The sequence below is a fragment of the Streptomyces sp. NPDC034111 genome (assembly GCF_055575375.1).
Map to the genome: position 1 here is coordinate 112,109 of NZ_JBVIST010000006.1, position 56,973 is coordinate 169,081.

Here is a 56,973-nt window from a genome sequence, read left to right on the forward strand (position 1 = left end):
TACGGCTGGCAAAGCATCTTGAGGGCGATCTGACGCTTGACCACTTCGACGTCGTCGAGGTCGAGCTGCCGGAGCCGGGCGAGGGCGAGGTGCTCGTCCGTACGGACTACCTGCCGTTGGCCGCCGCGTACCAGGACCTCATGCGGACGGACTGTCAGCTGCCGGTGCCGCCCTTCCAGGTCGGTCAGCGGCTCGGCGGCGGTGCGCTGGGCACCGTCGTGAAGTCCAGCAGCCCCGAACTGGCCGTCGGTGACGTGGTGCAGTCGATGGCCGGCTGGAGCGAGTACTCCTGGGGACCGGCGAACACCTACTTCAAGCTCGACCCCACCCTGTTCCCGAGCCCGGTGTACTACCTGAGCCAGGGCCCCACGGCGTATTACGGCATGGCCGACATCGCCAAGGCAGGCGAGGGCGATGTCGTGTTCGTCTCGGGTGCGGCGGGCGGCGTGGGTTCGCTGGCCGGACAGATCGCCAAGTGCCGTGGTGCGGCGAAGGTGATCGGCAGCGCCGGCAGCAAGGCGAAGGTGGACTACCTCGTCAACGAGCTCGGGTTCGATGCCGCGTTCGACTACCACGACGGACCGGTCGCCGACCGGCTGCGCGAGCTCGCGCCCGAAGGTATCAACGTCTTCTTCGACAACGTCGGTGGCGAGCAGTTCGAGGCCGCCGTCGAAGTGGCCGCGCCGCACGCCCGGTTCGCCCTGTGCGGTGCGCTCTCCGCGCAGAACGGCAACGGTGACCACCCGAAGTTCGACCTGATGACCGCCATCACCAAGCACCTTGAGCTGCGGCCCTTCGCCTGCTACCACCTCCCCGAGCAGATCTGGGCGTGGACGGAGCACTTCGCGCAGTGGGTGGCGGAGGACAAGTTCGTCTTTCCGCACACCACCGTCGAGGGCGGCCTCCAGGCGGCCCCCGACACGCTCATCTCGCTGCTGAAGGGCGCGTACAAGGGCAACGTGGCCGTCAAGTTCTAGATCGCGCAGGGGTATTGCGAAACCGCGGGCACGGTGGAGTCCTCAGGGACACCGCCGTGCCCGTACGGTCACCTGGGCCGTGTACCTGCGACGGTCGTCGGCGTCGTACACCACCGTCGTGCCGGCGCTGGTGAAGAAGACCCCGTCGAGGACCGCCGACTGCTCGATGTCCACCCAGCCCGCATACTCGCCGCACGCGTCGAAGGCCGGCTCCGCGATGCGGTAGACGAACGACTCCGGACCGGTGGGGGTCCATGTGCCGCCGCCCACGCCCCCGTCGAAGAGCAGCGCCCGGCCGTCCGCCGTGAAACGGAAACCGCTCGTCGCCGTCCCGGACGGGCGCTCCACCTGCGCGGTCCATGTGCCGACGGGAGTCTCGTCCTGCATGGCGGTCTCCTTGCTGCGGGGGCGGGGAACGGCCGCCCATCGTCCCGGATCGTGCTCGTGGCGCACCGGAGCGGCGGTCGTCCGGCCTCAAGCGGCCCTTGAGGGGGCTTCGGGAAGGATGGACGGCATGCCCGTACTCTCCACGCTCACCCTCAACCGGACGCTGCTGCAACGGCAGTGGCTGATGAGCCGCTCCGCCCGGCCTGCCCTCGAACTCGTCCAGCACCTGGTCGCCGTGCAAGGTCAGGAAGCCGACGCCCCCTACATCGGCCTGTGGGCCCGGCTGGCGGACTTCCGGCATGACCAGCTGACCGCGCTGCTGGAGGACCGCAGCGTGGTGCGCGGCGCCGTGGTGCGGACCACCCAGCACCTGCTGGCCGCGGACGACTTCCTCTGGCTGCGCCCCCTGGTCCAGCACGTGCTGGACCGCTCACCGCGGCAGGGCTTCGGCAAGGAGATCGCCGGTCTCGACCTCGCCGACCTGGCCCGGGCCGCGCGTGAGGAGATGGCGGGCAGGACGCTCACCCGGCCGCAGCTCGGCCGGCTGCTCGCGGAGCGCTTCCCCGGGCGCAAGGGCAGCGCCCTGGCAGGTTCCGCGCACTTCCTGATCTCCCTGCTGCACCCGCCGCCCAGCGGTGCCTGGGGCAGCCGTGGCGGCTCGATCCCGTGCGTGCTCGCCGACGAGTGGATCGGCCGACCGCTCGTGGAGTCACCGAGCGTCGAGACCATGGTGCTGCGCTATCTGGCGGCGTTCGGTCCGGCCGGGGTCATGGACATCCAGGCATGGTCCGGGCTGACCCGGCTCCGCGAGGTGGTCGAGGGAATGCGGCCGCGGCTGCGGGTCTACCGGGACGACGCGGGCAAAGACCTGTACGACCTGCCCGATGCGCCGCTCGCCGACGCGGACGTTCCGCTACCCGTCCGTTTCCTGCCCGCCTTCGACAACATCCTCCTGGGCCATGCCGACCGGCGGCGGGTGATCGACGACGCCTACCGCAAGCTGGTGGCGCCCGGAATGGCCGTCGTCAAGCCCACGTTCCTGGTCGACGGCTTTGTGCGCGGCACATGGGAGATGACCGGCGACAGGCTGCTCATCACGCCGTTCCTGCCGCTTTCGGAGCGCGATCGGACGGCGGTGCTCGCCGAGGCCGAGGTCCTGTACGCCTTCGTGACGGGTCGAGGCGGCGCGGCAGGGGGAGACATCGCGTTCGTCTGAGGCCCTGGGCCGGGGACTGTATCCGCCCTCAAGCTGCTGTCGAGTACATGACTGCACTGTATTCCCGTCAAACAACGGAGAAAACGCGCCAGGCGCGGGGGAGGATCACCATGAACCGATGGGGCATCAAGCGGGCGAGGATTCGGGCGCTGCTGGCGGCGGCGGTTGCCACTGTGGCCCTGACGCCCATCGTGGGAATGACGGCCGCCCAGGCTCAGGAGAGCGCTGCGCCGCACACGGTTGCCGCCGCGGAGGCCGCCAAGCAGAGCAGCCCGGTAGGCAAGTGGAAGCTTGAAGTGCGTTTCGAGGGCCAGACTTACAACAGCGGCATCCAGTTCACCCAGAGCGGCAAGGCGTACCTCATCTACGGCGGAACCGGTACCTGGACCCCGACCGGTGAGAACCGCTTCACCTTCCAGGTGAAGGAGCCGATGCGGGACAGCAGCGGCAAGTACCTCGGCTGGGTGGACATCAACCAGAGCGCCGTTCAAGACGGCAACACCTTCACCAGCACCGGTATCTCGCGCCAGTACGACGCGAACGGCCAGCTCGTCCGCACGGTCCAGGTCGAGGACACCGGCACCCGCGAGTGACGTCGGGACGGTCCCGGCACAAGCTCGCCCGCGGCTTCCGAGCCGCGGGCGAGCTTTCGTACGGAGACTTCCCGCCTTCTACCGCTGCTGATAGGTCTTCAGGTCGAATCCCTCCTCCGCCACCTCCGCCGGCGTCGGCAGCGGCCCGCCCGAGGCCAGCAGCCTGCGGGTGATCATGTGGTCGGCGGGGCGGTTCACCGACTCCGTGCCCAGCAGGCGTTCGCCGCGGAAGCAGAAGACGGAGAAGCGTCCGGAGGCCGGGTCGCCGACGGTGACCGTGTGGTCGTGCCCGTCGGTGAGGCCGGCGATCTGGAGCCGCAGGGCGTACTGCTCCGACCAGAACCAGGGCACGGCCGTGTACGGAGAGCTCTCTCCGCAGATCCCGGCGGCCACCCAACGCGCCTGGTCGGAGGCGTTCTGCACGGACTCCAGGCGCAGCGGGCGACCGGTGTGCGGGCTGGGGAACCGGGCACAGTCGCCGATCGCGGAGACGGCCGGGTCGCCGGTGCGGAGCAGTGCGTCGACGAGGATGCCGTCGTCGACGACGAGGCCCGCGCGGGCCGCGAGCCCGACCTCGGGCAGCACGCCGATGCCGACGACGACGAGGTCGGCGGGGATGCGCTCGCCGCCGTCGAGCTCGACGGTCCGCACCTGGCCCGTGGTGTCACCGTGCAGTGCGGTCACTTCGCGGGACAGCAGGACCTGCGCTCCCTGGGCGCGGTGCTCGGCGGTGAGGTGGCGGGAGACCTCGGCGCTGACCGCGCGGCCCATGGCACGGGGACCCGCCTCGACGACGATGGCTTCGATGCCCAACTTGCGTGCGGTGGCGGCCAGTTCGAGACCGATGAAACCCCCGCCCACCACCACCAGACGGCCTACGGTGGCGAGGGCGTGCCGCAGCCGGTCGGCGTCGGCGAGGGAGCGCAGGGTGAGCACTCCGTCCAGGGTGCCGCCCGGCACCGGCAGTTCACGCGGGCGGGCGCCGAGGGCCAGCACCAGGTGTCCGTAGGACAGGCGCCGTCCGGACTCCAGGGTGACCTCGCGGCGGCCGCGGTCGACGGCCACTGCCGGGTCGCCGCTGATCAGGCTGATGTCCTGGCCGCCGTAGAAGTAGGCGGGGCGCAGTTCGATGTCCTCGGCGCTGCGGGCACCGGCGAGGTAGTCCTTGGACAGCGGCGGGCGCTGGTAGGGGAGTGCGGTCTCGGCGTCGACGAGGGTGATACGGCCGGTGAAGCCGCGGGCGCGCAGCGCGGCCGCGGTGTCCGAGCCGGCCTGGCCCGCGCCGATGATCAGGACCGGGGAGACGGGGGTGGCAGGAGTGATCGGGCTGACGGCCATCAGGACTGGGTCTCCGGAAGGTGCACCATCAGGCCGTCGAGCGCGTCGGTGACCGGAAGCTGGCAGCTGAGGCGGCTGGTGTCGCGGCGCGGGCTCGCCGTGCCGTACAGCACATCGTCCTCGACGTCGTCCATCTCGGGCAGCGGCACAGTGCAGTTCTCGTCGACGTAGACATGGCAGGTGCCGCACTGGGCGGAGCCGCCGCACTGCGCCTCGATGCCCGCGATGTTGTGCATCTTGGCACCGCGCATGACCGTGTTGGGCGCCTGGACGTCGACGACGGTCTCGGTGCCGTCGGGATGCTGGAAAGTTATCTTGGCCATGGCGTTCTCCTCGGGGACTGACGGCCGGCCCTACAGGGCGGTTCGCCAGCACAGTGGCAAGCGGTGCTGGGGGGCGGCTGGAGATGCTCTCGAAGGCGGTCCGGACAGGTTCCAGGGCCTCTCAAGGCGACGGGGAGACGCTGACCTCCCATCTGAACGGAGGTTTGCAGTGGCATCAAAGCGGACCGTGACAGCGCCCCCCGACGCCCTGCGCGCGTTCTACACGCAGCAGGTGCGGTGGACGGCGGCCACGACCGAAGCCCACCGGGGCGAAGCCGCCCAGCACCCACGGGAACACGCGACCATCGAGGTCCCACGCGACTACGCGGACCCCGAAGGGCCGCGGCTGACCATCGCCCTCAGCCGGCGCCGGGCCACCGACCCCCGGCGCCGGCGCGGCGTTCTCCTCGCCGTCAACGGCGGCCCCGGCGGCGACTGGGGCAAGGGGCGGCACCTGACCGATGCCTTCACCGGCACTCCGGTGCACGAGGTGTACGACCTGATCGGTTTTGATCCTCGCGGCACCGGTGCCTCCACCCCGCTGCACGCCGAAGTCACCGTCCCCAAGGTGCCGTTCGACTCCCGCCCGGACGACGCGGACTTCGCGGCGCTCGCGGAGGACATGCGGCTGCGCGAACTCGCCTGCATGCGTGCGGGCGGTGAACTGCGTGCGCACATCAGCACCCGCAACACCGCGCGCGACATGGATGTCATCCGCGGTGCGCTCGGTGAGGAACGGCTGTCCTTCGTGGGCTACGCCTACGGCGCGTACGTCGGGGCGGTCTACGGCTCCCTGTTCCCCGCGCACCTGGACCGCAGCGTCCTCGACTCGTGCGTCAACCCGGACTGGACCTGGCGCGAGCAGTTCCTGTGGCAGGGCGACGCGGTGCAGCGCAATGTCGACCAGTGGGCCCGGTGGACCGGCGAGCGCCATGGCCACTTCGGTCTCGGCGCCACCCCCGCTCAGGTGCTCTCCGCCGTCGAGGAAGCCGTCGCCCGTCTGGAGACCGTCCACGGCAGCCGCGAGCTGCGCACCCTGTTCGACGGGGCGGTGGGCAACCGCGCCACCCACCGCTCCCAGTGGGCCGAACTTGGTGAGCTCGTGGCCGAACTGCGCACCGCGGACCTGGCACGGTCCCGCGAGCTGCTGGCCGAGCAGGGCACCTGGCGGCCCGCCGACAGCGAGGGCGATCTGCGCATCGGCGTCCTGGAGGCCATCACCCTGGAGCACGAGTGGCCTGCTGACCTGGAGACCTACTACCAGGACATGCGGGAGTTCAGGAAGCGCTTCCCGTACGGCTATGGCGTGCTGCGGGCCCAGCCCTGGGTGGGCGCCTTCCGCACCTTCACCGCTCCCGAGCCGCCGGTGCTCATCGAGCGCGACGGCTACCCGGTGGGCCTGGTTGTCCAGGCGGACGGCGACCCGATGGACCACTACACGGGCGGCGTCGCCATGGCCGAGCGGCTCGGTCACCACCTCGTCACCGTCGCCGACTCCGGCGACCACGAGGTCTACGCCCTCGCCGGCAACGCGCAGGTGGACGGCTATGTCAACGGCTACCTCGTGGACGGTGAGCTGCCCCCGCCCCGGGTGAGCTGCCCGGGCACCGTGCTGCGGCCCGACATCCCGGCGGATCCGCGCTGACACGGACGCAGCGCAGGACGAAGGCGCCGGCCGCGCTCCCCTTTCGGGAGCGCGGCCGGCGCCTTGGTGCCACCGCCGTCACCAGGTGACCGGCAGCTCCCACAGCCCGTAGATGACCGCGCCTTCCTTGCGCGGGATCTGCAGGAAGGGCTTGGCGAGGCGGAGGGTGGGGATGCGCTGGAAGAGCTTGCTCCAGACGATCTCCAGCTCCAGGCGGGCGAGATCCGCCCCGATGCAGTGGTGCACGCCGTGGCCGAAGCCCAGGTGCTTACGGCTGCCACGGGTGATGTCGAGCTTCTCGGGCTCGGGGAAGACCTCCGGGTCGCGGTTGGCGGCCAGGCCCAGGCAGAGGATGCCGTCGCCCTTGCGGATGAGCTGGCCGCCGAGCTCGATGTCCTCAAGCGCCACGCGCGGCACGGCGGTGTCGCCGATGGTGGCGAGCCGGACGAGTTCCTCGACGGCCGGCTTGACCAGCTCCGGGTCGTGGCGCAGCAGCTCCAGCTGGTCCGGGTTCTCCAGCAGGGCCGCGGTGCCGAGCGAGATCTGGCTGGCGGTGGTCTCGTGACCGCCGTTCATCAGCAGCCGCACCATGTTGAACAGATCGCGGTCGGTGTAGGGCTCGCCCGACGCCTCGTAGTCGGCCATCGCGCGGCTGAGCAGATCCTCGCCCGGCTCGCGCTTCTTGAGCTGGATGAGGTCGTCGACATAGGCGTTGACCTCGACGATGGCCGCCTGCCGCTCCTCGGGGGTGCTGTGGCCGCCGAGCAGGGCCGTGCCGTGCTTGATGAAGAAGTCGTGCCGGTCCTGCGGGATGCCCAGCAGTTCGCAGATGACGGTCATCGGCACGGCGAGGGCGAACACCCGGTGGAAGTCGACCGGCTTCTCCTCGCTCGCCAGGAGCTTGTCGATGTGTTCGTCGACGATCTCCTCAATGCGCGGGCGCAGCCGCTTCACCTGCCGGGCCGTGAAGGTGAGGGCGGCCTTGCGGCGCGTCGTGGCGTGCTCCTTGCCGTCGTAGCCGATGAACGACGTCTCGGTGCGGTACTCCGGCGGGGCCACGAAGTAGAAGGGGAAGTTGGCGTGCTTGCGCGATGCGCTCACGCGCGGATCGGTCAGCAGCTGCTTGATGGTGTCGTAGCCGGTGATCGTCCAGATGCGCAGCCCGGAGCCGTCCAGGGTGACCTGCGAGACGTCCTGCCGGATCATCTCGTCGTACTCGGGCGGCGTGGAGAACGGGCACTTGCGGGCGTACGGAAACGTCTTGACTCCGTCCAGGGCCTCGGGCTCGACGGCAGAAGTGGTCACGGTGCGTCCTTCCTAGAAGCGAGTGGGTCAGCGCACCGTGCGGAAGAACGCACGGAGGTCGCGGACCAGGGAGTCGGGCTGCTCAAGGGCCGGGAAGTGGCCGCCGCGCTCGTGGTCCTTCCAGTCCCGCAGATCGGTGAAGCGGCGCTCGATCCAGGGGCGCGGCATCCGCCCGTCCTTGGGGTAATTGGCGATCGCGGCGGGTACGCCGACGGGGGCGAGCGCGAGCTTGTTCTGGCTCTCCCAGTAGATGCGGGCCGAGGAGGCGGCCGTGCCGGCGAACCAGGACACCGTCACGGCGTCCAGCAGCCGGTCGCGCGGGATGACCTTTTCCAGGTCACCGTCGTGGTCACTCCAGGCCCAGTACTTCTCGGCCATCCAGGCCAGTTGGCCCGCCGGGGAGTCGGTGAGCCCGTAGCCGAGGGTCTGCGGGCGGGTGGTCTGGATGACCGAGTATCCGCCCTCCTGCTGCTGGAACTCCTTCATCGCGGCGAGCCCCGCCAGGTCCCGTTCGTCGAGTTCGACCTGCTCCTGCGGGGGCCGGGCGAACGGCATGGCCACATGGATGCCCGCGAGCGCGCCCGTGTCGGCCTCTCCCATGGCGGCGGTGATGAACGATCCCCAGTCCACGCCGTGGGCCGCGTACCGCTCGTAGCCGAGCCGCCGCATCAGCTCGGCCCAGGCGGCGGCGATGCGCTCGACGCCCCAGCCGGTTTCGGTGGGCTTGTCGCTGAACCCGTATCCGGGCAGCGAGGGGCAGACGACGTGGAAGGCGTTGGCCGGATCCTCGGGATCGGTCAACGGGCCGATGATGTCGAGGAATTCGGCCACCGAGCCCGGCCAGCCGTGGGTGAGCAGCAGCGGCATGGCCCCGGGGTTCGGCGAGCGGACGTGCAGGTAGTGGATGCCCAGCCCGTCGATCTCGGTGCGGAACTGCTGGAGCATGTTCAGCCGGGCCTCGGTGACGCGCCAGTTGTAGCCGTCCGCCCAGTACGCGCACAGCTCCCGGACGTAGTCCAGGGGCACGCCCTGGGACCAGTCGGAGACCGTCTCCGCCTCCGGCCAGCGGGTCCTGGCGAGCCGCTGCCGGAGGTCGGTGAGGTCCGCCTCGGGTATGTCGATAAGGAATGGGGTGGGTGCCGGGTCCATCTGAAGTTCCCCTCCAGCAAGGCGACTTGTCTCGTCGGCCCGACGTTAGGAACAGCCCCTGAATCCCGGGTGGAGCCCGGCTGGACAACGCGGTCTCCGGCTGGACGGCTACGCCGTGGCGGCCGGTGCCGCCGTGCCCCCGGTCTCCTGGCGCACGCTGCCCTCCTGCGCCGCGGGGCGGCTCCAGCGGCGCATGGCGGGGCGCTCCACCAGGGTGTGCAGCAGCCAGGCGAGGAGCAGCGTGAGGGCGAAGGTGACGGCGGTGTCGCGCAGCACCTCGGGCAGGGTCCACACCTTGCCCCAGAACTCCGGGTAGGCGGTACCGATCGGCCCGTAGCTGACGACGAGGAAGTGCACGATGTAGAAGGCGTAGGAGACTTCGCCCAGCCACACCATCACCCGGCTCCCGAAGGGGGTGCGCCGGCCCTCCGTGTCCGCGGTGACCACAGCGGCGATGAGCAGCGCGAGCGGGAGCGCCGTCGGGGCCACCCGGCCGAACTCGCCCGGCAGTTGGGCTGCCACCACGAAGGACACGGCGGTCAGCAGGAAGGCCGGGCCGGTCCGCAGGCCGGGCCAGCGCCCGCTGAGCACGACACGCGCCATCAGGATGCCGAGCACGAACTCCAGCAGCCGGGCCGCGGGGAAGTAGTAGACGAACCAGTAGTCCCACCACGGGATGGGGTCGAACTGCATCCGCGGCTGGTCCGGAAGCAGCTGGGCGACGAGCGGCACCGCCGCGATCGCGAGGGCCACCCCGCCCACCCACGCCCACAGGCGTGCCGCGCGGATGCGGCCGAGCAGCGCGATCATCCAGGGGAAGACGGCGTAGAAGAGCATCTCGCAGGCCAGCGACCAACTGGGGGTGTTGACTCCGGGCCCCTGGATGACGTCGAACCGGGGAACCCAGCTCTGTACCAGGAACAGCGAGGGCACGGTGTTCGAGACGGTCACCGCGATGCCCGTCCAGGTCATCAGCCCCACTGTGGCGGCGAGGGTGACGAGATGGTTCGGATAGACCTTGACCAGGCGGCGGCGCCAGAAGAGCCGCTTGGTGTCGTCCTGCCGGTGGACCCAGGTCAGTACGAAGCCGCTGAGGATGAAGAAGAACGACACCCCCTTGTTGCCCGCGTCGAACAGGTAGGGCGCGTATTCCTTGCCGGCACCCGCGCTGCGGAAGAGAAGGAAGCCGCCTGCGTGGGAGAGCAGGACCAGGAGAGCGGCGACGAACCGCAGTCCGGTCAGTGAGGGGAGTCTCGACGGCCGCACGGGCCGGATGTCTGGTGCTGGCATGGGGCACTCCTCCACTGGGAGACGTTGTGGCGCCCCAACGTGCCGGGAGCGCGTGGAAGACGGCTCGACTCCCCATGGACCCGGCACGGCACCGGGTCCATGGGAAGTCGAGTCCGCCGGCCCCGGTGGGCGGACGGACCGCGCCCTCGGTTCAGCGGTGCCGGCTCACACAGCGGGCTCGGGCTGTCCTGCGGCGCCCGGCGAGGGCTGCTCCGGGACGGCCTGGGGCGCCTTTTTCGGCAGTGCGAACATCAGGACGAAGATCAGGGCCAGTCCGCCCGCCACCCACCACATGGCGTGGACGAAGGCACCGGTGAACGCCTGGCGCACTCCCTCGGCCGCGGCGGTGTCGTCCACCACGCCGAAGAAGACGATGGAGACCAGGCCGAGGCCGAAGGCCAGGCCGAGCTGGTTGGTCGTGTTGATCAGCCCGGAGGCGGAACCGGCGTGCTCGCGCGGCACCTCGGACAGGACGGTGTCCGTGATGGGCGCGATGATCAGCCCCATGCCGATACCCATCACCGCCAGCGGCAGTGCCATCTGGAGTGAGGTGATGTCCGTCCCGTACCGGCCGGCCTCCCACAGGTAGAGCAGCACACCCGCGAGCTTGACCAGTGCACCGGCGTGCAGCGTGCCGCGCCCGAACCGGGGCACCAGCTGCTGTACGGAGACGCCGGAGGAGACCGCCGCGGCCAGCGAGAACGGCAGCCCGGTCAGCCCCGCGTGCAGCGGCGACCAGCCGAGCCCGGTCTGCATGTAGACCGTCCAGATGAGGAAGAAGATGCCCGAGACCAGGCCGTAGGTCAGCTGGACCCCGATGCCCGCGGTGAAGCTCTTGATCCGGAACAGCGACAGTTCGACCAGCGGCGAGCCGTCCTTGCGGGCCTTGGCGCGCTCATGGCGCAGGAACACGGCGAAGACCGCGAGGCTGGCCGCCATGGAGCCGAAGCCCCAGGCCGGCCAGCCCATTTCGCGGCCCTGCGTGAGGGGGTAGAGCAGCATCAGCAGCCCGGCGCTGGCGAGGAGCACCCCGGCAAGGTCGAGCCGCAGCGCGGTGGGTGCCTTCGACTCCGAGATGAAGCGCAGGCCCAGGACCACACCCGCGACGCCCACCGGCAGGTTGACCAGGAAGATCGGACGCCACTCCAGCCCGAAGAGGTTCCATTCGGTCAGCAGCGCGCCGATGAGCGGACCGGTCACCGACCCCAGGCCGATCATCGCGCCGAACATCCCGAAGACCTTGCCGCGCTCCTTGGCCGGGAAGGTGACATGGATGATCGACAGCACCTGCGGCACCATCAGCGCGGCCATGCCGCCCTGTAGGACCCGGGCGGTGATGAGCATCCCGGGGCCCGTCGCCGCACCGCACAGTGCGGAAGCGAGGGTGAAACCGCCGATCCCGATGAGGAACAGCCGTTTGCGGCCGTAGATGTCACCGAGCCGGCCGCCGGTGATCAGGCCGACGGCGAAGGCGAGGGCGTAACCGGCGGTGATCCACTGAATCGCGTTGAACGAGGCGCCGATGTTCTGCTGGATGCTCGGAATGGCGATGTTCACGATGGTGACGTCGACGAGGTCCAGGAAGGTCGCGGTCATCACCACGGCCAGTGCCAGCCACCGGCGGCGGTCTGCGGCCGGCGGGGCCGCCGGGTCGGAAGTGGAACTCATGGATTCTTCTCCTCAGCAACGGACTTGGGGGGTGAGAGCCGGGGCAGAAGTGTTCTGGTGCGCCCTCGACGTCCGCTGGAGGCGTCATGGAACGGAGAGCTCCGCATCTGTCCCGCGGCGGAGCTGTCACCCCTGGTTGCCGCCCACGTCCATGCCGCCGTCGATCGTGATGATCTGGCCGGTGACCAGGGCCGCGGACGGGTCCGCGAGGCGGGTGATCCACGGCGTGACGTCCTCGGGGTCCGCGACCCGGCCCAGCGGGATGGCATGGGCGACGCCCGCGAACAGGCCCTCGGCCTCCTGCTCGCTGAGCCCGTTGGCCACGTATGCCTCGGTGCGCACGAAACCGGGGGCCACCGCGTTGACCCGGATCCCCTGCGGGGCGAGCTCCGCGGCCCAGCTGGTGGTGAACGAGTGCACGGCCGCCTTGCTCGCCGAGTACAGCGAGCTGCCCGGGCCCGGGTTGTGGCCGCCGCGGCTGGAGACGAGCACGATGCTGCCGCCCGGCGAACGCAGGAGCGGCAGCAGGTGCTTGGTCAGTAGCACCGGGCCCAGCACATTGGTCTCCAGCACGTCACGGGCGGCGGTCACGTCCAGCGCCGCCAGCGGGCTGAAGCGGAAGATGCCGGCGTTGTGCACCAGGACGTCGAGCTCCCCGCCGCGCTCCCGCACGGCTTCGGCGACGGCTTCGGCGCCCGACTCGGTCGTCACGTCGGCGGTCACCGGCACGATGGTCTCGCTGAGTTCCGCCACCTCCGTGAGCCGCTCCTTGCGTCGGCCGGTGATGATCACCGATGCGGCGCCGAGCCCGGCGAAGGCCAGTGCGGTGGCGCGGCCGATGCCGGTGCCGCCGCCGGTGACGACGATGGTCCGGTCGGCAAAGGTGCTGTCGGACATGGGGTCTGCCTCTTTCTGGGGGCGGCGGGTCAGCCGCTGACGGGTGCGAAGTGGATGTCGTACGAGGCGGCGTCGGCCGCGGCGAAGGCCAGCAGCCGGCCGCCCTCCTCAGTGAGCGCGTCGCGGTCGGCCCGCGACAGCGCTGCGAAGGGTTCGATGGTCAGGGTCGCGGTGCCGCGCTCCCGCGCGAGCGACCACATGCCGTGCACGCGGCCGTCGACCAGGAAGGTCGCCTTGATGATGCCGTTGCGGGTGAAGATCCGGGCCCGGTGCCCGTCCGCGATGATCCGGCCGCGGTCGGCGTGCGAGAGCAGGATGTTGTCGAACTCCGGCAGATAGCGCACCGGTACGGGGGTTTCCGGATCCGGCCGCGGTGCGTCCGGTACGTCGAAGAGTTCGTTGCCCGAGGCATCGCGGAAGACGCGCAGCCGCGGCCGCAGTACGTCGACCACCTCGCGCAGCCGCGTCAGCCCGGCCCAGGTCTGCACGTCCTTGACGGTGGCGGGCCCGTACGCCGCGAGATAACGCAGCACCATGGCGGTGAGCGAGGGGCCCGCCGCAAGCGGCCGGTCCAGCCAGGACTCGGCGGTGGCGTAGCGGGTCTGCCCGCCGACGCCCCACACCCCGCGCGGCGGCGTCTGCACCAGGGCGAGCAGGTTGCGCGCCGCGTAGGCGAGGCCCGCGGGATCGCGGTCGGGCCAGGTTTCCCGCATCCGGACACCCAGCTCCTTGGTGGTGAGCCCGTCCCCGGCCCCCTCCAGTGCCGCCCGGCCGACCGCCCTGAGTTCCTCCTCCGGCAGCCCGGCGACCAGCTTGCCGAAGCGGCTGGCGCGCAGGTCCCGGTCGAGCGCCGGCTGGGTCAGCGGGCGCAGTGCCAGGCAGTCCTGGGCGGTGACCAGGTGCACCGTGCTGCGCATCAGGGCGATGCGCACCGCCTGCCGGCCGGTGAGCAGGTCCGCGAGATCGGACAGGCGGAAACCCGCCAGCCTCGTCCACAGGCCGACGTACGGAGGGTTGGGGGCCTGGGCCTGGAGGCCGACGAGGTGGGTGAGCGCCTCGGCGGCGGTCATCCGGTGGCGTTCCAGGAGGAGCTGGCGAGCCAGCAGTGCGCGGTTGAGGGCCCGTTCACCGAGCACCGGCGCGGCCGGGTTGCTCGTGGTCATACGGGTGGCCATAGCAGCATCCCCCGGTCGTGGTGCAGACGGTTCTCGCGCCGCCCATGCTGCCCGCCGGACCTCGTGCACGGCTCGACCGCGCGGCCGTACCGGGTGGGGCGGGCGGCACGAGGCCGGGTCGAGGCCGGATACAGCCGCCCTGCCTACCCTCCGCCGCCATGCCGAAGACACTGCTGAACAACCCCCCTGCGCCTGCCCGCACCGGTGGTACGCGGACGAGCGGTCCGCTGGCCGGGCTGCGGGTCCTGGAACTGGCGGCCATCGGCCCCGTTCCCTTCGCCTGTATGACGCTGGCCGACCTGGGCGCGGACGTGATCCGCGTCGACCGGGCCGACGGCGCCCGCCCCTTCGCGAGCTGGCACCGCGTCCTCGACCGGGGCCGCCGCTCGGTGGCCCTGGACCTCAAGGACCCGCGGGGCGTCGAGGCGCTGCTACGGCTCGCGGAGCGCTCCGACGTCCTGGTGGAGGGGTTCCGCCCGGGCGTGGCCGAGCGGCTGGGCATCGGGCCGGACGCGTGCCGCGCACGCAACGCCGCGCTGGTGTACGCCCGGATGACCGGCTGGGGCCAGGACGGCCCGCTGGCCCAGGCCCCCGGCCACGACATCAACTACATCGCCCTGACCGGCGCGCTGCACGCCATCGGTGGGCCCGAAGGACCGCCCGTGCCGCCGCTCAACCTGCTCGGCGACTTCGCGGGCGGCGGCCAGCTGCTCGTCAACGGCGTGCTCGCCGCCCTCTACGAGCGGCAGCACTCAGGGCTGGGCCAGGTGGTCGACGCGGCTATCGTCGACGGGACCGCCACACTGCTCGCCATGCTGCTCGGCATGGCCGACGCCGGGCAGTGGGGGCTGGAGCGGGGCCGCAACCTCCTGGACGGCGGGGCGCCGTTCTACAGCGTCTATGCCTGTGCCGACGGTTCCCACCTCGTGGTGGGGGCGTTGGAGGAGCGGTTCTACGCGGCGCTGCTGCATGGTCTCGGCCTGGCCCCGTCCGCACTTCCCGACCGGTCCGACCCGGCCAACTGGCCCGCCCTGCGTGCCGCGTTCGAGGGCCGCTTCGCCGCCCGTACGCGCGCGGAGTGGCTGGACGTCTTCGACGGCACCGACGCCTGCGTGTCCCCCGTCCTCACCGTCGACGAGGCCGCCGACCACCCGCACCTGCGGGCGCGAGGCACCTTCGGGGAGGACCGGCAGCCCGCCTCCGCGCCCCGGTTCGGCCGCACCCCCGGCCAGACGCCGCCGCCCGCGCCGCGCCCCGGCAGCCACACCCGGCAGGTCCTGGCCGAGTGCGGCCTCGCCGATGCGGAGATCGACGCCTGGGTGGCATCCGGCGCGGCGCGCACGGCCTGACCGGTTCCGGCCGGACCCCAGCCGCGGTTGAGCGGACCGCGACTTCGCCGCCGCATGCTGCGTCGGCACAGGAGAGAGATGGCGACCTGCGTGAGGTGCCGGCGCGCACTCCGAGGAGGAACCCGATGAAGGCACTTGTACTGGCCGGAGGACTGGGCAGTCGGCTGCGTCCGTTCAGCCACTCCATGCCCAAGCAGCTGATCCCGATCGCCAACAGACCGGTCCTGGTCCATGTGGTGGAGGAGCTCCGTGCGATCGGCATCACCCAGGTGGGAGTGGTCGTCGGCGACCGGGCCCAGGAGATCGCGGCGGTGCTCGGCGACGGCTCGGCGCTGGGGGTGGAGATCACCTACATTCCGCAGGACGCGCCCCGGGGGCTCGCGCACTGCATCGGCATCGCCCGTGACTTCCTGGGCGAGGACGACTTCGTCATGTACCTGGGCGACAACATGCTCACCGGAGGCATCCGAGAAGCCGCCGAGGAGTTCCGCACCCGCCGGCCCGCCGCCCAGGTCATGGTGCACAAGGTTTCCGACCCGCGGGCGTTCGGTGTCGCGGAGGTGGACGAGGACGGCCGGGTGCGCCGCCTGGTGGAGAAGCCGCAGCAGCCGCGCAGCGATCTGGCCGTGATCGGCGTGTACTTCTTCACCCCGGCCGTGCACGCCGCGGTCGCCGCCATCGAGCCCAGCGCGCGCGGGGAGCTGGAGATCACCGACGCCCTGCAGTGGCTGGTCGCCCAGGGCGGCGACGTACGCGCGCAGCTCTACTCGGGCTTCTGGAAGGACACCGGCAGGGTCGAGGACGTACTGGACTGCAACCGCGAACTCCTCGACGGCATGGAGCCGTTCGTACGGGGCGAGGTGGACGCCGCCAGCGTCATCGACGGCGCTGTCGTGATCGAGGCGGGAGCCCGTGTCGTCCGCTCGCACATCACAGGACCGGTGATCATCGGCGCCGGTACGGTGGTGACGGACAGCCGGATCGGCCCGCACACCTCGATAGGCCGGGGCTGCACCCTCGACGCGGCCGGGGTGGGCTACTCGATCATGCTGGACGGGGCGGCCGTACGGCGGGTCGGCGGCGTCCACGGTTCGGTCATCGGCCGCGACGCCACCGTCAGTTCCACCCGCGTCGCGAGCTGCACCCGCCTCGTGGTCGGCGACCACTCCAGTGTGCAGGTCGCCGCGTGAACGGCCACCGGCCGGCCGGATCCGGCTTCCAGCTCTACGACACCACCCTGCGCGACGGCACGCAGCAGGAGGGCATGGTGCTGACGGTCGACGACAAGCTCGCCGTCGCACGTCACCTGGACGCGCTCGGGGTGGGGTTCATCGAGGGCGGCTGGCCGGGCGCGGTGCCCAAGGACACCGAGTTCTTCCGTCGCGCACATACCGAACTCGGCCTGAAACACGCACAGTTGGCCGCCTTCGGCGCGACCCGCAGGCCCGGCGCCCTGGCGTCCACCGATCCGCAGGTGCGCGCCCTGCTGGAGTCCGGGGCGCCGGTGATAACCCTGGTCGCAAAGAGCCACGCCCGCCATGTGCGGCTCGCCCTGCGCACCACGCTCGCCGAGAACCTCGCGATGATCGCCGGCACGGTGCGCCATCTGGTGCTGGCGGGGCGACGGGTGTTCGTCGACGCCGAGCACTACTTCGACGGTCACGCCGAGAACCGCGCCTACGCCCTCGAAGTGGTCCGCACCGCCGCCGAGGCGGGCGCCGAGACCGTTGTGCTGTGCGACACCAACGGCGGTTCACTGCCTGACGGGATACGGGCCGTGGTGGCCGACACCCTCGACGCGACCGGTGTGCGGCTCGGCGTCCACTGCCACGACGACTCGGGCTGTGCGGTCGCCAACACCCTGGCCGCCGTCGACGCCGGGGCCGACCATGTCCAGGGCACCGCGCACGGGTACGGCGAACGGTGCGGCAACGCCAACCTCTTCACCCTCGCCGCCGACCTCGTGCTCAAGCGAGGCATCGAGGCGGTGCCGGTGGAGCGGCTGCGCGAGATGGCGCCCATCGGCCGTGCGATCGCCGAGCTCACCGGCGTCCCCGCCCGCCCTGCCGCGCCCTACGTCGGATCCGGGGCCTTCACCCACAAGGCCGGGCTGCACGCCTCGGCGCTGCGCGTGGACCCGGACCTCTACCAGCACATCGACCCGGCCTTGGTGGGCAACGCGATGCGCACCCTGGTCTCGGACATGGGCGGCCGCTCCTCCGTCGTGTTGAAGGCCGCCGAAATGGGCTATGACCTGGACGCCGGATCCCCTGCGGTGGCGCGTGCCGCGGCCCGCGTCAAAGAGCTGGAGAACCAGGGCTACAGCTTCGAGTCTGCGGACGCCTCCTTCGAGCTGCTGCTGCGCGGAGAACTGGCGGACGGCCCGGCCGAGGCGCCCTTCGAGGCCGTGTCGTGGCAGGTCGGCGTGGACGGCAAGGCCGACGGGAACATCCGCACCGTGGCCGCCATCGCCCTACGGGTGGGCGGGGTCCCGCTCACCGCGACCGGCGAGGGCAACGGCCCCGTCAACGCCCTGGACCGGGCACTGCACGCGGCGCTCGACCCGTACTTCCCCCGACTCGCCGCGCTGGAACTGGTCGACTACCAGGTCCGCGTCCTCGGCGGCGCCGCCGGCACCGACGCTGCCGCCCGCGTCCTGGGCACCTTCAGCGACGGCGAGCGCCGCTGGGGCACCGTCGGCGTCGACGGCAACACGGTGGCCGCCTCCTGGCGGGCGCTGCTCGATGCCTACCTCTACACCCTGCGCGCCGAGCGCGTCACCGGCCGCCCCGCCGCGGCGGTGAGCTGAACCGCCCATGAGATCAGGAGTGGCCGTGCGAGTGGACGACATCTTCATACGGGGAACCGGCGTACGGCTCCCCGCCATCCTCCCGGTGGCGGACGCCGTCGCCGCCGGTGACTGCTCGCAGCGGACCGCTGCGACGACCGGCACCGTCTCGGTGGCGTACTCGCCCGACGAGTCGGCGGCCGAGATGGCCGCGGCCGCCGCACGCACCGCCCTGGAGCGTGCCGGGTCGAGCCCCGCCGACATCGACCTGGTGCTGCACGCCGACACCTACCATCAGGGCCAGGACCTGTGGCCGGTGGCCTCGTACGTCCAGCGTGAGGCGGCCGCGGGCAATGGCCCCGCGATCGAGATCCGGCAGATGTCCAACGGCGGAATGGCCGCCCTCGACCTGGCCGCCGCCTATCTGACGGCGGGCACCGGTCGCTGCGACGCGCTGCTGACGACCGCCGACCGGTTCTGCGCGCCGGGCATCGACCGCTGGCGTACCGACCCCGGCACGCCGTACGCCGACGGCGCGACCGCCCTCGTGCTCTCCCGCCGCGGCGGCTGGGCCCGGCTGCGCTCGCTGTCCGTCCTCGCCGACTCCGAGCTGGAGCCACTGCACCGCGGCGACGAGCCCTTCAGTCCGGCACCCTTCACCCACCGGATCCCCGTCGACTTCGAGGAGGCGAAGAAGGCCTTCGTCGGCCGGGTCGGCATGTCGTTCGCGGTCAGCCGGGCGAGCGCCGGCCAGCAGACAGTGGTCAAGGAGGCGCTGGCCGACGCCGGACTGGAGCTGGCCGATGCCGACTGGGTGGTCCTGCCGCACTTCGGACGGCGCCGCCTGGAGTCCATCTACTACAAGCCGTTCGGCATCGATCCGGCCCGTACGCCCTGGGAGTGGAGCCGCACGGTCGGACACCTGGGCGCGGGCGACCAGTTCGCGAGCCTCGACCACCTCGTCACCTCCGGCCGTGCCGTGCCCGGCGACCGCGTCGTGCTCATCGGCGTCGGCGCGGGCTACAGCTGGGGCTGTGCCGTCGTGGAGCTCACCGACCGGCCCGACCTGCCCTGATCGCACCCTTACTCAAGTCCCCCTCAAGCAGAGTCCGGCACTATTACGCAGCCGCCGTGCGCGGCGCGCATCGAAAGGAAGGTCCGCCGTGGCGCCGACCGCTACGAGCACCACCCATGTCACCGAGCACACCGTCTCCGTCGCGGCACCGGCCGCCACCGTGTACGGGCTGATCGCCGATGTCACGTCCTGGCCGCAGGTCTTCGGCCCCACCGTGCACGCCGAAGTGCCCGAGGACGACGGCGGCCGGCAGCTGCTGCGCATCTGGGCGCTGGCCAACGGACGGGTGCGCAGCTGGCAGTCGCGTCGCGAACTGGACCCCGCCGCCCGCACCATCACCTTCCGCCAGGTCGTCTCGGCGGCCCCGGTGGAGTCGATGGGCGGCGAATGGCGCATCGAGCCGGACGAGGACGGCGGCTGCCGTGTCGTCCTGCTGCACGACTACCGCGCCATCGACGACGACCCCGAGGCCGTTGCCCTCATCGAGCAGGCCGTGGACCGCAACAGCACCGCCGAGCTGGCCGCCCTCAAACGCGTCGCCGAGCAGGGCGCGGCCCGCGACGAACTCCACTTCACCTTCAGTGACTCGGTGCGCATCGAGGGCGAGGCGGCGGACGTCTTCGCCTTCCTGGACCGTGCCGACCGGTGGCCCGAACGGCTGCCGCATGTGGCCCGGCTCGACCTGACCGAGGACGAGCCCGGTCTCCAGCACATGGACATGGACACCCGCAGCCCCGATGGTTCCATCCACAACACCACCTCCGTGCGCGTGTGCTTCGCCGACCGCCACGAAATCGTCTACAAGCAGCTGCGGATGCCGGCCGCGATGTCCGGCCACACGGGCCGCTGGACGATCGAACCGGACGCTGCGGACGGCGGCGATGCGGTCATTGCCACCTCCTGGCACACTGTCACCCTCGACCTTGACGGCGTGCGTCAGGCCCTCGGCCCGCAGACCACGCTGACCGAGGCCCGCGCCTTGGTCCGCAAGGCGCTGGGCACCAACAGCTCCACCACCCTGCGCCACGCCAAGCACTATGCCGAGGAGATCCGTGCCCGAACGTGACCTCAACGGGCCCGTCGCGGTCATCAACCGATTCCATATCAAGGGCGACACCGGGAAGTTCGAGCGTGCCTTCCACGAACACACGCAATTCCTGCGCCGGCAACCGGACTTCGGCTATCTGGTGACCCTGCGGCTCGTCGACCGTCCGCACGTGTACGTGCACCTGGCGCACTGGCGCAGCCTGCGAGGGTTTCTGCAGGTCGTGCGCGACGACGAGTTCGCCGAGCACGTGGAGCGCGTCGGGGTCATGGTGGAGGCCGAGGCCGACCAGGCGTACAGCGTGGCGCAGGTGCTGCGGCAGAGCGCCCGGATAGGGACGGCGAGTGTGCTGCTCACCCGGCTCCGGGCCCTCGGCGAGTCGGAGCGGGTCGAGCAGCGGTTCGGTGAACTGGTTGGATCCTGGGCGGAGTTGGAGGGTTTTGGCGGCAGTGACCTGCTGCGCTCCGCCGTCCGCCCGCATACCTATCTGGGCCTGTCCTGGTGGCGGGACGCCGAGTCCTGTGACCGCGCCCTGGCGGGAGCCGGGCACGCCGTGCGCTGTGCCGCCCTGGCCGGCGAGGCCGAGGTCTCCTTCGAGCGCACCCGGCACCTGGCGTACGAGCCGACGCTCTGCCGCTGAGCGGCTCCCCCCGGAGACGAGCCGAGGACCTGCGGGTCCCTCGGCTCTCGCGCGTTCCCGGACATCCGGCGCTGACGCATCGTACGCCGCTCTTGGGTGAGTTGAGCGGCCTTCGAGAGGGCGTGCATACGGTGCCGGTGCCGGCGCCGACGGCGGTGGCCGCACGGCGCCTCCGGCCATGACACACGAGGGGGACGCGTTGGACGGCTACCGCAGTTTCACCGAGCTCGTACGGGCCAGGGCCGGGCAGACGCCTGACAAGGAGGCGTTCCTCCTCCTGCCGGACCCGGCCGGCGGGCTGGCACCCGAGACGGTGTCCTACCGGGCGCTCGACGCCGGGGCCGAGCGGCTGGCGGGCTGGCTGCAGGACCGTGGGGCGGTGGGAGAGCGCGTGCTCATCCTGCACGCGGACCGCCGGCTGTTCGCCATCAGTTTTCTGGCCTGCCTCTACGCGGGAGCCATCGCCGTGCCGGCGCCACATCCCAACGGCCGGCGCCACAACGAGGCGCGGATCGCCGGCATCGTCAAGGACGCCCGCCCCCGCATCGCGCTCGCCGACGCCGCCGACGCACCCGAGGTGTCCCGCCTGCTCGCCCACATCGGTCAGGACGGCATCCCGTGCCTGGCCGCGGACGTGGTCCCGCCGTCGTCCCCGTGGCAGATGCCGGACCTCGACGGTGACACCCCCGCCTTCCTCCAGTACACCTCGGGCTCCACCCGCGACCCGCGCGGCGTGGTGGTGACGCACGCCAACATCTTGGCCAACCAGCGCGCCATATGCCGGACGCTGCGCACGACGCCCGGTGCCCGGCTCGGCGGGTGGCTGCCCTTCCACCACGACATGGGGCTCGTCGGCCAGTTGCTGCACCCGCTGTGGCTCGGCGGCTCGTGTGTGCTGCTGTCGCCGGAGAGCTTCGTCCGGCAACCGGTCCGCTGGCTGGAGGCGATCTCCCGGTACGGGGTCGCCCTGAGCGGGGCCCCCGACTTCGCGTACGAGCTGTGCGTCCGAAGGATCACCGACGAGCAGCTCGCCGGACTCGACCTCTCCGGCTGGCAGACCGCGGTCAGCGGCGGCGAACCCGTCCGGGCCGAGGCGCTACGCGCCTTCGCCGAGCGCTTCGCCCCCACAGGCTTCCGCGCCGAGGCACTGTCCGCGTGCTACGGCCTGGCAGAGGCCACCCTCCTGGTGTCCGGGACGGCGGCCGGGACACCGCGGGCCGAGCGCACCGTGGATGCCGGGGCCCTGGAGCAGGGCAGGTTGCAGGCACCGCACCCCGGACGCCCGGCCAGAACCCTCGTCTCCTGCGGCACGGCCGGCGATGCCGAGCTGCTGACCGTCGCTCCGGACACGGCCGCGGTGCTGCCGGACGGTGAGATCGGCGAGATCTGGGTCCGTGGCGACAGCGTGGCCGCGGGCTACTGGAACCAGCCGGGCGAGACGGCCGGCACCTTCGCCGCCCGGACCTGTGACGGGCGGAGCGGCTTCCTGCGCACCGGCGACCTCGGTGCTCTCCTCGACGGCGAGCTGTACGTCACCGGCCGGCTCAAGGACATGATCGTGGTCGCCGGGCGCAACCTCTATCCGCAGGACCTGGAACGCACCGTTCAGCAGGTCAGCCCGCTGTTCGCGGCCGGGACCGTGTTCTCCGCCCCCGGCGAGCGCGAGCGGGTCGTCGTCGTCCAGGAACTGCGCTCCCGGAGCCGCTACGCCATCGACTTCCCCGGCCTGGTCGCCGCGGTGAACAGCGCACTCGCCGAGGAGCACGACATCCGGGCCGGGACCGTCCTGCTGGTACGGCCCGGCACCGTACGCCGCACCACCAGCGGCAAGGTGCAGCGCTCCGCCATGCGCGAACTGTTCCTGCGCGGGGAACTGACCCCGCTGCACCAGGAGAGCAATCCCGAATCAGCACCGTTGCAGCCCGCAGGGAGCCGTTCATGACCCATGAGGACCGGATCGACCAACTGGAGCGAGCCTTCGGCCCGTTGGATGATCCCGGCAGCCCGCTCGGCCGCGACGCCCTGCTGGCCGCCGACGCCCGGGGCGAAGTACTGCCCGGCGCCGAGCGGGTCCTCGACGACTTCGCGCTGAACGCCGAGTTCGTGCCCGCCCCGCTCGGCGGGCGGCTGGAGCGGATGGACGTGCTGGGCCGGGTGCTGCGTCCGGTCTTCCGCCGCGATGCCTCACTCGGCTTCGGCTACGGCCTGAACTGCTTCTTCGCCGCGGTCCCCGTGTGGACCGCCGGCGACGCGGGGCAGCGCGCCCAGGCCGCCCGGATGCTCCTGGACGGCCGCCGGATCGCGGTCGTACGGCATGAGGTCGCCCACGGAAACGCCTTCGTACGCGAGGAGTTCACCGCCGCCGAGCGGGACGGCGGTTACCTCCTGAACGGGAGCAAGGCCGTCATCGCCAACGCCTCCCGGGCCGGCGGCCTCGTCGTCTTCGCCCGCAACGTCGAGGGAGCCGCCGCCGGCGGCCGTACCCACTCGGTGCTGCTCCTCGACCGCGCCGGGCTGCCTCCGAGCAGCGTCACCGACCTGGCCCGGCACGCCACCGATGGCATGCGCAGCGCCGAGTTCGGCGGACTGGCCGTCACCGAATGCCCTGCGCCGCACAGCGCCCTGATCGGCCGGCCGGGCGACGGCCACGAGATCTCGCTGCGCTCCTCACTGGTCATCCGCGGGCTGATCCCGTCCGTCGTGCTGGCCGGCGCGGACACCGCGCTGCGCACGGTCGCCCGCTTCGCCTCCTGCCGGCGCGACGACGGCCGCCGCGCGCTGGACGTACGCCATGTGCGGGACGTGCTCACCGGGGCCTTCCTCGACCTGCTGCTCAGCGACTGCCTGGCCCTGGTGGCCACCCGTGCGCTGCATCTGCTGCCCGGGCAGATGAGCGCCTACGCGGCCGCGGCCGCATATCTGGCGCCCAAGCTGCTCGCCGATTCGATGGACGAGATGTCGACCGTCCTCGGCAAGGTGACGTTCGCGGAGGACGGCACGTACGGCATGTTCCGAAAGCACCAGCGCGATCTGCCGGTCACCTCCCTGGGGCACGCGGGCAGCGCGGGCCGCCAGGTGAGCATCGTGCCGCAGCTCCCCTTCTTCGCGCGGCACGCCTGGTTCGCCGACCAGGAGGCCCCGGCCGCGCTCTTCCGCCTCCACGAGGACCTGCCACGGCTCGACATGGGCGCACCGGCGCTGCTCGGCGACGGCGATCCGCTCGCCGCCACCCTGGTCGCCTGCACCGACCGGCTGGAGGCGTCCGCGCCGCGCTCCCCGGGCGCGGACAGCGGGGCCGCGCTGCGTTTCCTGGCCCGCGTACTCACCGCCGAACTCGGCGAGCTGCGCCGGGCGTTCACCGCGATCGACCCCGCTGACCGCAAGGCCCTGGTCAGTCCGCACACCTTCGGGCTGGCCGACCGGTACACCCTGCTGCTGACGGCCGCCGCCGCCCTGGGCGTATGGCGCGAGGCGCGGAGCGGCGGTGACGCGTTCCTGGCCGACCCGGCCTGGGTCACCGCCGCGCTCTACCGTCTTGCGCGGCGGCTCGGCCTGCCGCTGCCCGACCGCCCGTCCGCCGCCGGGGAGCGGGTGCTCGCCGAGGTTCTGGGACGGCTGCACGGGGGGCGCAGCTACGACCTCTACGGCTCCGCGCTGGCCTGACCGCAGCGCAGCCGGCCCCCTGCCATCTCCGGCCCCCGACCAAGGAGCACATGATGACCCGACCGGGCACCGAATCTGCCTACGTCGACTGGTTGACGGAACGTCTCGCCCGCTACCTCGGCCGTTCCGTCGAGGCGGATGTCCCGTTCGCCGAGTACGGCCTCGACTCGGTCGCCGCCCTCAGTCTGTACGGCGACATCGAGGAAGAGTTCGGGCCGCTCATCGACCCCACCGACATCTGGGACCACCCGACGGTACGGGAGCTGGCCCGGCAACTGGCCTTGTGCGACGTCGGTCCGGACAACGGCCGGGTGGTCCGTCCCGCCTTCGTCTTCACCGGTCTGGGCTGCCAGCACCCGCGGATGACCTCCGGGCTCTACACCCACAGCGCCGGTTACCGGACACACCTCGACGAGGCCGCCGACGCCCTGCTGCCGTACACCGGGTCGTCCGTGGTGGACCTGATCCTGAGCGGCGACGCCAGGATCCAGCAGACGGCGTTCGCACAGCCCGCGCTGTTCGCCGTCGAGTACGCGCTGGCCCGTGCGCTGGAAGCGGCGGGTGTGCAGCCGGTCGCGGTGCTCGGCCACGGCGTCGGGGAGTTCGCGGCCGCCGTCATCGGCGGCGCGCTGACGCTGGCCGACGCGGCCAAGCTGGTCGCACTGCGGGGAGCGTTCATGCAGCACCTGCCGCCGGGCGGCATGATGGCGACGGGCGCCACCGCACACGACGCCGCCGAACTCGCCGCGGGCGAACCGGGCGTGACCATCGGCGCGGTCAATGCGGCCAGGTCCACCGTGCTGTCCGGGGAGATCGCGGGGCTCGAACGCATCCGGGCCAGACTGGAGGCCCGCGGCATCCGGTGCCGGATGCTCCAGGTCTCGCACGCCTTTCAGTCGCCCTTCATGGAGCCGGTGCTGCCCCGGTTCGCGATGGCCGCACGGCGGCTGTCCGGCCGCGCCGCCCGGCTGCCGTACTACTCCGGCGTGCGTGGCGGACTCACCACAGAGCCGCTGTACGGACCGTACTGGGCGGCGCACATCACCTCCCCGATCCGCTTCGCCGATGCCGCCCGGCAGTTGCTGGCCCAGCAGACCCCGACACATATCGTGGAGATCGGCCCGCGCGTCGTGCTGACCCCCTACGTCTGCCGCATGGGCGGCACCGCGGGACCGAAGTGCCTTGCCGTGTGCCGCGGCCCGCAGACGAACGCCGTCGACCTGGCCGGCGTCCTCTCGGCGCTGGACGCGGGACCGCTGTCGACCAGCCTCGTGGGGGCATGACATGGCCGGTGCCGACCCGACGGCATCGATCGGCAGGCCGCATGAGGTGCGCGGTCCCGCGGGGCCCTGGGACGCGTTCCGTGCACAGTTGCGCAGCCCCGGCACCGCCATGGTCCACGGGCGGCTGGCCGACTGGCTGCCGCACGTGCCGGACACCGAGCGGCTCCAGCCGCTGCTGGGCCGTGACTGGCACCGGTACCGGAGCATGACGCACCCGCGCACACGGCAGCGCTTCGCGGCGTCGCGACTGCTGCTCAGGCACGCGGTGGCGGTCGCCATCGAGACCGCTCCCGAGCTGGTGGACCTGGCCTACCAGCCCGGCGGACGGCCGTATGTGCGCGGCTGCGACCAGATCGATGTCAGCCTCAGCCACACCGAGGAGATCATGGTCGTCGGGGTCACCCGCCGCAGCAGGATCGGCGTGGACGTGGAGCTGGCGGACCGGCAGATGGCCGGCACGGGATCGGAGTCGCAGGCGTACACGCCGTTCGAGCTCGCGCGGCTGGACGAGGCGGACCAGGCGCTGCGCAACGATCTGCTCGTACGGCTGTGGACCCTGAAGGAGGCCTATAGCAAGGCACTCGGCCAGGGGCTGCGCTTCAGCTTCACCGAGTTCGGCTTCTCCCTGGAGGAGTCGGGCGCCAGGCTCGTGTGGCCGCACGGTCAGGACGCCGGAGCCCGGGGCTGGCGCTTTTGCACCTACGGCGTCGGCGACGGGCGGTATGTGGTGAGCGCGGCCGTTTACGACGACGGCTTTGGGTACTCGGCCGATCTGTCCGTGGGGACCACGCTGGACGAGGGGCTGCTCGACGCACTGTTCGGTGCCTCCGGGCGTCGCCCGTCAGGGGATCCAGCCGGCTTCCTCCGCAATACGGATGGCGTCGATCCGGTTGCGCGCGTTGAGCTTGGTGACGATGGTGGTGAGGTAGTTGCGTACGGTGCCCTTGGACAGGAAGAGACAGCCGGCGATCTCCGCCACGTCGGCGCCGCGGGCAGCGAGCCGTAGGACCTCCACCTCGCGCGGGGACAGCGGATTCTCGGGGGAGTCCCAGGCGGACAGGGCGAGCTGCGGGTCGATGACCCGCTGTCCCACGGCCACGCTGCGCACCGCTTGTGCCAGCTGGTCGGGCGGCGATTCCTTCAGCAGGAATCCGTTCACGTGCGCGGCGAGCGCGCGGCGCAGGGTGCCGGGCCGTCCGAGGCTGGTCAGGATCAGCGTGCGGCAGGTGGGCAGTTGCCGGTGCAGGTCTGCGGCTGCGGTCAGGCCGTCGATGCCGGGCAGGTCGATGTCGATGATCGCGACGTCCGGCCGTTTTGCCAGGGCGGACTCCACGATGCGGTCACCGCGGTCGACGGAGGCGACGACGCGCAGGTCCGGCTCCAGTTCCAGCAGCGCGACCAACGCCCCGCGGATCATGTGGACGTCTTCGGCGAGCAGAATTCTGACGTCGAGCATCGATATCGTTTTCCCCCGTGGACACGATGGCAGTGAGAGCTGTGGTGATTCAGGCCGCGTAAACGGTGGACTCGTCGGGCACCAGGCACGGACTGATCGGCCTCAGCGGCGCTTCTGCGGCAAGCCTGAACCAGCCGCCGTCCTGCACACCCGCCTCGAGCCGACCGCCGACCGCGGACAGCCGGGTGCGCAAATTGCCGATGCCGCTTCCACTGTCGGGAGCGCAGAAGCGAGGGAGATCCGTCACCCCGTCGTTGGCCAGGCTCAGACGCACCGTTTCCCCCTCTGTGCGTGCCCGTATCACGCAGTTCTGCACCTTACTGTGTCGAAGGATGTTGGTGATCCCCTCGCGCAGCGACGTGGCCAGAGCGGAATCGATCGCCGGGTGCAGCCGGCCGACCTCGACGTCCAGCGTCGTACGGATGTCCGCCGACGCCAGCATCGAGGCCGCCGACTCGGCCTCCGCCTGCAGCGACATCTCCCGGTACCCGCGGGCCACCAGCCGTACATCGGCGAGCGCATGACGCGACACATCCAGCAGCGAGGCGATCTCCTGCCGCGCCTGGTCGGGGCGTGACGGGACGAGACGGTGGATCAGCTCGCTCTTCAGCGTGATCGTCGAGAGGCTGTAGCCGAGCAGGTCGTGCAGATCGCGTGCGAACCGCAGGCGTTCCTCGGCGACGGCCATGGAGGCAAGCCGAGCGCGGGAGGCGTGCACTTCGTGCACGAGGTCGTTGAGGCGCGTGAGCCCGTAGATGACGAGGCCGGTGAAGAGCGTGGACAGGACGAGGTAGGAGCTCTCCAACCAGCTGAGGGGAACGACCAGCTGGAACGAGGCAGGGACGGCTACACAGGCAGCGAAGAGCACCCATGCGAGGGGGAAGGGGATGAGTAGCAGAATCGATCCTGCGAGTGGGCCGGTCATGCTTACCCAGACGCGGTCGAACAAGAGGACCGGGGCATAGGTGAACAGCGCCTGCGCGGTGAGCATGCAGACGCGGCGCTGCATCGACCAGCCCTGCGCCTTGGGGGAGGAGTGCAGGAACTGGAGTGTGAAGACGATCGCGACGATCGCCAGAGAACAGGCCACGGCCGATGCGTCGTGGCTGTATTCCAGCGAATTGAGGGAGACGACGATCGACAGGCAGGACAGCACCACGATGGTGATCGTTCTGGCCAGCCGGGGTGCGGGCAGGTCCCGGTCGGCCAGTCGTGGCGCCGTGCCGCGTGCCGCTTCGGGCGCGGTGCCTGCGGGGCTTCGAGCGCCCGGATTCATGCGGTTCTCATCCAGCGCTGCGCCTGGCTCCACCAGACATCCCCTCGTCAAGGCTACTGATAGACCGCATATTAAGTCGGGTGATGCATCGTCACCACTGCCCTTTCTGACTTGGTGGTCTCAGACAAAGAGCGGTATGGGATTGAGTTCCGCACGGGGGGTGTGCTGGTCGAGGCGGCCCAGTCGCACCGGTACGTCGAAGAGCCGGCCGGTGGCGAACCTGGCCCAGAAGTGGCGCATGCCGGGAACAACCACTTTCACAACGGGGAGTTCGGCATCCGGCCGGGTCTGGTCGAGCACCAGCATCTCCATGCCGCGCTCCCGCACGAGGCGCTCGCACATCGCGATCTCCTGATGGATATCCGTGAAGGGCACAGCGGGGAAATCGCCTGGCGTGCGGGCAGTTTCCGCCATATCCGGCAGAAGATAAGGCTGATTCCTTACGGTCGCTCCGGACCACCAGGACAGCAGATCGGGATCTTTCGTGCCATAGCCGTTACCGGCGGCTCCCGAGTCCGCCGACGACGGCAGGAGTTGGGCCATCTCCGTCATCGCCCTGCGCAGGGCGAACCGGGGGTCGAAGTGCGCCCCGAAGCCGAAGGCGATGTCCTCGGCGAGCTGGTCCGTACGCCGGGAGAGCGCGGCCATGACGGGGATTTCGAAGTCGGATGTCAGGTCCAGCACCCACACGGACCGGCCCGCCCGGGCGTACGCCTCCCGCAGGCGTGCGAGCCACGGTTCGTCGAAGGCGTCCAGGTCCACCGCCGGATGGCGGGTTCGGTTGTACCACCACTGCGCCACGGCGTCGCGCTCCACGAGTTCCAGGAATCCCTGGACGATCGCGTCCTCCAGGCTGCTCCCCGCGGCGTTGCCGTTGGAATCGGCCCATAATTCCTGGGCCTGACCCTCCGGGCCGGGGCCGAAGTACAGCAGGGAGGTCGGCAACAGCCGGTGGCGGCCCGCGGTCAGCGACCAGATGGGCGTCCACGACGTGGGCGCCGCGGGGTCGAAGGGTGCGGGCACGTGCTGGAGCGGGGAACAGAGGGTGTTCCAGCGTTCGCGGTCGCGGAACTGCCACTTGGCAAACAGCTGGCAGGCGTTGGGGTGCAGGGCGTCGTCGCCCAGCCCCGTCAGCGAATCGTGGATCGTCGGCTCGTCGCCCTGCCGGGTGCCGCTGTGCCGTTCGACCGCCTCGCATAACGCGCTGACCTGCGCCTCGACAGCCGTGACCCCCTTGCCCCCGCTGAGGCTGCGGAGGCTTCCCCGCACCCAGTCGAGACCGTGGCCGGCGAGCGCCAGGTTGTGGCCCGAAACATAGCGGTTGAGGCCCTCGGGCGTCCGCTCGTCCCGCCGTATCCCGGTGACGATCCCGGTCACGGCGTCGACCAAGTGGCCGTAGCGGGCGAGCATCTGCTCGGGGCCGAGCGCCCGGTGGTGGCCGTGCGCCGCCTTGGGACGGGACACGGGGGTCACGGGGCGGATCACCCGGCGGGCCACCACCGACGGGTCGCCGCACGCGGGACATTGCGGTCTGCGCTGGACCGGGTGGCTGGACGTCCGCAGCGTGAGCGTGTCCAGTGTGGAGACCGCCCCCTGGTGCGGGTGCTCGATCCCGCCCAGCCATTTCACCGCCTCCAGGACCGCCATGTGGAGCCCCACCGTCCGCCCGGCCGCCAGCGACGCCTCGGGCCTGGGCAGCGGGCCGTCGCTGCCCAGAGCGCGTTGCACGGCGAGTTCGGCGCGTCGGTGCCCCCTCAGCCTGGTGGCCAGACAGGACCAGCACGGGCCCTCGCCCGGCCGGAAGACCGGCCCGGTCCACGCCTCGGTGCCGCCCGGCTTGGCCAGTAACCAGGGGCGGCCTGCCGCCCGGTGCCAGGAGTCGATCGCCTGTAGCTCGGGATTCAGGTAGTCGTCGCACACGACGAGTGAGAACCCCGCTGCTTCGACGGTGGGACGGTCGCTCTCCGGAGCGACCGTGAGCCCGGAGGCCCGGCAGGCCGCACGGACCTCCGCGGTGTCGTACCGGCCGACGGAGAGGATCTCCACCGCGGTGCCGGTGCGCTCCTGGGCCGTACGCAGTCCGTCGGACGAGGCGAGGTCCCAGTACGCCTGGGCGGCGCCGTCCCCGGGGGCCTGCACCGCGCCGCGGTAGCCGATGAGGCCCGCTTTGGCCAGCGTCGCGATGAGCCGGCCGGCGTCGATCGCGGGCAGCGCCGGCGCTGCCTCGGCCAGCACCTCCCGCAGGGTGCGGGTGCCGTCGAGCAGCGGCGCGAGGGCCTGGATCTGGTCCCCGAAGAGTGCGGTGACACCGCGGGGGGACAGCACATACGTGGCTTCCTCGGGTACGACTTCCGTACGCAGGTGCCTCCGGAAGCCGACGCGGAGGGCGTCGGTCGTCATCGCGGCCTCAGAGCGCGCGGGGGATGCCGGTCAACAGCGCGAAGGCGGCGGGGTCGGGCCGGTCGAGGTCCTCCATGTGCAGCACCGGTCCCGCGTAGAGGGGTTCGGCCGCCGACAGGCCCAGCTCGGCGATGACGGACGCGGGATCGGCCGTGTACCGCTGTTCCAGGTCCGGCTCCAGGCCAGCGCGGGCGATGAGTTCGGCGAAGCGGTGGTCGTCGAGAGTGTGCTGGACGTGCGAGGTCAGCTGGACCGAGGACATATGGATGTTCCCTCCCCTGTAGGCCACGTCGCCGGGTGGCGTCCGTTGCCCTCGCATTCTGTGATCCGCCGCGACACCGCGCCCAGTGCAGGCATCACCACCAGGGCATGACATTTTCACGATTGCGCTCATGAGCCCCTCACTTGGAGCTCGACCGCCCCGCTGCCAGGCTTCGTGTCTGCTCCGAGAGAACCGCCGGACCCCTGTCCGGCAGGTACGGCTCGAAAGGGGAGAGCACTTCATGGATATCAAGGTTCTGGGCACGCTCAGGGCGCATGAGCGCGGGGTGTCGTTGGTACCGAGCGCAGCCAAGCCGAGGCAGATCCTCGCGCTGCTCGCACTGCACGCCGACCGCGTCGTCACTGTGCCGACGCTCATGGAGGAGATCTGGGGCGAGGACGTTCCGCGCAGTGCCGCGACGACGCTTCAGACGTACATCCTCCAGCTGCGCCGCAAAATCACGGTCGCCCTCGACGGTGACCCGGTGCGCACCGCGAAGGACGTGCTCGTCACCCAGCACGGTGGCTATCTCCTCCAGGTCCAGCCCGGCCAGCTCGATGCTCACGAGTTCCAGCAGATCGCCTGCTCCGGCCGGGCCGCCTACGACTCCGGTGACTATCGGGCCGCCTCCGAGCTCCTGGCCCAAGGGCTGGCCATGTGGCAGGGGCCGGCCCTCGTGGACGTACCCGTCGGTGGTGTCCTCGAACTGGAGGTGCTGCGCCTTGAAGAGGAACGCATGACCGCGCTGGAGCGGCGCATCGATGCCGACCTCCGGCTCGGCCGGGACGCCGAACTCATCTCCGAACTCCAGTTCCTGGCGGCCAGCCACCCCATGCACGAGAACTTCTGTGCTCAGCTGATGGTGGCGCTGATGCGCTCGGGAAGCGCCTGGCGGGCACTTGAGGCCTATCAGCGGCTGCGCCAGACCCTCGTCGACGAGCTGGGCCTTGAGCCTTCCGCGAATCTCCAGCGCCTCCAACAGGCAGTGCTCTCCGGCGAGTCGGACCAGGAACGGCTGACGGCCTTCTCCGGCTGACCTCCGGCCGCCTAGTGCCCGCCCGCGTACGAACACCCGGCGGCCGCTGCCCCGACGCAGGAGTCGACGAGCGCACGAGCGGCTGTCAAGTCCCGGCACGAACCATGACCGCACCGGCCGCGCCCAACAGTTTCGTGAGCGGCCCGACCGAAGGGATCCACAGTGGCCCGCACAGTTCCGTCCGGCTGGGGGTGCTCCCGGCACAGCACGGGGGCACTCCCCCGGCAGACCCCGTCGAAGGCGAGGTAGCCGGCATGCGCAGAGTCGCCATCACAGGTCTGGGCGTCGTGGCCCCCGGCGGGGTCGGCGTCAAGCAGTACTGGGAGCTGCTCACCGCGGGCCGCACCGCCACCCGCACGATCACCGCCTTCGATGCCTCGCCGTTCCGCTCCCGGGTCGCCGCCGAATGCGACTTCGACCCAGTGGCCTCGGGGCTGTCGCCGCAGGAGATCCGCCGGCTGGACCGGGCCGCGCAGTTCGCCGTCGTCTCCACCCGCGAGGCGATCTCCGACAGCGGCCTGGACATCTCCGCGCTCGACCCGGGCAGGGTAGGCACCTCGCTCGGCAGTGCTGTGGGGTGTACCACCAGCCTGGAGCGCGAGTACGTCGTCGTCAGCGACGGCGGCCGCAAGTGGAACGTCGACCACGAGTATGCGGTCCCGGAGCTCTACCGGCACTTCGTGCCCAGCTCCATGGCCGCCGAGGTCGGCTGGGAGGCCGGCGCCGAGGGCCCCGCGGCTGTCGTCTCCACCGGCTGCACCTCTGGACTCGACTCGCTCGGTCACGCCGTCGAGCTCATCCGAGAGGGCACCGCGGACGTCATGATCGCCGGCGCCACGGAGGCCCCGATCTCGCCGATCACCTCGGCCTGCTTCGACGCCATCCACGCCACCACCCCGCGCAACGACACCCCCGAGAGCGCCTGCCGCCCGTTCGACCGCACCCGCAGTGGTCTGGTCCTCGGCGAGGGCGCGGCTGTCCTGTTGCTGGAGGAGCTGGAGAGCGCCAGGAAGCGCGGCGCCCACATCTACGCCGAGATCGCGGGTTTCGCCTCCCGCGCCAACGCGCACCACATGACCGGCCTCAAGCCGGAAGGGCGGGAGATGGCCGTGGCCATCGACGCCGCCCTCGACCAGGCCAGGCTCGATCCGTCGGCCATCGACTACATCAACGCGCACGGCTCAGGCACCAAGATGAACGACCGTCACGAGACCGGTGCGTTCAAGCGGAGTCTGGGCGAGCACGCGTACAACACCCCGGTCAGCTCCATCAAGTCGATGATCGGGCACTCGCTCGGCGCGATCGGCTCGCTGGAGATCGCCGCCTGCGCCCTGGCGATGGAGCACGGTGTGCTGCCGCCCACCGCCAACCTCCACGAGCCCGACCCGGAGCTCGACCTCGACTACATCCCGCTGGTGGCCAGGGAGAAGCGGACCGACGCCGTGCTCAGCGTGGGCAGCGGCTTCGGCGGCTTCCAAAGCGCCATGGTGCTGGCCCGTCCCGAAAGGAGTGCGCGATGAGCGCCACAACGGTGGTGACCGGACTCGGCGTCACCGCGCCCAACGGCCTGGGCACCGAGGAATACTGGAAGGCCACCCTGGCCGGTGAGTCCGGCCTGGGCCGCGTCACCCGCTTCGACCCCGCGCAGTACCCGTCGAAGGTCGCCGGCGAGGTCCCCGGCTATGTCGCCGAGGACCACATCCCCAGTCGGCTCATGCCACAGACCGACCACATGACCCGCCTCGCACTCACCGCCGCCGACTGGGCCATCAAGGACGCCGGCGTCGACGCCGCGCAGCTGCCCGACTACGGCATGGGCGTGGTCACCGCGGCCTCCGGCGGCGCCGTCGAGTTTGGCCAGCGCGAGCTGCAGAACCTGTGGTCCAAGGGCAAGGAGTACGTCAGTGCGTACCAGTCCTTCGCCTGGTTCTATGCCGTGAACACCGGTCAGATCTCCATCCGCCACAAGATGCGAGGCCCCAGCGGCGTGCTCTTGACCGAGCAGGCGGGCGGTATCGACGCGATAGGCCACTCCCGCCGGCACATCCGCGGCGGCGTACCGCTCGTGGTCACCGGCGGCGTGGACGCGGCCGTCTGCCCCTGGGGCTGGGTGCCGCAGATCGCTTCGGGCCTGATGAGCACGGTCGACGACCCGGCCCGCGCCTTCCAGCCCTTCGGCGAGCAGGCGAGCGGATACGTGCCGGGCGAGGGCGGCGCGATCCTGGTCGTCGAGGATGCCGACTCGGCCAGCGAGCGCGGTGCTGCCCAGGTCTACGGGGAGATCGCCGGATACGCCGCCACGCTCGACCCTCGTCCGGGCAGCGGCCGTCCGCCGGCGCTGCGCCGCGCCGCCGAGAACGCCCTCGCCGACGCCGGCCTCACCCCGGACGGCATCGACGTCGTCTTCGCCGACGCCTCCGGCGTCCCCGAACTCGACCAGGCCGAGGCCGAGGCCATCGGTGCGCTCTTCGGGCCGCGTGCCGTGGCCGTCACCGCCCCCAAGTCGATGACCGGACGACTGCTGGCCGGCGGGGCGGCCCTCGATGTCGCCACCGCGCTGCTGTCGCTGCGCGATGGCGTCATCCCGCCCACCGCGGGCGTCCCCGCGGCAGCCTCCGGCTATCCCATCGACCTGGTCACAGAGGCCCGTGAGGGGGACCTGCGCACTGCGCTTGTCCTGGCCCGCGGCCACGGCGGTTTCAACGCGGCGCTCGTCGTACGCCGCGCCGCCTGACCGGACCGCAACACCACTCCACCATCACTGCATCACCATTGAGAAGAGGAACCTCATGGCCGCCATCACCACGACCGAATTCACCCTCGCGGACCTGACCCGCATGCTGCGCGAGAGCGCCGGTCAGGAGGAAGGCGTCGACCTGGACGGCGACGTCATCGACACCCCCTTCATCGAGCTTGGCTACGACTCGCTCGCCCTGCTCCAGGTCATCGGCGAGATCCAGATCGAGTACGGCGTAGTCATCCCGGACGATGCGGTCGTCGACGCGGAGACCCCGCGCGCCCTGCTCGCCCTCATCAACGCGGACCGGTCCGCCGAGGCCGCCTGACCCCTCCCAGGGGCCGCAGTCCGATCGGCGCGGCCTCTTCCCGGCGGCCGTCCCCACAGGGACGGCCGCCCTCTGCCACCGCGTCCCGACCACCGCGGCCCGCGAGGACGGGCGCGCGAGGAGGATTCCCATGTCGCTCACAGCACAGACCGCGGTCGTCCGCCGCCTGGTGGTCAGCCCCGGATCCGCGCCCGGGACCGTACCGGTCACCCCCGCTGCGGTCTCCGCGGTGCTGCGTGCCTTCGGCCGCGCCCCCGAGCAGCTGCCCGCCCGTACCGTCGTCTGCGTCGGCGCCACCGTGCCCTGCACCGGCCTCGGCGCCGAGCACGAGGGCATCCCGGTGCGCACCGCAGCCTCACCGGCGCGGGCCCTGCGTCTTGCGCACCGACAACTCCAGGACAGGACCGCCGACTTCGCGCTCGTCGCCGGTTTCGGCGATCCCGGTCAGGGAGCCGTCACCGTTCACGCCCTGGTCCGCGCGGCCGAGGCGGTCGCCGCGGGCGATGCCGTCGTCGGCGTCCTCGACCTCGGAACGGGCGCTGACGCGGACGACGAGCCGGTCGTACGGCCGCTACGGCACGGCCGCGAGGCCACCGATCCGCACAGCCCCCGGCTGCTGCTGTGGTCGGGGCGCGACACCCACGACGAGGCGCGGGTGCGCGGCGAGCTGCGGCCACTGGTCGACGCCCTGCCGCCCGCCGTGTTCCCCAAGGTGCCCGTCGCGATGCCGTGCGGCCATGCCCCCGGCCCGGTGCGCGCCGCAGCCGTCGCCACCGCCGCCGACGCGACCACCGCCATCGACAAGGCGGCTGCGGTCATCACCCGTCGTCCGCGTCCCGTCGCGCTCCTCTTCCCGGGCCAGGGTTCCCAGCACACCGCGATGGCCGCGGGCCTCTACGGGCACGAGCCGGTCTTCACCGCCGCTGCCGACGCGGTCCTTGACCTCGTCGGCGAGGAAGGTCCCCGGATCAAGGCGGACTGGCTGGGCGGCGGGAACCCCGTCATCGACATCGACGATGTGCGCCGTGCCCAGCCCCTGCTCTTCGCCGTCGACTACGCGCTCGGCCGCATGGTCCTGAGCTGGGGGGTACGGCCCGCGGCGCTGCTGGGCCACAGCGCGGGGGAACTCGTCGCCGCCACTCTCGCGGGTGTGGTCTCGCTGCCCGACGCCGTTGCGATGATGCGCGAGCGGGTTGACCACGCTGTCGGCATGCCTGCCGGCGGGATGCTGGCCGTTGCCGCTACGGAGCAGACCCTGCGCCCCTATCTGACCGGCGACGTAGCTATCGCCGCCGTCAACGCCAAGCAACAGACCATGCTGGCCGGTTCGACCGAGCCGCTGGCCGAGATCGAGGCAGCGCTGCGCGCCGACGGCCACACCGTCGTCACGGTCCCCGCCACCAGCCCCTTCCACAGCCCCGCGATGGCCCCGGCCTCCGACGCCGTCGAACGGGCCTACCGCGGCATTCGCTTCCGTACCCCCGATCTTCCCCTCTACTCCGGCTACACCGGCGACCTCATGACCGCGGACGAGGCCCTGAGCCCTCGCTACTGGGCCCGCCAGATCACCGACACCGTCTACTACGCGCCTGCCTTCGAGAATCTCGTCGCCGCCGAAGACATGCTGCTCATCGAGGCCGGACCGCGCCAGACGCTCACCGCCTTCGCCCGCCGCCACCGGGCCGTCCGCCTCGGCGCGAGCGCCGCCGCCCCTCTGTTGCCTGCCCGCCCCAGCACCCCCGAGGCCGACCGGCACTCGGTGCTCACGGCCGCCGCACGGCTGTGGACCGAGGGCCACGACCTGAACCTGGACGCCGTCTCCCGGCTGTGGTCCTGGCGCACCGACGCCCCGGAGCCAGCCCTGGCCGAGGCAGTGCGCCCATGAGGCTCGCAAGGTTCCTGTGCCGACTGTTCCAAACGGGCAGCATGTGGGTGTACCTGCCTCCGCCCCCCGAACTCCCGCGGCCGGGCGCCCCCTCGCCCGGCCACCCCGAGCGGTTACGCCCCGACATCCCACTCAGCGATTTCGAGCGCCACGTTCGTCGTCAGCTCCCGCCCTGGAACCTCTGAAGGGGTGCGGGCACTAGTGATCCCCGGAGGGGGTGCGACAGGCGATCCTCGTACCTGGGCGGGGCGTGCTCGCTTCCCGAAGCCGCTTGGCAGGTTCATTGAGCGACGGGCCGCGCCATACGGTGACACGAGTCGTTGCGAATCGCATCTCTCCATGTGAAATGACGAGGCCTTGGATCGGCCAAGGCGCGCTTGTGTGAGGCGATTTGGCGCCGTGGCCGGCCCGACAGCCGGGCGGCGCTGGGGCCAGGCGCGAGGCGACTCCCACATCGAGGCAACGGCGTTGTGGATACGGCATGGGTCCGGCTCCGGAGCGCTTGAACAGCCTTCGGGTGCGCCTGTCCAGCGGGCGCTCCCTAAGGCCGTCGCATCGCGGGGTGAGGTATCGGCTCTGTGCTTCGTGCCCCATCGGCAAGGGCGATTGCGAGGCCATCGCAGCTGGACCCCAGAGGGCTACATCCGTTCCATCAGCCCCGACAAGTAACAAACACCACACCAGACCAACCCAGAGACCAGCACCAGAAGATCAAAAACGTGAGCGCCGACAGCCCAGCCGTCGGCGCTCACACGCATCCAGGCCCGTGACCAGCACTGACCTGTACCCATACAGCGAAAAGGTTCGCCGTAGGCGCACTCCACCACCGTCTCGTTGTCGCACGGCGACGCCTTGCTGGCCTTCTCCTTGAGCGACACTGTGGCGATGACATCGAGCAGTTCCTGCCACTGCTCGGCGGACAGTTCGGCCCGCCATCGCCCGGCCACTGTCGCTCCAGGCTCCTGGACGGGTCCGGCGGGCGGCGGCCGGGGCGTTGAGATCGGTGCCCTTCTCCTTGCCGTGCCAGAAGCGGTTGACGAACTCGACACGGTTCTTCTTGTTGCCCAGCCGGGCCGCGACGGCGCCCCAGGCCGGGACTCCCTTCAGTAGCCGGGTGGCCTGCTCGGCGAAGTAGTCGGCGTCCTGCCGCCAGGGCTCGCCGAGTGCGTCACGGGCAGGAATCTCGGTGGAGATGTTCTCCACGGCTCCGTTGTTCGCCGATGCCACGACGATCTCGAACCCGGTGAACTCCGGCCGCAGCTCGGTGACCGTACGGGTCCACTCGCCGGTCTTCCAGCGGTGCACGGTGGCCGAGAATGCCGCTGAGGGCAGCTGCAGCCCGGCCAAGGCAACCGCCCGTTCCACCACGATGTCGGCGACGCTGTCACGCAACATGATCGTCTTGCCGGTCCCGGGCGGCCCATTCACAGCGAACAGACCGTCGGCACCGGCGAGTTCGGCCTTGCAGCTGTTCACGGCAAACTGCTGGCTGAGTGCCAGCGGATGCGCAGGCTCGGCCGGCCACCGACCCAGCGGCGTGGCGTGCGGCTCCACTGCGGCCAGCACTGCCTCCGGATGCTGCCGCACGTCGATACGGCGGGCACTGTTCAGCTCTGCGCCCGGGGTGAGATACGCATCCAGCGGAGCTCCCGCGCCGGACGTGGGCAGCGCCTTGGCCACCCGGTCGAGGTCTGCGGCGATGAAGCTGTTCAGGAAGTCCTGCTGATCCATCTCCTCCGCCCGGTCAGCGTGGACCGCGACCGTACGCACCCGGATCCCGGACGGCCTCAGGGCGTCCTCGACACCCCAGCCGACCGCCAGGTCGCGGGCGAACCCGATGAGGTCCTTGGAGGTGATCCGCCGGGTGCCGACACGTGCCGGCTCTGGTTCCTCACGCTCGCCCTCCGGGCTCTCGTGGTCCGGCTCCTGGACAAGGCAGGCAGACGGGCCGTGCGACTCATCGTCTGCGGTATCGGTCAGCGCCGGTACGGGTGTCTCACCGAGTTCGGCGGCCCGGGCCAGCCACGGCGCCCCGTCCTCCTCGAAGCCGTCCAGCCACCGCCCGCCGCCCCGGCACCGACCCATGGCACGACCGGTCGCCCACCCGCAGGTGGACAGCACCGGGGAATCAAGCAGCAGGCGGGCGTCGTCGGTGACGGTCAGTGCGAACAGCGCGGACTCGCCGTCCATCCGCCCGTCGTGGTCCTCCCCGTCCCGCCCGAACACCGCCAGCAGGGTGTCGCGGACATCGGCCAGAACCTCGCCGTCCAACACCTTCTTGACGGTCAGCCGGGCGACGTCACTGCGCCGCGAGACTTCCGCGATCGACCAGTCGCGAGCATCAATTGCCGCGCGCAGCCGCGCCGCCACTTCCTGGGCGACCTGCGCCCCGTGGTGGTCATCGAGCACGGCGTGCGGCCACGTTCCGTGGAGCCGGTACTCGGCGGGGCTGCGGCTTCGCTTGTCTCCTTGTGACACAGCGAAGAGTGTCGCCCATCCGGGCCTCCTGACATGACAACGGTCGCCATCTCCCACCACTGCAATTGGAATGACACCCCTCCTGGAGTTCTTTCGTGGTGGAGAATCGTGATGGACGCAATCGAGCGATACCGGCCCCAGTTGCCGCGCCCCGTATGGGAGCGGATTGGGACCGACTGCCGCCGTGCGGTGACCCGGGCCAAGCCCTGCGGACCCAAGCAGGCCCGTGACTGGCTGGGGGCGCTGGCCCACGCCGCCGCATACGCCGACGCGTGCGGACGCCCGACCACAGCCGAGAAAGTGCTCACCCCCGAGGCGATCGAGTGGTTCCTGGCCACCGGATGCGGGCACCTGAGCGAAGCCTCACGGGGCAACCGCCGCGGCCGCCTCCACCACTTGCGCCGCGCCCTGCTCGGCCCCGACCTGCTCACCGGCCAGCCCGCCGCGTACACCGGCTCGGACTCCTCCCGGCCCTACAGCAAGGCCGAGCAGTCCCGCCTGTACTCCTGCGCCCGTTTCCAGCCCACTGCCGAACTGCGCTTCGGCTGCCTGGCCTTGCTCGCCCTCGGATTCGGCTGCGCCCTGGACTCACCGGAGATCATCCCGCTGCGCACCCACGATGTACGCCGCGCGCCCAACGGAGCAGTCGCCGTCGCCGTGCGCGGCAGGCGCGCCCGGCTCGTCCTGTGCCGCGCCTCCTGGGCGAGCGTGCTCACCACTGCTGCCGACTGGGCCTCAGCTCCCGGCGGAGGCCCGCTACCTCTTCCGTCCCGGCTGCTACGCCCGCAGCACCAACACCGTCACCAACTTCCTCGCCCGCACCAAGACCTCTCCCGGCACGCCGCCCCTGGTGCAAGGCCGGACCCGCGCCACCTGGCTGGTTGACGCGGTCGAAGGCCGCATGCACCTGCCGACGCTGATGGCCGCCGCCGGACTGACCACATTGCGCTCCATCGACCGGGTCATGCCCTACGTCCGCAACCTGACTGCCGAGCAGGCAGCGGCCGCGCTCAAGGAACTGTGATGACCAGCCAACTCGAACGGCACGCAAGCATCGCCAAACTCCGCGCTCGACGTACCACCGTTCAAGACGAAGACGTGGAAGCACTCCTGGCCGACCTGGACGCCACCACACTGGTCGCCGAAATCGAGCCGCTGGTCCACAACGACAAAGGCCCCAAACGCCACCTCGACGTGCGCGGTCTGCTGCTGGGCATGTCCCTGTGCTCTGCCCGCCGCTCCGGGACAGTCACCCTCTGCACAGTCGCCGACCTGCTGGCCTTCGGCCTCAGCAACGCCTTCCGCGCCCAGTTCGGCATCCCCCGGTACCGCGACGACGACCATGGTTTCGAAGCCTTCTACGCGGTCGTCCGCCGCCTCTTCCACAAGATCATCGAAGCTATCGATCCCTCCCCCCTCCCCAAGAACCACCGCCTGGAAGTCGACTACGCCGCCGAGCTGGAAGCCCGGGCCGACCGCGATCTCCTCGCCCACAAGCGCACCCTGCTCCTGCGCGTCGCCAACCACATCCTCGGCATGTCGCTCCTGCACGCACACCCGCTGCTCGAAGACACCTGGGAGGGCCACTACGCGGTCGACGCCACCGTCATCGGCACGTATGCGAAAGGCCTCGCCGCCACCAGCCAGGAGACCTCCACCGACCCGGACGCCGGCTGGTACGCCCGTACCGCCCGGCACGAAGACCCGCTTGCCCTCGACGCACTCACCCCGCCCCCACCGAAGCCCCACAAGGGCAGCAAGCTCGCAGGCAAGACCAAGAAAAGGCCGGCACTCAAGAAGAAGCTGTACGGCTTCGACGCCAGCCTCATCGTCGCCCGCGACCCGGCTCACGACGGCGTTCCCCTTCCCGACGGCTCCGCCGATCCAGACGTCGTACCTTCCTTGATCTTCGCGTTCTCCGTCGACAAACCCGGCCACCGCCCCGGCGAGGTCGCCGTCGAAGCTCTCCAGCACGTCGACCCCCGCTACCCACGCGGCTACCTCGCCGGAGACCGCCTCTACAACGACCAGAAACCCGAGAACTTCCAGCTGCCCATCCGCGCCATGGGCTACCAGCCCGTGTACGACTACGCCAAGGACCAGCTCGGCTCCAAGGGTGACTTCGGCGGTGCCCAGCTCGTTGAAGGCAACTGGTACTGCCCGTCCATGCCGACTCTCCTCGTCGAGGCCACGAGCGACCTGGCCGCCAAGCGCATCGACAAGGAGACTTGGATCGAGCGCATCCGAGCCCGCACGCCCTACCTCCTCATGCCCAAGGAAAGTGCCGACGGCGAAGGACACCGCCGCATGATGTGCCCCGCTCAGGCCCGCCGCACCCAGTGCGTCCTCAAGCCCCACACTCTGGGCCGGGGCGTCGAGATCCCCCTCGTCGACGTCACTCCCAGCCCCACCGCCCCGCCGCCGGTATGCGCGCAGCGCAGCATCACCGTCCCACCCCAAGCAGGCGCCAAACTGTGGCAGCCCCTCCAGTACGGGCGCGAGATGTGGCAACGCATCTACTTCCGGCTCCGCAACTCCATCGAAGGCATCAACGGCTTCGCCAAAGACCCCCTCCACGAGGACCTCGAGTCCGCCGGCACCCGCCGCATCCGCGGCATCGCAGCCCAGACCGTCCTCCTGGCCTTCCAGCTCGCCCATGCCAACCGCCGCAAGCTCGCCACCTGGGCCGACGCAGTCGCACTGAACGGCGGCCGCCCCCGCCGCCGCCCCACCCGCCGACGCGAAACGAAACCAATCGGCACCTGGACCCCCGAGGGCTACGTCCGTTCCATCAGCCCTGGCAAGTAACAAACACCACACCAGACCGACCCAGAGATCAGCACCAGAAGATCAAAAACGTGAGCGCCGTCGGCCCCAGCCGTCGGCGCTCACACGCATCCAGGCCCGTGACCAGCACTGACCTATACCGATACAGCAAAAAGGTCGGCATCATGATGATGCCGACCTTTTCGTCGGTGCGATAGGACACCATTCGTCGGTGTCCCTCTGTGCGCGAGGGGGGAGTTGAACCCCCACGCCCTTTCGGGCACTGGAACCTGAATCCAGCGCGTCTGCCTATTCCGCCACCCGCGCATGGGTGCTGTCGGTTGATTCTCTCACGCGATCCGGGCTGTTCCGTCCGGGTCTTGTGCGAGCGCCTGCCGACATCCAGAACATTAGCACGCTGGCAGGGGTGGGTTCACACGCCTTTCCCCGGCCCCAGAGGCCACGGCACCAGGGGGCGGCTGCACCCCGTCGTGCCTCGGGCATTGGCCGAGCACTGCCCGAAGGGGTCACACTCGCGGTAGCCGCAAACCGGAGCGGGACCGTGCGGGTCGTACTCCGGGGCGGCCGGAAGACCCGTAGCGTGCGGTGTCCGACTCCGGCCCCCGCCCGGCCGGAGTGGTCGGCGGTTGCGGGACACTGTCCTCGGGGCACATCTACGATCGCAGTGCACGAGCAGTGGGCAAGGAGCAAGTAAGCACCGGGCAACCCTGTGAGGGGCGACACTCGTCCTCAAGGCGGGAAAGGGGAACCAGCCGATTTCCCGACGCGTGGATACGATCAGTAAGCAGTATCAGGACGACTCGATCAGGACGACCCCGACGAAGACTGAGGAAGGAGGTGCCCCGTGGGAGTACTGAAGCGTTTCGAGCAGCGTCTCGAAGGTCTCGTCAACGGCACCTTCGCCAAGGTGTTCAAGTCAGAGGTGCAGCCCGTTGAGATCGCCGGCGCGCTACAGCGCGAGTGCGACAACAACGCCACCATCTGGAACCGCGACCGCACGGTCGTCCCCAACGACTTCATCGTCGAACTGAGCGCCCCCGACTACGAGCGGCTGAGCCCGTACAGCGGGCAGCTCGGCGACGAGCTCTCGAGCATGGTCCGCGACTACGCCAAGCAGCAGCGCTACACCTTCATGGGGCCGATCAAGGTCCATCTGGAGAAGGCCGACGATCTCGACACCGGCCTGTACCGCGTCCGCAGCCGCACCCTCGCCTCCAGCTCCTCGCAGGACCGTCCGGGCCAGGCGGCCCAGCGCGCCTCCGCGACGCCTCAGGGCGGCCGGGCCGGCGGCGGCCATGTGAGCCCGCCCCCCATGCCTTCCTCACCGCCTCCCGGCGGCGCACAGCCCGTACCCCGTACGGCACCGCCCGGTGCAGGACCGCAGCCCTACGCACAGACCCGGCGCTGGATCGAGATCAACGGCACCCGCCACCAGATCTCGCGCCCCACTCTCGTGCTGGGCCGCAGCACCGACGCTGACGTACGGATCGACGACCCGGGTGTCTCCCGGCGTCACTGTGAGATCCGGGTCGGAACGCCCCCCACGATCCAGGATCTGGGTTCCACGAACGGCATCGTGGTAGACGGGCAGCACACCACTCGCGCTAATCTCCGCGACGGCTCGCGGATTGTCGTGGGCAGTACCACCATCGTTTACCGGCAAGCCGAAGGGTGAAGCGGGGGCAATGTCAGAGCTGACCCTCACGGTCATGCGGTTGGGTTTCCTCGCCGTACTGTGGCTGTTCGTCATCGTGGCCGTTCAGGTCATCCGCAGCGATCTGTTCGGCACCCGCGTCACACAGCGCGGTACCGCCCGGCGCGGCGGGCAGGAAGCGCGTGCGCAGCGCCAGGCTGCCGCGCCCCCGCAACAGCAGCAGCGCCGCCAGGAAGGCGGCCGCGGCAACAACCGTCAGCGCCGTGGTGCCCCCACGAAGCTGGTGGTCTCCGAAGGCTCGCTGACCGGCACCACCGTCGCCCTCCAAGGCCAGACCATCTCCCTGGGCCGTGCGCACGACTCCACGATCGTGCTGGACGACGACTACGCGTCCAGCAGGCATGCCAGGATCTACCCGGACCGTGACGGCCAGTGGATCGTCGAGGACCTCGGTTCCACCAACGGCACGTACCTGGACCGGACCCGACTGACGACCCCGACACCGATTCCCCTGGGAGCCCCGATCCGCATCGGCAAGACCGTCATCGAGCTGCGGAAGTAGTACGACAATGAGCGAGCGGAGCGAGCGAGCCGCGGCGGTCCACTCGGCGGACCCGGGCGTGCTCCCGACCGGAGGGTGGGCAGTGTGGCTCGACGAGACCGGCTGTACCCCGAGCCGACGGGAGAAGTGCGCATGAGTCTGTCACTGCGCTTCGCCGCCGGATCGCACAAAGGCATGATCCGCGAGGGCAACGAAGACTCCGGCTACGCCGGCCCTCGGCTGCTCGCCATCGCCGACGGCATGGGCGGCCAGGCCGCCGGTGAGGTCGCCTCCTCCGAGGTGATCTCCACCCTCGTCCAGCTCGACGACGACGTCCCCGGCTCGGACATCCTCACCTCGCTCGGCACCGCCGTGCAGCGGGCCAACGACCAGCTGCGGGTGATGGTCGAGGAGGACCCCCAGCTGGAGGGCATGGGCACGACCCTGACCGCCCTGCTGTGGACCGGACAGCGGCTCGGCCTCGTGCACGTCGGCGACTCGCGCGCCTACCTGCTGCGCGACGGTGTGCTGACCCAGATCACCCAGGACCACACCTGGGTGCAGCGTCTGGTCGACGAGGGCCGGATCACCGAGGAAGAAGCCACCACCCATCCGCAGCGGTCGCTGCTGATGCGGGCGCTGGGCAGCGGTGATCATGTCGAGCCGGATCTGTCGATCCGCGAGGTGCGGGCCGGCGACCGGTATCTGATCTGCTCGGACGGGCTCTCCGGCGTCGTCAGCCACCAGACGCTGGAAGAGACCCTCGCCAGCTACCACGGGCCGCACGAGACGGTGCAGGAGCTGATCCAGCTCGCGCTGCGCGGCGGCGGTCCCGACAACATCACCTGCATCGTCGCCGACGTCCTGGACGTCGACGGCAACGAGACGCTGGCCGGGCAGCTCAACGACACCCCGGTGATCGTCGGTGCCGTCGCGGAGAACCAGCACCAGCTCAGCGACCCCAGCACGATGCAGACGCCGGCCGCCCGGGCCGCCGAGCTCGGCCGCCCCGGCGGAGCGCCGGCCGCGCCCGGGGGCGCCTTCGGGCCGCCCGGAAGCGGGGACCCGGAGGTCGGCGGGCCGCCGCAGGGCTCCTTCGGCGCGTTCATGGACGAGGACTTCGTCAAGCCGCGGCGGCGCGGGAGGTGGCTCAAGCGGTCACTGTTCATCGCCCTGGCGCTCGGCGTGATCGGCGGCGGCCTCTACGGCGGCTACCGCTGGACGCAGACCCAGTACTTCGTCGGTGCCAAGGACGACCACATCGCGCTCTACCGGGGCATCAGCCAGGACCTCGCGTGGATCAAGCTCAACGACGTGGACCAGGACCACCCCGAGATCGAACTCAAGTACCTGCCGCTGTACCAGCGGAACCAGGTCAAGGAGACCATCGCGGTCGACAGCCGTACGCAGGCCGGCGAGAAGGTCAGCGAGCTGAGCAAGCAGGCCAACGCGTGCCGCAGCAAGGAACAGCGCGAGGCTGCCGAGCGCGAGGCGGCGCGCAACAAGGACAAGAACCGGACGGGCACGCCGGCCAAGCCCGGTTCGACCGCCAAGCCCGGTACGCCGACCACCAAGCCCGGATCGACCGACAAGGCGGACACCACGGGAGGCACCGGCACGGCCGGCGCCCTCGACGCGACCGTGACCCCGACTCCCACACCCACTCCCAGCCAGGCCCCCTCCGAGGAGCAGCTGAAGCTGGAAAAAAATTGCAGCACCCAGCAGTGAGGGCGTAGGGGGCCGGACATCTCATGAGCAGTACCACCAACACCACCACCATCGGCACCATCGGAGCCCCGAGCCGCCGCAACACCGAGCTGGCGCTGCTCGTCTTCGCGGTGATCATTCCGGTGTTCGCGTACATCAACGTCGGGCTCGCCAAGGAGGAGACCGTCCCCGCCGGTGTGCTCGGCTACACCCTGGGACTCGGTCTGCTGGCGGGCGTCGCCCACCTCGTCGTCCGCAAGTGGGCGCCGTACGCGGACCCGCTGATGCTGCCGATCGCCACCCTGCTCAACGGCCTCGGCCTGGTGTTCATCTGGCGGCTCGACCAGGAGCCGCAGATCAGCACCCCGCAGCTGGGCGGCGCGATGGCGCCAGGGCAGCTGATGTGGTCGACGCTCGGTGTCGCGCTCTTCCTCGGCGTCCTGATCTTCCTCAAGGACCACCGTGTCCTCCAGCGCTACACCTACATCTCGATGGTGGTCGCGCTGGTCCTGCTGATCTCGCCGGTCTTCTTCCCGGCCCGCTTCGGCGCGCGCATCTGGATCACCATTCCCGGTGTCGGCTCGCTCCAGCCCGGCGAGTTCGCGAAGATCATCATCGCGATCTTCTTCGCGGGCTACCTGATGGTGAAGCGGGACGCGCTGGCGCTGGCCAGCCGCCGCTTCATGGGCCTGTACCTGCCGCGCGGCCGTGACCTCGGCCCGATCCTGGTGATCTGGGCGCTCAGCCTGATGATCCTGGTCTTCGAGACCGACCTGGGTACCTCGCTGCTCTTCTTCGGCCTCTTCGTGATCATGCTGTATGTGGCCACCGAGCGCACCAGCTGGATCGTCTTCGGTCTGCTGCTGAGCGCCGGCGGTGCGGTCGCCGTGGCCACCTTCGAGTCGCATGTGCAGGTCCGCGTCCACAACTGGCTCAACCCGCTGGAGCTGCTGAACGGCGGGGTCACCGAGACCGCGCAGGCGATGTACTCCTTCGGCTCCGGCGGCATCCTCGGATCGGGCCTGGGCCAGGGCTACTCCCGCCTCATCGGCGGTATCGCGCCGAAGAGCGACTACATCCTCGCCACTGTCGGCGAGGAGATCGGCCTGGCCGGCCTGATGGCCATCCTGATGCTCTACGGCCTGCTGATCGAGCGCGGGATCCGTACGGCACTGGCCGCCCGCGATCCGTTCGGCAAGCTGCTGGCCATCGGCCTCTCCGGCGCCTTCGCGCTCCAGGTCTTCGTCGTCGCCGGCGGTGTGACCGGCCTGATCCCGCTGACCGGTATGACCATGCCGTTCCTCGCCCAGGGTGGCTCCTCCGTGATCGCCAACTGGGCGCTGGTCGCGATCCTGCTGCGGATCAGCGACACCGCGCGCCGCCCGGCGCCGGCCCCCGCCCCCTCCACCGACGCCGAGATGACCCAGGTGGTCCGCCCGTGAACAAGCCTCTGCGCCGGGTCGCGATCTTCTGCGGCCTGCTCGTCCTCGCCCTGCTCGTCCGGGTCAACTGGGTGCAGTTCGTCGACGGCGACAAGCTCAAGAACGACCCGCACAACCGCCGGGTCGCCATCGAGCGCTACAGCACGCCGCGCGGCAACATCATCGTCGACGGCAAGGCCATCACCGGCTCCACGACCACCGACAGCGGCGACTTCAAGTACAAGCGCACGTACAAGAACGGCAAGATGTGGGCGCCGGTCACCGGCTACGCCTCGCAGGCCTTCGACGCCAACCAGCTCGAGAAGCTCAACGACGGCATCCTCACCGGCACCGATGACCGGCTCTTCTTCAGCCGCACGGTCGACATGTTCACCGGCAGCAAGCAGAAGGGCGGCAACGTCGTCACCACGCTGGACGCCAAGGCGCAGAAGGCCGCCTTCGAGGGCCTGGGCGACCAGAAGGGCGCGGTCGCCGCGATCAACCCGGAGACCGGCGCGATCCTGGCGCTGGCCAGCACCCCGTCGTACGACCCGTCCACCTTCGCCGGGATGAGCGACAAGGACGCCGAGGCGTACAACGGGCTCCAGAAGAAGAACAACGCGGACGAGCCGATGCTCAACCGGGCGCTGCGCCAGACCTACCCGCCCGGCTCCACCTTCAAGGTCGTCACGGCCTCGGCGGCGCTGGAGAACGGGCTGTACACCGACGTCGACTCCAGGACCAACTCGCCGCTGCCCTACACGCTCCCCGACACCTCGGGCGTCGAGCTGAAGAACGAGGGCAACATCCCCTGCGAGAACGCCAGCCTGCGCGAGGCGCTGCGCTGGTCCTGCAACACGGTGTTCGGCAAGATCAGCGCGGATCTCGGCAACAAGAAGATGAAGGCCGAGGCCGAGAAGTTCGGCTTCAACGACTCGAAGATCGACACCCCGGTCCGGGCCGCGGAGAGCATCTTCCCCAAGGACAACCGACCGCAGAACGCGATGGCGGGCATCGGCCAGGCCTCCAACCGCGCCACTCCGCTACAGATGGCCATGGTCGCCTCGGCGGTCGCCAACGGCGGCAAGCTGATGAAGCCGTACATGGTCGACCAGCTGGTCGCGCCGAACCTCAATGTGGTGCAGCGGCACACTCCGCAGGAGATGAGCCAGCCGCTCAGCCCGGAGAACGCGCAGAAGATCCAGAGCATCATGGAGACCGTGGTCAAGAAGGGCACGGGAACCAATGCCCAGATCCCCGGCGTTACCGTCGGCGGAAAGACGGGTACCGCGCAGCACGGCGAGAACAACAAGGACAACCCCTACGCCTGGTTCATCTCCTACGCGAAGACGGACAAGGGCATCCCGGTCGCGGTCGCCGTGGTCATTGAGGGATCCGACACCCTCCGCGACGACATCGCCGGCGGCAGGCTCGCAGCTCCGGTCGCGAAGCAGGTCATGGAGGCGGTACTCGAAGGCGAGAAGTGACTCGGGTCGTGCCAATACCGGTCATGTATCAGGTTGCGGCTCCGGCCCGGTCCGGTGCGGTGTCCCCGGTACGGTAGCCCGGACAGCACACCGCCGGACCACACACGGGTGCGGTCGGGACTGACGGAGAGGGCTGGAGAAGCTTATGGAAGAGCCGCGTCGCCTCGGCGGCCGGTACGAGCTGGGCTCGGTGCTCGGCCGAGGCGGTATGGCCGAGGTGTACCTCGCGCACGACACCCGCCTGGGCCGCACCGTGGCTGTGAAGACGCTGCGGGTGGACCTCGCCCGCGACCCGTCCTTCCAGGCCCGGTTCCGCCGTGAGGCCCAGTCGGCCGCCTCGCTGAACCATCCGTCCATCGTCGCGGTCTACGACACCGGCGAGGACTACGTCGACGGTGTCTCGATCCCGTACATCGTCATGGAGTACGTCGACGGTTCCACGCTGCGTGAGCTGCTGCACTCCGGCCGGAAGCTGCTGCCCGAGCGCTCGCTGGAGATGACCATCGGTGTGCTCCAGGCGCTGGAGTACTCCCACCGGGCCGGCATCGTCCACCGCGACATCAAGCCGGCCAACGTCATGCTGACCCGCACCGGCCAGGTCAAGGTCATGGACTTCGGCATCGCCCGTGCCATGGGTGACGCCGGTATGACGATGACGCAGACCGCGGCGGTCATCGGCACCGCGCAGTACCTCTCGCCCGAGCAGGCCAAGGGCGAGCAGGTCGACGCCCGCTCCGACCTGTACTCCACCGGCTGTCTGCTCTACGAGCTGCTCACCGTCCGGCCGCCGTTCGTCGGTGACTCGCCGGTCGCGGTGGCCTACCAGCACGTCCGCGAGGAGCCGCAGAAGCCAAGCAACTTCGACCCCGAGATCACGCCGGAGATGGACGCGATCGTCCTGAAGGCGCTGGTCAAGGACCCGGACTACCGCTATCAGTCGGCCGACGAGATGCGCGCCGACATCGAGGCGGCGCTGGAGGGCCAGCCGGTCGCGGCGACCTCCGCGATGGGCGCGGCAGGCTACGACCAGGACCAGCCGACCACGATGCTGCGTCCGCAGGATCCGGCCGGCCAGACCTCGATGCTCCCACCGATGAATCCGGACGACGGCGGCTACGGCTATGACGAGCGCGCCGAACGGCGGCGCGGCGGCGGCCAGCGGAAGAGCCGCACCTCCACGATCCTGCTGGTGCTCGCGGCGGTACTCGTCCTGGTCGGTGCGATCTTCATCGGCAAGGCGATGTTCAGCGGCAACGGCAACAAGGGCGGCAAGACGCCCGTCCCCAACCTCATCGGGAAGACCCTCCGGGAGGCCAAGGACTTCGGGGTGAACGGCGGCTTCAAGGTCACCGTGGGCGGCCGCAAGGCGTGCGACAACGTCAAGAAGGGCCAGATCACCGAGCAGCGCCCGGCGGTCGGCGGAGAGATCGAGAAGAACTCGACGGTCACGGTGACGGTGTGCTCCGGGGCCGTAGAGGTGACCGTGCCCGATGTCGTCAGCCTCTCGTACGCCAACGCCGTCAAGGAGCTGAACAACAAGGGCTTCAAGAACGTCACGCAGGAGCAGGAGGTGTCCGACCGTACGCCGGGCACCGTCCTCGATCAGGACCCTCGCGCGCAGAGTAAGGCGTCCAAGGACACCAAGATCACGCTGACCGTGGCGCAGGAGAGCCCGAAGGTGAACGTCCCGAGCGTCGTCGGCCAGGACGCGCAGGCGGCCGAGAAGCAGCTGAAGGACCTGGGCTTCGACGTCGTCAAGAACGAGCAGGAGAACCCCGACCCCGCGCAGGCCGGCAAGGTGACCGCCCAGAGTCCGGACGGCAACACCCCGGCCAAGAAGGGCTCCACGGTCACGCTCACGGTCGCCAAGGCTCCGGCGCAGGTCCCGGTGCCGGGCGTGATCGGCCAGAAGGTCAAGGATGCGAAGAAGGCGCTGCAGCAGGCCGGCTTCACCAACATCCAGATCAACGGCGCGCAGGACGACAACGCCCGCGTGGTCAATCAGGACCCGGCGCCGAACACGCCGGTCGACCCCAAGGCCACCACCGTGACGCTGACCACGGTCGGTGGCGGCGGCGGGGACGACGGCGGCGGCATCTTCGGCGGACCGTTCGGAGGCACCAACTAGCGGCCCGTAGCGCGGCTCACGACGGAGCCCCGGCAGCCTTGGAAGAGGCGGCCGGGGCTCCGTCGTGTACGGGGTCCTGCGGGGCTTCTGCGGCTAGCGCAGCTCCTTGGGAGGGGTACGGTCCGCGTCGACCTTTTCGGTGCGTTCCAGTTCGCCCCAGACGACGTAGCGGTAGGTCGAGGTGTAGACCGGGGTGCAGGTCGTCAGGGTGATGTAGCGGCCGGCCTTGTGCTTGCCGGACTCCTTGGGGACCTTGTTGAGGACGTCCACGTTGTACTTCGAGGTCTCGGGCAGGATCGCGAAGACCTTGTAGACGTACCAGGTGTCCTTGGTCTCGAAGACGACCGGGTCGCCGTCCTTGAGCTTGTCGATGTTGTGGAACTTCGCACCGTGGCCGTCGCGGTGTGCGGCGAGGGTGAAGTTGCCCTTCTTGTCCTGCGGCAGCGCGGACTTGACCGGCTTGGTGTAGTAGCCGGCCACCCCCTCGTTGAGGACGTCGGCGGCGGTGCCCTTCGTGACCAGTACCTCGCCGTTGTTCATCGCCGGTACGTGCAGAAAGCCGATGCCGTCCTTGGTGTCGAGCTCCCCCGGCCCCTTGGGGCCGCTGCTCGCCCAGTGCTTGCGCACCTGGTCACCCTGCTTGTTCGCCTCACGGTCGGCCAGGACATTGGTCCACCACAGCGAGTAGGCGACGAACAGGCCCAGGATCAGACCGGCCGTGATCAGCAGCTCACCAATGACGCTGACGATGGAGGCGAGGGTCCTGCGCACACGGCGCGGCGTGGGTGGCGGCGCGGACCGGTGGCTTTCCTCGTCGGTTCCGGTTGCAGTCACCGCGTAGCACCCCTCTTGTATTGGCTCAGCCGCCGAGCGCGTCCGGTTTGCCCTTGCTCCGCGGCCGCTCGTCGACCATCTTGCCCCAGACGATCATCCGAAAGGTACTGGTGAACTCCGGCGTGCAGGTCGTCAGGGTGATGTAGCGGCCGGGGCCGGTGAACCCCGAGCCGGGCGGCACGGGTCCGATCACGCCGATGTTGCTCGGGGACGTCTGCGGGAGGATGCTCTCCATCTCGTACGTGTAGTACGAGCTCTGCGTCTCAACGATGATCTGGTCGCCCTTGGTGAGCCTGTTGATGTAGCGGAACGGCTCGCCGTGGGTGTTGCGGTGGGCCGCGACCGAGAAGTTGCCCTTCTTGTCCCAGGGCATCGCCGTCTTGACCCCGCTGGCCTTGTCGTAGTGCCCGATCATGCCGTGGTCCAGCACGGCGTGCTTGTCGATGCCCTCGGCTATCGGCGCCTTCACATCCAGCTTGGGGATATACATGATCCCGAAGCGCTCACCGGCCGCGAGATTCTTCTTCTCCCCGCCGCCCTTGTCCCACTCGTGCTGGAGATTGTTGGCGGCGCCGCCGGCCTCCTCCTCGGCCATCACATTCGTCCACCACAGCTGGTAGGTGACGAACAGCAGCATCAGCACGCCGAGGGTGATGAAGACCTCGCCGAGCGCACGGCTGGCGATCAGGCTGGGGCTGTCCTTGGCCGCGCGTGCGGCCCGTCGGGCCTCCAGCCGGGAGGCGGGCGCCGCGGCCGGCTCAGAGGCCGTGGCGGCGGCCGCAGCACCGCCGTGCCGGCCGCGCCTGCCGCCTCGTTTGGCGGCCTCTTGAGCGGCCTTACGCCGGGCCGCTCGGCCTCCGGCCGCCGGGGTCGCTGCCGAGGCCGCTGTTTCACGTGAAACGTCCGCATCGGTTTCACGTGAAACTGCGGTGCCGGTTTCACGTGAAACATCGCCCGCATCGCGCTTCTCGGCCTGACGCAGCGCCATGGTCTCGTCGTCGTTCCGCCACGGTGTGGCGCTCGCGCCGGCGGACGGGGTTCTCTGCGCGGGGGCGGGCGGGCCCGGCCTCACCGGCGCGTCAGCGGTATAGGGCCCTGGTATCGGCTCGGCCGGCGCAGTGGGCGTCACGGGCGGCGGGGCCGGGCGCGAGGCGGCGGGAGGCGAGGCGTAGCCGGGGCCGAAGCGCGGGCCGTGGGCGGCCTGCTCGGACCCGAACGGCCGCGGCCCCCGCTGGGGTTGCCGGGCCGGGGCGGGGCGGGCCGGGGCAGGCTGTTCCGGCTGCTGGTGTGGACGGAACCACGGCGAGCCCTGTGGCCCGTCCGCCGGAGCTGGAGCCGGGGCCGGGGCCGGGTCCGGAGCCGCGTGGCGGCGCCTGCGGCCCGTACCGGGCGCCGGGGACGGCTGTGCCTGCTGCCCCGGCAGCGGGTCGTTCAGCGGGTCGTCGAGCCGCCCCACCGCCGCCTCGAACGCGTCGGGCTGCTCGTACGGCTCCTGTCGGCCGTCCGGATCCTGCGGCACGTACGGCCGTTCCGGCTCGTACGGGTCGTAGGGTCTCCCTTCACGCTCGGGGCGCAAGGCGGTCACGCGCCGGCCTTGCCGACCACCGGGGCAAGCCCCGTCGAGCGCTCCACAGCTCCCTTGTCGCCGCATTCGACGAGCCAGTTGGCCAGCATCCGGTGCCCCCACTCGGTCAGTACCGACTCCGGGTGGAACTGCACGCCTTCGACCGGCAGTTCACGGTGCCGCAGACCCATCACGATCCGCCCGCCGGGGACGTCCTCGGCCTCCGTCCAGGAGGTGACGACCAGTTCGTCGGGGACGGTGTCCGGCTCGACGGCCAGGGAGTGGTAGCGGGTGGCGGTGAAGGGGGAGGGCAGCCCGGAGAAGACTCCGACGCCCTCGTGGAGGACCGGTGAGGTCTTGCCGTGCAGCAGCTCGGGCGCACGGTCCACCACGCCTCCGTAGGCGACCGCCATCGACTGCATGCCCAGGCACACGCCGAAGACCGGCACACCGGTGTCCGCGCAGTGCCGGACCATGTCGACACAGACGCCGGCCTGCTCGGGCGTACCGGGTCCGGGCGAGAGCAGCACCCCGTCGAAGCCGTCCTGGGCGTGCCGGGGCGCGACCTCGTCGTTGCGCAGCACCTCGCACTCGGCACCCAGCTGGTAGAGGTACTGGACGAGGTTGAACACGAAGCTGTCGTAGTTGTCGACCACGAGAATCCGGGCGGTCATCGGACGGCTGCCATCCCTTCGTCGACGGTGACGTCATTGAAGGGGAGCAGCGGCTCCGCCCACGGAAAGACGTACTGGAAGAGCACGAAGACGACCGCCAGCACGAGCACCAGCGAAATCAGCGCCTTCACCCATGTGTTGCCCGGCAGATGCCGCCAGATCCAGCCGTACATGCTGTCGCTGTCCCCTTGCCGATGCTGATGACGATGTCGATTGCGACACCAGAGTAAGGGGCGAGGGCGGGGGCAGGTGGGTCAGCCGCTCAAAGCCGATGGCCTTCCCTGTGCCACGGGTTGGGAGGAATCCAGGTGTGCCCAGGTGATCAGCCGGTGGCTGTGGCCCCATTCCGGCTCGCAGGTCGTCAGGGTGAGGTAGCGCCCGGGGCCGTTGAAGCCGGACTTCCGCGGCACGGGGGCGATCACGCCGATGTCGCCGGGCAGCGTCGTATAGGGGCGGTTGTCGATCCGGTAGGTGAACCACGTCGTGCCGTCGGTCAGGACCACCGCGTCGCCCGGGCGCAGCTGCGGGAAGTCCTTGAACGGGTCGCCGTAGGTGCGGCGGTGGCCGGCGACGGCGAAGTTGCCGACCTCGCCGAGGTGCGCGGTGCGGCCGTAGTGGCCGAGGCCGCGCTTGAGGACGTCGGTGCCGGTGCCCTCCAGTACGGGCTTGGCCCAGTCCGCGCCGAAGCGCGGGACGTACATCACGGCGAAGGAGGCGCCCGGTTCGTAGCGGCGGGGCTGCGCGGTCCGTGCCGGGCGCTCACCGGGGGCGGCCGGTCGGTCGTCGGCGGCCTGCCCGGCCGACCAGCGCTGCTGGAGCCTGCCGATCTCGCCGTCCATGGCGCTGTCGGCCCGTACGCCGGTCCAGAGGAGCACGTAGACCACGAAGAGGACGATCAGCGCGCCGACGGTGACGCAGAACTCGCTGAGCGTCCGCACGGCCCACCGCACCGTGGTCCGGCCCCGCAGCGTCATCCGGCCCCGCCCCTCCCCGCGCCCCGCGGCGCGCAGGCTACGGCTTCACAGGCTGTGCGTAGTGCAGCTCCACTGTGCCGGAGTAGCCGGGAAGAGTCACCGCCTCGTGCTGGTCGACTTTCCAGCCCAGACCGTAGGCGTTGACGTACTGGAGATAGTTCTGGATGGCGGGGGAGGCGGTCAGCGCGTTGTTCAGCGCCTCACGGTTGCCGACGGCGGTGACCTTGTACGGCGGGGAGTAGACCCGGCCCTGGAGGATCAGGGTGTTGCCGACGCAGCGCACCGCGCTGGTGGAGATCAGCCGCTGGTCCATGACCTTGATGCCCTTGGCGCCGCCGTGCCACAGGGCGTTCACCACGGCCTGGAGGTCCTGCTGGTGGATGACCAGGTCGTTGGGCTGCGGCTCGGGCACACCGGGGATCTTGGCGGTGGCGTTCGGCGGGGCGTCCATGAGCGTGACGGTCACGCCCTGGCCGGAGAGCGGCTTGGTGCCGGCGCTCTTCTCCAGCGCCTTGAGCTTGGCGTCCTCGGCCTTGGAGCTGCCGTTGTCGCGCTGGGCGAGGCCGTCGACCTCCTCGCGCAGGGTGGCGTTGCGGTCGTCCTGGAGGCCGTTCTTGTGGCTGCGCTCCTGAATGAGGTCGGACAGTCGCAGCATGGAGTCGTCCGAGCGCAGATTGGTGCCCCGGGCCGTGTCGAAGCTCAGCCAGAACAGCAGCCCGGCGAGCGCGAAGACCACCAGAGTGAGCAGCCGGACGGGCCGCAGGCGGGGACGGCCGGGGCGGCCGGCGGAGTCAGCTGAATCACTCAACGTACCCTTGCTCCTTACGACGCCGCGGAAGCACTACGCTAACGGAAGCCCGGGAAAGGAATCCGCTCCCCACCGCCTCCGCACCCCGGCGCACCTCGTACCTCCCCCGCGCGGATGGAGTTCCCCTACTCTCGGCTTCGTCGAGCGGGCGGTACCCCCCATCCCGCTCGGGCGACGTCGAGACTGGGGGAGCAGCGCATCGACAGGAGAGTTCCTCGTGCCGAAGTCACGGATCCGCAAGAAGGACGAATTCACGCCGCCGCCGGCGAAGACCACCAACCTGAAGATGAACTCGGGCCGTGGCTGGGTGGCACCGCTGATGCTGGCGATGTTCCTGATCGGGCTCGTGTGGATCGTGCTGTTCTACGTGTCCGAGGGCGATCTGCCGATCGCTGCCATGGGCAACTGGAACATCGTCTGCGGTTTCGGCTTCATCGCGGTGGGCTTCGGCGTATCCACGCAGTGGAAGTAGCGCAAGCCCTGCCCAAGGCCATCCACACGGTTATCCACAGCCGGGGAAAACTTCAGAAGATCTGTGGATAACCTTCCGGAGGTTGACGCCGGTGTGATCGGCGGCACCCCTTCACGACCTCCGCCTCCCCCTGCCCATGCTGGGGAAACGCAGGTCAGGAAGGCTCTGGACAAGAGTTTGCACAGCATGCACAAGATCGGCCACGCACTGTGGACAACGTGACGGTACGGACTCCTCAGCCCATCAGCTGAAGGGTCC

50 protein-coding genes, 1 tRNA gene and 1 pseudogene (2 of these 52 only partly in view) are annotated in these 56,973 nt (G+C 70.4%); 30 read left to right on the forward strand and 22 right to left on the reverse strand.

Features of this window, described 5'->3' with window-relative positions; genetic code table 11:
- Positions 1-977: the 3' portion of a zinc-binding dehydrogenase gene (locus ACZ55A_RS16970; RefSeq protein ID WP_468840419.1), read on the forward strand. 46 nt of this gene lie to the left of the window's left edge; only the last 977 of its 1,023 coding nucleotides appear in the window; its start codon lies off the left edge, out of view; it ends in the stop codon at positions 975-977.
- Positions 978-1,019: 42 nt separating this feature from the next.
- On the opposite strand, the gene ACZ55A_RS16975 is transcribed toward ACZ55A_RS16970, so the two are convergent.
- Positions 1,020-1,364, reverse strand: a complete 345-nt coding sequence (locus ACZ55A_RS16975; protein WP_468840421.1) for a hypothetical protein — start codon at positions 1,362-1,364, stop codon at positions 1,020-1,022.
- Between the two features lie 127 nt (positions 1,365-1,491).
- Between ACZ55A_RS16975 and ACZ55A_RS16980 the strand changes: the two genes are divergently transcribed.
- Both ACZ55A_RS16980 and ACZ55A_RS16985 read left to right on the forward strand, forming a co-directional pair.
- Complete coding sequence (locus tag ACZ55A_RS16980; protein ID WP_468840423.1) at positions 1,492-2,580, forward strand: winged helix DNA-binding domain-containing protein; 1,089 nt, start codon at positions 1,492-1,494, stop codon at positions 2,578-2,580.
- Between the two features lie 110 nt (positions 2,581-2,690).
- Positions 2,691-3,173, forward strand: a complete 483-nt coding sequence (locus ACZ55A_RS16985; protein ID WP_468840425.1) for a hypothetical protein — start codon at positions 2,691-2,693, stop codon at positions 3,171-3,173.
- A gap of 78 nt (positions 3,174-3,251) precedes the next feature.
- On the opposite strand, the gene ACZ55A_RS16990 is transcribed toward ACZ55A_RS16985, so the two are convergent.
- Together ACZ55A_RS16990 and ACZ55A_RS16995 are read right to left on the reverse strand one after the other, a co-directional pair.
- Complete coding sequence (locus tag ACZ55A_RS16990) at positions 3,252-4,511, reverse strand: NAD(P)/FAD-dependent oxidoreductase (protein WP_468840427.1); 1,260 nt, start codon at positions 4,509-4,511, stop codon at positions 3,252-3,254.
- Positions 4,511-4,834, reverse strand: coding sequence for a 2Fe-2S iron-sulfur cluster-binding protein (locus ACZ55A_RS16995; protein WP_468840429.1), 324 nt, complete (start codon positions 4,832-4,834; stop codon positions 4,511-4,513). Before ACZ55A_RS16995 ends, ACZ55A_RS16990 begins: the two co-directional genes overlap by 1 nt.
- A gap of 187 nt (positions 4,835-5,021) precedes the next feature.
- Here ACZ55A_RS16995 and ACZ55A_RS17000 point away from each other — a divergent pair, with 187 nt between their 5' ends.
- On the forward strand, positions 5,022-6,479 hold the full coding sequence (locus ACZ55A_RS17000) for an alpha/beta fold hydrolase (protein ID WP_468840431.1): 1,458 nt from the start codon (positions 5,022-5,024) through the stop codon (positions 6,477-6,479).
- Positions 6,480-6,557: 78 nt separating this feature from the next.
- On the opposite strand, the gene ACZ55A_RS17005 is transcribed toward ACZ55A_RS17000, so the two are convergent.
- The 6 genes from ACZ55A_RS17005 to ACZ55A_RS17030 all read right to left on the reverse strand — a co-directional run bounded on the left by ACZ55A_RS17005 (position 6,558) and on the right by ACZ55A_RS17030 (position 13,951).
- Positions 6,558-7,784, reverse strand: coding sequence for a cytochrome P450 (locus ACZ55A_RS17005; protein WP_468840433.1), 1,227 nt, complete (start codon positions 7,782-7,784; stop codon positions 6,558-6,560).
- Positions 7,785-7,811: 27 nt separating this feature from the next.
- Entirely contained in the window at positions 7,812-8,933 is a 1,122-nt protein-coding gene (locus ACZ55A_RS17010; RefSeq protein ID WP_468840435.1) for an epoxide hydrolase family protein, read from the reverse strand.
- 108 nt (positions 8,934-9,041) lie between these two features.
- The gene (locus tag ACZ55A_RS17015; RefSeq protein ID WP_468840437.1) at positions 9,042-10,223 is read right to left on the reverse strand and encodes an acyltransferase family protein; all 1,182 of its coding nucleotides are present in this window, start codon (positions 10,221-10,223) and stop codon (positions 9,042-9,044) included.
- Between the two features lie 165 nt (positions 10,224-10,388).
- Positions 10,389-11,891 (reverse strand): MFS transporter, encoded by a 1,503-nt coding sequence (locus ACZ55A_RS17020; protein WP_468840438.1) that lies wholly within the window; start codon positions 11,889-11,891, stop codon positions 10,389-10,391.
- A gap of 126 nt (positions 11,892-12,017) precedes the next feature.
- Positions 12,018-12,788 carry an SDR family NAD(P)-dependent oxidoreductase gene (locus ACZ55A_RS17025; protein ID WP_468840440.1) on the reverse strand — a complete coding sequence of 257 codons (771 nt, stop codon included), beginning with the start codon at positions 12,786-12,788 and terminating at the stop codon, positions 12,018-12,020.
- A gap of 29 nt (positions 12,789-12,817) precedes the next feature.
- Complete coding sequence (locus ACZ55A_RS17030; protein WP_468840442.1) at positions 12,818-13,951, reverse strand: winged helix DNA-binding domain-containing protein; 1,134 nt, start codon at positions 13,949-13,951, stop codon at positions 12,818-12,820.
- A 170-nt stretch (positions 13,952-14,121) separates the two neighbouring features.
- On the opposite strand from ACZ55A_RS17030, the gene ACZ55A_RS17035 reads away from it, so the two are divergent.
- From ACZ55A_RS17035 to ACZ55A_RS17080, 10 genes and pseudogenes are all read left to right on the forward strand, one after another.
- Entirely contained in the window at positions 14,122-15,312 is a 1,191-nt protein-coding gene (locus ACZ55A_RS17035) for a CaiB/BaiF CoA transferase family protein (protein WP_468840444.1), read from the forward strand.
- 125 nt (positions 15,313-15,437) lie between these two features.
- Entirely contained in the window at positions 15,438-16,502 is a 1,065-nt protein-coding gene (locus tag ACZ55A_RS17040; protein WP_468840446.1) for a glucose-1-phosphate thymidylyltransferase, read from the forward strand.
- Positions 16,499-18,121, forward strand: coding sequence for a citramalate synthase (gene cimA / locus ACZ55A_RS17045; protein WP_468840448.1), 1,623 nt, complete (start codon positions 16,499-16,501; stop codon positions 18,119-18,121). The genes ACZ55A_RS17040 and cimA overlap by 4 nt, the downstream gene beginning before the upstream one ends.
- Positions 18,122-18,146: 25 nt before the next feature.
- Positions 18,147-19,175, forward strand: coding sequence for a ketoacyl-ACP synthase III family protein (locus tag ACZ55A_RS17050; protein WP_468840450.1), 1,029 nt, complete (start codon positions 18,147-18,149; stop codon positions 19,173-19,175).
- Positions 19,176-19,263: 88 nt separating this feature from the next.
- The gene (locus ACZ55A_RS17055; RefSeq protein ID WP_468840452.1) at positions 19,264-20,241 is read left to right on the forward strand and encodes an aromatase/cyclase; all 978 of its coding nucleotides are present in this window, start codon (positions 19,264-19,266) and stop codon (positions 20,239-20,241) included.
- A complete protein-coding gene (locus ACZ55A_RS17060; RefSeq protein WP_468840454.1) occupies positions 20,228-20,860 on the forward strand; it encodes an antibiotic biosynthesis monooxygenase family protein in 633 nt (210 codons plus the stop codon). Before ACZ55A_RS17055 ends, ACZ55A_RS17060 begins: the two co-directional genes overlap by 14 nt.
- A gap of 178 nt (positions 20,861-21,038) precedes the next feature.
- A complete protein-coding gene (locus ACZ55A_RS17065) occupies positions 21,039-22,802 on the forward strand; it encodes a fatty acyl-AMP ligase (protein WP_468840456.1) in 1,764 nt (587 codons plus the stop codon).
- Entirely contained in the window at positions 22,799-24,523 is a 1,725-nt protein-coding gene (locus ACZ55A_RS17070) for an acyl-CoA dehydrogenase family protein (protein ID WP_468840458.1), read from the forward strand. Before ACZ55A_RS17065 ends, ACZ55A_RS17070 begins: the two co-directional genes overlap by 4 nt.
- Positions 24,524-24,573: 50 nt before the next feature.
- Complete coding sequence (locus ACZ55A_RS17075; protein ID WP_468840460.1) at positions 24,574-25,806, forward strand: acyltransferase domain-containing protein; 1,233 nt, start codon at positions 24,574-24,576, stop codon at positions 25,804-25,806.
- A gap of 385 nt (positions 25,807-26,191) precedes the next feature.
- Positions 26,192-26,473 (forward strand): annotated as a pseudogene (locus ACZ55A_RS17080) (4'-phosphopantetheinyl transferase family protein); the annotation flags it as partial.
- Positions 26,474-26,647: 174 nt separating this feature from the next.
- Here the strand turns inward: ACZ55A_RS17080 and ACZ55A_RS17085 are convergent.
- The 4 genes from ACZ55A_RS17085 to ACZ55A_RS17100 form a co-directional block, all read right to left on the reverse strand.
- Positions 26,648-27,262 (reverse strand): response regulator transcription factor, encoded by a 615-nt coding sequence (locus tag ACZ55A_RS17085; protein WP_468840462.1) that lies wholly within the window; start codon positions 27,260-27,262, stop codon positions 26,648-26,650.
- A 49-nt stretch (positions 27,263-27,311) separates the two neighbouring features.
- Positions 27,312-28,571: a sensor histidine kinase gene (locus ACZ55A_RS17090; RefSeq protein ID WP_468840464.1), complete on the reverse strand. Its 1,260-nt coding sequence runs from the start codon at positions 28,569-28,571 to the stop codon at positions 27,312-27,314.
- An 87-nt stretch (positions 28,572-28,658) separates the two neighbouring features.
- Positions 28,659-30,938: a TOMM precursor leader peptide-binding protein gene (locus tag ACZ55A_RS17095; protein ID WP_468840466.1), complete on the reverse strand. Its 2,280-nt coding sequence runs from the start codon at positions 30,936-30,938 to the stop codon at positions 28,659-28,661.
- 7 nt (positions 30,939-30,945) lie between these two features.
- On the reverse strand, positions 30,946-31,200 hold the full coding sequence (locus ACZ55A_RS17100; RefSeq protein WP_468840468.1) for a hypothetical protein: 255 nt from the start codon (positions 31,198-31,200) through the stop codon (positions 30,946-30,948).
- 241 nt (positions 31,201-31,441) lie between these two features.
- Here ACZ55A_RS17100 and ACZ55A_RS17105 point away from each other — a divergent pair, with 241 nt between their 5' ends.
- The 6 genes from ACZ55A_RS17105 to ACZ55A_RS17130 all read left to right on the forward strand — a co-directional run bounded on the left by ACZ55A_RS17105 (position 31,442) and on the right by ACZ55A_RS17130 (position 37,371).
- On the forward strand, positions 31,442-32,236 hold the full coding sequence (locus ACZ55A_RS17105) for an AfsR/SARP family transcriptional regulator (protein WP_468840470.1): 795 nt from the start codon (positions 31,442-31,444) through the stop codon (positions 32,234-32,236).
- Positions 32,237-32,490: 254 nt separating this feature from the next.
- Positions 32,491-33,756, forward strand: coding sequence for a beta-ketoacyl-[acyl-carrier-protein] synthase family protein (locus ACZ55A_RS17110; RefSeq protein ID WP_468840472.1), 1,266 nt, complete (start codon positions 32,491-32,493; stop codon positions 33,754-33,756).
- The gene (locus tag ACZ55A_RS17115; protein WP_468840474.1) at positions 33,753-34,970 is read left to right on the forward strand and encodes a ketosynthase chain-length factor; all 1,218 of its coding nucleotides are present in this window, start codon (positions 33,753-33,755) and stop codon (positions 34,968-34,970) included. Before ACZ55A_RS17110 ends, ACZ55A_RS17115 begins: the two co-directional genes overlap by 4 nt.
- Positions 34,971-35,025: 55 nt before the next feature.
- A complete protein-coding gene (locus ACZ55A_RS17120; RefSeq protein WP_468840476.1) occupies positions 35,026-35,301 on the forward strand; it encodes an acyl carrier protein in 276 nt (91 codons plus the stop codon).
- Positions 35,302-35,431: 130 nt separating this feature from the next.
- Positions 35,432-37,186: an acyltransferase domain-containing protein gene (locus tag ACZ55A_RS17125; RefSeq protein ID WP_468840478.1), complete on the forward strand. Its 1,755-nt coding sequence runs from the start codon at positions 35,432-35,434 to the stop codon at positions 37,184-37,186.
- Positions 37,183-37,371 (forward strand): DUF6059 family protein, encoded by a 189-nt coding sequence (locus tag ACZ55A_RS17130; protein ID WP_468840480.1) that lies wholly within the window; start codon positions 37,183-37,185, stop codon positions 37,369-37,371. Before ACZ55A_RS17125 ends, ACZ55A_RS17130 begins: the two co-directional genes overlap by 4 nt.
- A 526-nt stretch (positions 37,372-37,897) precedes the next feature.
- Here ACZ55A_RS17130 and ACZ55A_RS17135 read toward each other — a convergent pair.
- Positions 37,898-39,664, reverse strand: coding sequence for a hypothetical protein (locus ACZ55A_RS17135; RefSeq protein WP_468840482.1), 1,767 nt, complete (start codon positions 39,662-39,664; stop codon positions 37,898-37,900).
- Between the two features lie 111 nt (positions 39,665-39,775).
- Between ACZ55A_RS17135 and ACZ55A_RS17140 the strand changes: the two genes are divergently transcribed.
- From ACZ55A_RS17140 to ACZ55A_RS17150, 3 genes are read left to right on the forward strand one after another with little or no spacing between them, the layout of a single operon-like run.
- Positions 39,776-40,549 carry a hypothetical protein gene (locus tag ACZ55A_RS17140; RefSeq protein WP_468840484.1) on the forward strand — a complete coding sequence of 258 codons (774 nt, stop codon included), beginning with the start codon at positions 39,776-39,778 and terminating at the stop codon, positions 40,547-40,549.
- Positions 40,550-40,565: 16 nt separating this feature from the next.
- On the forward strand, positions 40,566-40,688 hold the full coding sequence (locus ACZ55A_RS17145) for a hypothetical protein (protein WP_468840486.1): 123 nt from the start codon (positions 40,566-40,568) through the stop codon (positions 40,686-40,688).
- Positions 40,688-42,472, forward strand: a complete 1,785-nt coding sequence (locus ACZ55A_RS17150; RefSeq protein WP_468840488.1) for a hypothetical protein — start codon at positions 40,688-40,690, stop codon at positions 42,470-42,472. Before ACZ55A_RS17145 ends, ACZ55A_RS17150 begins: the two co-directional genes overlap by 1 nt.
- Positions 42,473-42,673: 201 nt before the next feature.
- On the opposite strand, the gene ACZ55A_RS17155 is transcribed toward ACZ55A_RS17150, so the two are convergent.
- Positions 42,674-42,757 (reverse strand) — tRNA-Leu (locus ACZ55A_RS17155).
- 538 nt (positions 42,758-43,295) lie between these two features.
- Here ACZ55A_RS17155 and ACZ55A_RS17160 point away from each other — a divergent pair.
- The 6 genes from ACZ55A_RS17160 (at position 43,296) to pknB (ending at position 51,389) form a co-directional block, all read left to right on the forward strand.
- Positions 43,296-44,126 carry an FhaA domain-containing protein gene (locus tag ACZ55A_RS17160; RefSeq protein WP_468840490.1) on the forward strand — a complete coding sequence of 277 codons (831 nt, stop codon included), beginning with the start codon at positions 43,296-43,298 and terminating at the stop codon, positions 44,124-44,126.
- Positions 44,127-44,136: 10 nt separating this feature from the next.
- A complete protein-coding gene (locus ACZ55A_RS17165; protein WP_468840492.1) occupies positions 44,137-44,667 on the forward strand; it encodes an FHA domain-containing protein FhaB/FipA in 531 nt (176 codons plus the stop codon).
- Positions 44,668-44,799: 132 nt separating this feature from the next.
- Positions 44,800-46,374 carry a PP2C family protein-serine/threonine phosphatase gene (locus tag ACZ55A_RS17170; protein ID WP_468840494.1) on the forward strand — a complete coding sequence of 525 codons (1,575 nt, stop codon included), beginning with the start codon at positions 44,800-44,802 and terminating at the stop codon, positions 46,372-46,374.
- Positions 46,375-46,397: 23 nt separating this feature from the next.
- Positions 46,398-47,795: an FtsW/RodA/SpoVE family cell cycle protein gene (locus ACZ55A_RS17175; RefSeq protein ID WP_468840496.1), complete on the forward strand. Its 1,398-nt coding sequence runs from the start codon at positions 46,398-46,400 to the stop codon at positions 47,793-47,795.
- Positions 47,792-49,261, forward strand: coding sequence for a peptidoglycan D,D-transpeptidase FtsI family protein (locus ACZ55A_RS17180; protein WP_468840498.1), 1,470 nt, complete (start codon positions 47,792-47,794; stop codon positions 49,259-49,261). The genes ACZ55A_RS17175 and ACZ55A_RS17180 overlap by 4 nt, the downstream gene beginning before the upstream one ends.
- 145 nt (positions 49,262-49,406) lie before the next feature.
- Positions 49,407-51,389: a Stk1 family PASTA domain-containing Ser/Thr kinase gene (gene pknB, locus ACZ55A_RS17185; protein WP_468840500.1), complete on the forward strand. Its 1,983-nt coding sequence runs from the start codon at positions 49,407-49,409 to the stop codon at positions 51,387-51,389.
- 93 nt (positions 51,390-51,482) lie between these two features.
- On the opposite strand, the gene ACZ55A_RS17190 is transcribed toward pknB, so the two are convergent.
- From ACZ55A_RS17190 to ACZ55A_RS17215, 6 genes are all read right to left on the reverse strand, one after another.
- Positions 51,483-52,223, reverse strand: coding sequence for a class E sortase (locus ACZ55A_RS17190; protein WP_468840502.1), 741 nt, complete (start codon positions 52,221-52,223; stop codon positions 51,483-51,485).
- Between the two features lie 25 nt (positions 52,224-52,248).
- Positions 52,249-53,808, reverse strand: a complete 1,560-nt coding sequence (locus ACZ55A_RS17195) for a class E sortase (RefSeq protein WP_468840504.1) — start codon at positions 53,806-53,808, stop codon at positions 52,249-52,251.
- Entirely contained in the window at positions 53,805-54,461 is a 657-nt protein-coding gene (locus ACZ55A_RS17200) for an aminodeoxychorismate/anthranilate synthase component II (RefSeq protein ID WP_468840506.1), read from the reverse strand. The genes ACZ55A_RS17195 and ACZ55A_RS17200 overlap by 4 nt, the downstream gene beginning before the upstream one ends.
- On the reverse strand, positions 54,458-54,634 hold the full coding sequence (locus tag ACZ55A_RS17205) for a hypothetical protein (RefSeq protein ID WP_181923787.1): 177 nt from the start codon (positions 54,632-54,634) through the stop codon (positions 54,458-54,460). Before ACZ55A_RS17205 ends, ACZ55A_RS17200 begins: the two co-directional genes overlap by 4 nt.
- A gap of 81 nt (positions 54,635-54,715) precedes the next feature.
- Positions 54,716-55,435 carry a class E sortase gene (locus tag ACZ55A_RS17210; protein ID WP_468840509.1) on the reverse strand — a complete coding sequence of 240 codons (720 nt, stop codon included), beginning with the start codon at positions 55,433-55,435 and terminating at the stop codon, positions 54,716-54,718.
- A 37-nt stretch (positions 55,436-55,472) separates the two neighbouring features.
- Positions 55,473-56,243 (reverse strand): DUF881 domain-containing protein, encoded by a 771-nt coding sequence (locus ACZ55A_RS17215; RefSeq protein WP_468840511.1) that lies wholly within the window; start codon positions 56,241-56,243, stop codon positions 55,473-55,475.
- Between the two features lie 217 nt (positions 56,244-56,460).
- Between ACZ55A_RS17215 and crgA the strand changes: the two genes are divergently transcribed.
- Positions 56,461-56,715: a cell division protein CrgA gene (crgA, locus tag ACZ55A_RS17220; RefSeq protein WP_468840513.1), complete on the forward strand. Its 255-nt coding sequence runs from the start codon at positions 56,461-56,463 to the stop codon at positions 56,713-56,715.
- A 235-nt stretch (positions 56,716-56,950) separates the two neighbouring features.
- On the opposite strand, the gene ACZ55A_RS17225 is transcribed toward crgA, so the two are convergent.
- On the reverse strand, positions 56,951-56,973 hold the final stretch of the coding sequence (locus ACZ55A_RS17225; protein ID WP_468840515.1) for a rhomboid family intramembrane serine protease. It continues 889 nt past the right edge of the window; 23 of the gene's 912 nt are visible here — the last part of the coding sequence; its start codon lies beyond the right edge, outside the window — the gene reads right to left on this strand; its stop codon occupies positions 56,951-56,953.

What these genes read in the sequence shown, in the direction of transcription:
- ACZ55A_RS17115 (WP_468840474.1), top strand. Translation starts at nt 33,753, where the DNA reads ATGAGCGCCACAACGGTGGTGACCGGACTCGGCGTCACCGCGCCCAAC.
- ACZ55A_RS17015 (WP_468840437.1), bottom strand. Translation starts at nt 10,223, where the DNA reads ATGCCAGCACCAGACATCCGGCCCGTGCGGCCGTCGAGACTCCCCTCA.
- ACZ55A_RS17205 (WP_181923787.1), bottom strand. Translation starts at nt 54,634, where the DNA reads ATGTACGGCTGGATCTGGCGGCATCTGCCGGGCAACACATGGGTGAAG.
- ACZ55A_RS17025 (WP_468840440.1), bottom strand. Translation starts at nt 12,788, where the DNA reads ATGTCCGACAGCACCTTTGCCGACCGGACCATCGTCGTCACCGGCGGC.
- ACZ55A_RS16990 (WP_468840427.1), bottom strand. Translation starts at nt 4,511, where the DNA reads ATGGCCGTCAGCCCGATCACTCCTGCCACCCCCGTCTCCCCGGTCCTG.
- ACZ55A_RS17085 (WP_468840462.1), bottom strand. Translation starts at nt 27,262, where the DNA reads ATGCTCGACGTCAGAATTCTGCTCGCCGAAGACGTCCACATGATCCGC.
- ACZ55A_RS17070 (WP_468840458.1), top strand. Translation starts at nt 22,799, where the DNA reads ATGACCCATGAGGACCGGATCGACCAACTGGAGCGAGCCTTCGGCCCG.
- ACZ55A_RS16995 (WP_468840429.1), bottom strand. Translation starts at nt 4,834, where the DNA reads ATGGCCAAGATAACTTTCCAGCATCCCGACGGCACCGAGACCGTCGTC.
- ACZ55A_RS16980 (WP_468840423.1), top strand. Translation starts at nt 1,492, where the DNA reads ATGCCCGTACTCTCCACGCTCACCCTCAACCGGACGCTGCTGCAACGG.
- ACZ55A_RS17100 (WP_468840468.1), bottom strand. Translation starts at nt 31,200, where the DNA reads ATGTCCTCGGTCCAGCTGACCTCGCACGTCCAGCACACTCTCGACGAC.
- ACZ55A_RS17120 (WP_468840476.1), top strand. Translation starts at nt 35,026, where the DNA reads ATGGCCGCCATCACCACGACCGAATTCACCCTCGCGGACCTGACCCGC.
- ACZ55A_RS17040 (WP_468840446.1), top strand. Translation starts at nt 15,438, where the DNA reads ATGAAGGCACTTGTACTGGCCGGAGGACTGGGCAGTCGGCTGCGTCCG.
- ACZ55A_RS17020 (WP_468840438.1), bottom strand. Translation starts at nt 11,891, where the DNA reads ATGAGTTCCACTTCCGACCCGGCGGCCCCGCCGGCCGCAGACCGCCGC.
- ACZ55A_RS17095 (WP_468840466.1), bottom strand. Translation starts at nt 30,938, where the DNA reads ATGACGACCGACGCCCTCCGCGTCGGCTTCCGGAGGCACCTGCGTACG.
- ACZ55A_RS17010 (WP_468840435.1), bottom strand. Translation starts at nt 8,933, where the DNA reads ATGGACCCGGCACCCACCCCATTCCTTATCGACATACCCGAGGCGGAC.
- ACZ55A_RS17075 (WP_468840460.1), top strand. Translation starts at nt 24,574, where the DNA reads ATGATGACCCGACCGGGCACCGAATCTGCCTACGTCGACTGGTTGACG.
- ACZ55A_RS17065 (WP_468840456.1), top strand. Translation starts at nt 21,039, where the DNA reads ATGACACACGAGGGGGACGCGTTGGACGGCTACCGCAGTTTCACCGAG.
- ACZ55A_RS17125 (WP_468840478.1), top strand. Translation starts at nt 35,432, where the DNA reads ATGTCGCTCACAGCACAGACCGCGGTCGTCCGCCGCCTGGTGGTCAGC.
- ACZ55A_RS16985 (WP_468840425.1), top strand. Translation starts at nt 2,691, where the DNA reads ATGAACCGATGGGGCATCAAGCGGGCGAGGATTCGGGCGCTGCTGGCG.
- ACZ55A_RS17150 (WP_468840488.1), top strand. Translation starts at nt 40,688, where the DNA reads ATGACCAGCCAACTCGAACGGCACGCAAGCATCGCCAAACTCCGCGCT.
- ACZ55A_RS17030 (WP_468840442.1), bottom strand. Translation starts at nt 13,951, where the DNA reads ATGACCACGAGCAACCCGGCCGCGCCGGTGCTCGGTGAACGGGCCCTC.
- ACZ55A_RS17110 (WP_468840472.1), top strand. Translation starts at nt 32,491, where the DNA reads ATGCGCAGAGTCGCCATCACAGGTCTGGGCGTCGTGGCCCCCGGCGGG.
- ACZ55A_RS17145 (WP_468840486.1), top strand. Translation starts at nt 40,566, where the DNA reads ATGCACCTGCCGACGCTGATGGCCGCCGCCGGACTGACCACATTGCGC.
- ACZ55A_RS17130 (WP_468840480.1), top strand. Translation starts at nt 37,183, where the DNA reads ATGAGGCTCGCAAGGTTCCTGTGCCGACTGTTCCAAACGGGCAGCATG.
- ACZ55A_RS17035 (WP_468840444.1), top strand. Translation starts at nt 14,122, where the DNA reads ATGCCGAAGACACTGCTGAACAACCCCCCTGCGCCTGCCCGCACCGGT.
- ACZ55A_RS17105 (WP_468840470.1), top strand. Translation starts at nt 31,442, where the DNA reads ATGGATATCAAGGTTCTGGGCACGCTCAGGGCGCATGAGCGCGGGGTG.
- ACZ55A_RS17210 (WP_468840509.1), bottom strand. Translation starts at nt 55,435, where the DNA reads ATGACGCTGCGGGGCCGGACCACGGTGCGGTGGGCCGTGCGGACGCTC.
- pknB (WP_468840500.1), top strand. Translation starts at nt 49,407, where the DNA reads ATGGAAGAGCCGCGTCGCCTCGGCGGCCGGTACGAGCTGGGCTCGGTG.
- ACZ55A_RS16975 (WP_468840421.1), bottom strand. Translation starts at nt 1,364, where the DNA reads ATGCAGGACGAGACTCCCGTCGGCACATGGACCGCGCAGGTGGAGCGC.
- ACZ55A_RS17175 (WP_468840496.1), top strand. Translation starts at nt 46,398, where the DNA reads ATGAGCAGTACCACCAACACCACCACCATCGGCACCATCGGAGCCCCG.
- ACZ55A_RS17165 (WP_468840492.1), top strand. Translation starts at nt 44,137, where the DNA reads ATGTCAGAGCTGACCCTCACGGTCATGCGGTTGGGTTTCCTCGCCGTA.
- ACZ55A_RS17170 (WP_468840494.1), top strand. Translation starts at nt 44,800, where the DNA reads ATGAGTCTGTCACTGCGCTTCGCCGCCGGATCGCACAAAGGCATGATC.
- ACZ55A_RS17140 (WP_468840484.1), top strand. Translation starts at nt 39,776, where the DNA reads ATGGACGCAATCGAGCGATACCGGCCCCAGTTGCCGCGCCCCGTATGG.
- ACZ55A_RS17200 (WP_468840506.1), bottom strand. Translation starts at nt 54,461, where the DNA reads ATGACCGCCCGGATTCTCGTGGTCGACAACTACGACAGCTTCGTGTTC.